Source organism: Embleya sp. NPDC055664 (genome assembly GCF_053618075.1).
This window is the reverse complement of sequence record NZ_JBSHGZ010000001.1, coordinates 1-57,671: the sequence shown is the minus strand read 5'-3', so window position 1 is coordinate 57,671 and position 57,671 is coordinate 1. Positions and strand designations below refer to the sequence as shown.

The following is a 57,671-nucleotide window of genomic DNA, read 5'->3' as shown; positions in this document are numbered from 1 at the left end:
GGGTACACCCGGTCTGGACGCGTCGGCGCTGTTGTTGGGCGCGTCCGGTCGCGTCGCGAGTGACGCCGACTTCGTGTTCTACAACCAGCCGGCCCATCCGTCCGGCGCGGTGCGACACGTCGGCAAGGACGAGGGGACCTGGTCGCGGGACGCGCTGGAGATCGATCTCGGGTCGATGCCGGCGAGCGTGGATCGGGTGGTGCTCGCGGCGTCGGCGCACAACGGCACCTTCGCGGGCATCCGGGATCTGCACCTGCTGGTGAGCGACCCGGGGGCCGAGGTGGACCTGGTCCGGTTCGACATCGCGAACGCCACCGTGGAGACCGCCATGCTCGCGGGCGAGTTGTATCGCCGGGGCGGGGCCTGGAAGTTCCGGGCGATCGGGCAGGGCTACTCGACCGGCCTGGAAGGGCTCGCCACCGACTTCGGCATCTCGGTGACCGCCCCGCCGCCGCCCGCTCCCCCGCGGGTGCAGGCGCCGCCGCCGCCTCCGCCGCCGGTGCAGCAGCCGGCTCCGCCCCGGCTGAACGTCCGCAAGCCGGAGCCGGCGCCGCGGCCCGCCTCCACGCCGCCGCCCGTCACCCGGCAGTCGCCGGCCCCGAGCAATCCGGCCCGGCCGCCGGTGCGGCTGAGCAAGGTGACGTTGACCAAGGCGTCGCCGATGGTCTCGCTGAGCAAGGAAGGCATCACCGGGAGTCGGATGCGGGTGAACCTGAACTGGGTTCAGGCCGCTCCCGGGCGCGGCATGCTCAAGCGGTTGATGGGGCCGACGGACCTCGACCTGTGCTGCCTGTGGGAGCTGTCCGACGGCAGGAAGGGGATCGTGCAGGCGCTCGGCAACTCGTTCGGCTCGGCCGACTCGCCCCCGTACGTGTACCTGGACGGCGACGACCGCACGGGCGCCAATGCCGCCGGCGAGAACCTGTTCATCAACCTCGATCACAAGAGCAGCTTCAAGCGCCTGTTGATCTTCGCGTTCATCTACAAGGGTGTGACGTTCGACGACGCACAGGCGGTGGTGACGTTGACGCCGGCGACCGGACCCGAGCTGGAGATCAGGCTCGACGAGACCGGTGGCGCGGCGCGGTCGTGCGCGATCGCGTTGGTGCAGAACCAGGGTGGGGATCTGACGATCCAGCGCGAGGTGCGCTACATCAAGGGCAACCAGGAGAAGGTCGACCAGGCGTACGGCTGGGGCCTGCAGTGGCGGGCGGGCACGAAGGACTGACGCGAAGCCGACGCCCGCACCCGAGCTCGCACACGTCGCGGGCACGGGCGCGGGCGCGACCTCGGGCGCGGGCACTCACAGGGCATGGACTTGGTCGCAGGCGCACGGGCCCGGAGAGCGGTGGCAGGTGCGGCCTCGGTCGCGGTTGCAGCCGTAGGCGCAGGCGCACGGAAGCGATCGCGGGTATGCGCTTGGTCGCGGGCGCAGGCGCGCAAATGTGGTCGCAGGCGCGGCCTCTGTCGCCGTTGCGGCGCACGGGAGGGATGGCGAGTGTGCACTTGGTCGACTGCGCAGGCGCACGAATGTAGTCGCGGGCGTGGACTCACGGCGGCCGGAACCAAGGCGCGCCGGTGGTCGCAGGAGCATTCGGTCGCAGGTGCAGGCCACGGACGCCCCCCTGGTCGCGAGTGATCACGGATAGTCGCGGGCGCGGGCATCATCACGGTCGCAAGTGCCATCACGCCAGTCGCGGGCGCAGGCACCGTCACGATTGCGAGTGCGGTCACGGCAGTCGCAGGCGCAGGTGCACGGCCCAGGCAGGCGCAGGCGCGCGCGCAGACGTCGGGCGCGGTCGCGGGACGGACACATCGCCGATCGCGGGCAGCTCGGTGGTTGCGGGCACGTCGGAGGTCGCAGGCGAGTCGGCGGTTGCGGGCACATCGCCGGTCGCAGGCGACTCGGGGGTCGCGGGCGGGCGTTGGGCACGGTCGCAGGCACGTGCGCGTTCACCGACGCGGGGACGCCCGCAAGTGCAGGCGCAGTTGCGGACATGACCGCGGTCGCAGGCGCATCCTTGCGCCCGCGCCGGTCAAGCCATTCGGCGCTTGCAGCCGGTGCAGTCGCCTTAAGCCCATGCAGGCGCCTCCAGTGCGGCCACTCGGCGCCTGCGGCCGGCCCGCGGTCGCCCTACGCCCGGACGGCCGCCTCATTCCCGCTCACGCGTCGTCCGGGTGGGTTCCCTCCGGGCGTACGCCGATGCCCGGCAGGTCGACGTAACCGCCGGACGTCCACGCCCGGGTGCGCAGTCTGCGGACGCCGTCGATGCCCCAGTGGGCGAATGCCTCCAGGATCGACTCGGCGGCCGCGACCGCGTGTTCGGCGCCGGGGCGCAGCCAGACCTGGCGTCCGTTGCCCGGCATGTTGCCGAGTTCGAGCCGGTCCTGTCCGACCCGGATCTCGGCCGTGTGCGCGGGTTCGGCGACGTCGCCCAAGACCAGCAGCACCGGTTCCACCCATCCGACCAGGGGCATGTCCACCACCAGCGAGGACAGTACGCGCGGAAGCGCGTCGCAAAAGTCGGCCCAGTCGCGCGGGTCCGGCCCGAACGGCAGGAACAGCTCGGCCAGGCTCATGTCGGGCCGGCTGACGCACCAGATGTACGGCAGTCCGGCGAGCGATTCCGCGCGCTCGAATCCGCGCCGTTCGAAGGCCTCGCCCGCGCGGGTGGGGAACAACTCCATCACCAGCGCCTCGTTCGCGTCGTCACGCGAGAGCCGCAGGGTGATCCGGCGCGACCGCCACCGCAACCACGCGGCCGGCCCGCCACGCCAGGGCGCGGGCCCCAGGGTCGCGGTGAGCGCCGCGCCGAGCCGGGTGTGCGCGGCGTCCAACTCCCGCCCGCGGTCGCGGACATAGGGCACCGTGCCCCAGGCGCCGATCCCGCCTCCGCCACCGTAGGCGTACTGGCCGGGCACCACGGGGCCCTGCAGGCCCGGCATCGGCGGCGGTGGATCCACGCGGACCGGCAGCGGAGCGGTGAGGCGTACGCACGGCGCTCCCTCGGCATGCTCGCCGGGATCGCCCCGGCACAGCAGTCCGGGGATGCCGGTCTCGATCACCAGGCGCCCGTCCTCGTCCCGGCGAGTCTCCCAGCCGAGCCGCCCGGCGGTCTCCTGGAGGGCTTCGACGGACCAATCCCCCCACTCGGCGCCTCGGGCGGCGAGCAGCGTTCGGGCGAGTGTGTCGGCGGCAGGCATCACGGAGACGGCCATGCTCGACATGGTCACAGCACACGGGTCGATCGGACCAGACCCTTTACCGATCCGCGCTCGAAAAGATCGTCGGCGAACCCGCGTTCCCGCGGGCCCGCCGCGTCCCGAACCACCCCGGCCGTCCGCGCCGACGACCGACCTTGGACCGCCGACCGAGGACCAGCGATCGCTGTGCACCGAAAACCAGGCACCGAGCGCCCACCACCGAGCACCAACCCCCGAACCCCCATCAGAGCAGGCTGGTCTCCGGATACTTGCCGCTCGGCGTGACGATCGTCCCGGCATTGCCCCGCAGGATCTCCGCGGCCTGATCCAACGCGCCGATCGCCGCCATGTCACCGGTCATCTCGACGAACCGACAGATGGCGTCGACCTTGGGCCCCATCGACCCGGCCGGGAAGTCGCCGGCGCGCAGTTGCATGGGCGTGGCGTTGGCGATCTCCTGCGCGTCGGGCTGCCCGAATCCGCGCATCACTCGGGGCACGTCCGTGAGCAGCAACAGCGCGTCGGCGTCGAGGGCTTCGGCGAGCAGCGCCGCGGTGAGGTCCTTGTCCACCACGGCCTCGACGCCGGTGAGCTGGCCGAGTTCGTTGCGCACCACGGGCACGCCTCCGCCGCCCGCGCACACCGCGACCGCGCCGGAGGCGAGCAGTTGGCGGATCAGCCGCGTCTCCACCACGCGCGCGGGTTTGGGCGAGGGCACCACGCGGCGCCACCACTTGCCGTCCTGCTTGACGATCCAGCCGCGCTCCTGCGCGAGCCGTTTGGCCTCGTCCTCCTCGTAGACGGGGCCGACGAACTTGGTCGGGTCCTGGAAGGCGGGGTCGGCGGTGGAGACGAGGGTCTGGTTGATCAGTGAGCACACCTGGCGGCCGGGCAGCGCGTTCTGCAGCGACTGGAGCAGCCAGTAGCCGATCATGCCCTGGGTCATCGCGCCCAGCACGTCGAACGGGTAGGGCTGGCTGAGCGACTGGTCGGCGGCGGATTGCAGGGCCAGTACGCCGACCTGGGGACCGTTGCCGTGGGTCACCACCAGCTCGTGCTCACGCGCCAACGGGGCCAGTGACTTGACCGCCTTTTGGATGTTGTGCAGTTGGATGTCGGCGTCGGGCTTGTCCCCGCGCTGAAGCATCGCGTTTCCGCCGAGGGCGACGACGACGCGCATGGTGGATCCCTTCGGTCCGGGGCGAAGATCGCAAACGGCGGTCGGCCGATCGCGATCGTCGCGGCAAAGCGGGATGAATAGGGCGTTCCGTAACCACGCGCGGCCCGGGTACCGGTGGTCCGGTACCCGGGCCGCGCCGATCCTCCTGCCGCGTGTCAGTCGCCGAGGGTGGCGACCATGACGGCTTTGATCGTGTGCAGGCGGTTCTCGGCCTCGTCGAAGACGATCGAGAACTCCGATTCGAAGACCTCGTCGGTGACCTCCAGCGCCTCCATGCCGGTCTTCTCGAAGATGTCCCGACCGACCGCGGTGTTGCGGTCGTGGAAGGCGGGGAGGCAGTGCATGAACTTGACCTTGGGGTTCCCGGTCGCCTTCACCACGTCCATGTTGACCTGGTACGCCTTGAGTTGCGCGATCCGGGTGTCCCAGACCTCCTTGGGCTCGCCCATGGACACCCACACGTCGGTGTACAGGAAGTCCACGCCCTTGACGCCTTCGGCGACGTCGGTGGTGTGGGTGATCGTGGCTCCGGTCCCGACCGCGATCTCCTTGGCCTTGTCGACGATCTCCGGGTGGTTCCACAATGCCTCGGGCGCCACCATGCGTACGTCCATGCCCAGCATCGCGGCGGTGATCAGCAGCGAGTTGCCCATGTTGTTGCGGGCGTCGCCGAGGTAGGCGAACGAGACGCGGTGCAGCGGCTTGTCCGAGTGTTCGCGCATCGTGAGCATGTCCGCGAGCATCTGCGTGGGGTGCCACTCGTCGGTCAGGCCGTTCCACACGGGCACGCCCGCGTACTTGCCGAGTTCCTCGACGTACTCCTGCTTGCTGCCTCGGTATTCGATGCCGTCGTACATCCGGCCGAGCACCCGCGCGGTGTCCTTCATCGACTCCTTGTGGCCGATCTGCGAGCCACTCGGGTCGAGGTAGGTCACGCCCGCGCCCTGGTCGTACGCGGCGACCTCGAACGCGCACCGCGTGCGGGTCGAGGTCTTCTCGAAGATCAGCGCGATGTTCTTGCCGACGAGGCGCTTTTGCTCGATGCCCGCGTACTTCGCGGCCTTCAGGTCCGCGGCGAGGTCGAGCAGGTGATTGAACTCCTTGGGCGTGAAGTCCAATTCCTTGAGGAAGTTGCGGTGACGCAGATTGAAGGCCATGGCTCCGGGCTTCTCTTCGAACGGGGATCGGGGGATCCGGGGGATCGGGGAGCCGTCGGACACGGGGGGTTCGACGGATCGCACGTGGGTGCACGACGGTCGGGCGACGGTCGTACGGATCGGCAAACCGCCAGGTTAGACGGCCTCGCGCTCGACGGGACAACTCATGCAGCGCGGTCCGCCGCGGCCGCGGCCGAGTTCGCTGCCACGGATGGTGACCACCTCGATGCCGTTCTTGCGCAGGAAGGTGTTCGTGGTGACGTTGCGTTCGTAGGCGAAGACCACGCCGGGCTCCACGGCCAGTACGTTGCACCCGTCGTCCCACTGCTCGCGCTCGGCCGAGCGCACGTCCTGGGTGGCGGCCAGGACTCGGATGTCGGACAGGTCCAGCGCGCTCGCGATCGCCTTGTGCATGTCGTGGGCGGGGTGGTCGGTGACCTTGAGCGCCTCCTCGTGGTCGCCCGGTTCGATCGTGTACGAGGGCAGCATGCCCATGCCCGCGTACTTGGTGAACGTCTCGCCGTCGAGCATCGTCATCACCGTGTCGAGGTGCATGAACGCGCGCTTCTTCGGCATGCTCAGCGCCACCACCTTGGTCGCGGAGCCGTGCTTGAACAGTGCCCGCGCCAGCGCCTCGACGCCCTGCGGGGTGGTGCGCTCGCTCATGCCGACCAGTACCGCCCCGTTGCCGATGACCAGGACGTCGCCGCCCTCCATCGTCGCGGGGAAGCTTTTCTGACCGGGGTTCCACACGTTGAAGTCGCCCTTGGCGAAGTTCGGGTGGTAGGTGTAGATCGCCTCGAAATGCACCGTCTCGCGCCGGCGGGCGGGCATCGTCATCGCGTTCACCGCAACGCCGTCGTAGACCCAGCACGAGGTGTCGCGGGTGAAGATGTGGTTGGGCAGCGGCTTGAGCACGAAGTCGTCCACGTCCATGGTGTGGAACGCGACGCTGTGCGGCTCCTCCATGTACTCCAGGATCTCCCGCTTGGTGATCCCGCCGACCAGGTAGCGCACCAGTTCGTTGACGTCGAAGCCCTCGAACAGGCCGCGCAGTTCATCCACCGCGAGCAGGCCGAACTCACGTTCGTCGAAGACTCGGTCCAGGACCATCTTCTTCGCCGGCGGCTCGCTCGCGAGGGTCTCGCGCAGCAGGTCGGTGAACAGGTGTACGCGAATGCCCCGATCGCGCAGCGCGTCCGCGAAGGCGTCGTGCTCCTCGCGGGCCCGCTTGACCCACAGGACGTCGTCGAACAGGAGTTCGTCCTTGTTCGTCGGGGTCAGCCGCTTCATCTCCAGGTCCGGACGGTGCAGGATCACCTGCTTGAGACGACCGGTCTCCGACTCGACGTGGAACCCCATGGAATGGTCCTCCTGACCGTTGCGAACTGCGGTGTACGTGCCGGTCGTCGGGACCGGACAGGCTTGCGGATGGTGTTTCCGGTTCGTGGGGACACGATGCGCGCGCCGGGCGCGCACCGCGCTAGTGCCCGCGCATGTCGACGGTGATGTCCGCCGGCTCGGTGGGTGGCGCCTCGGCGCCGCCGGGGCCGTACTCGCCGCGCGCGGCCTTGACCCAGATGTAGACCGGGATGCCGAGCAGCAGCATGATCAGGCTCTTGAGCACCGCGTCGGAGCCCGCGCCGTAGACCATCCACAGCGTGAACGCGAAGCCCACGACCGCAATGACCAGGTCCTTGGCCAGCGCCGCGCGAGAGACCGGGCGCTCACGGGTGACCAGCCAGAACAGTTGCGCCGACGCGGAGAACAGGTACGGGATCACGGTGGTGACGGTGGCGAGCAGCAGGATCGTCTCGAACGCGTCCTCGGACCACAGGTAGTTCACCGCGACCACGACCGAGGTCAGGACCGTCGCGACGAGGATGCCGAACGCAGGCACCCCCGCCCGGTTGACCTCGGCGAACGGGCGGGGGAACATGCCGTCCCTGGCCGCGGCGTACGGCATCTCCGCGCACAGCATGGTCCAGCCGTTGAGCGCACCGATCCCGGAGACGATCGCCATCGCGGCCATCAGGCCGCCCCAGACGCTCCCGCCGAACATATTGTTCAGCGCGTCGGAGAACGGGGCCGAGGAGTCGACGAGTTCGCCGTGCGGCACGTTGCCCATCACCGCGATCGTGCTCAGCATGTACACCGCGGCGCAGGCGAGCGTGCCGAGGATCGAGGCCCTGCCGATGTTGCGTCGGGGGTCCTTGACCTTCGCCGCGGCGACCGAGGCGGCCTCGATGCCCGAGTAGGCGAACACCACCAGCGCGGCGGAGACCTGGAGGGCGCCGAGAAAGCTCTTGCCGCTCGCGTTGAACGGGCCGAAGTTGGCGTTGTCGATGAAGAACAGGCCGACGATGGCGACGAACATCAGCGGGACGAACTTGAGCACGGTGGTGACGACCTGGAACAGGCCCATGTTCTTGACGCCGGACAGGTTGATCAGGGCCGGGATCCACAGGCCGACGAGCGCGATCACGATCTTGCCCGGCGTGGAGTCCCAGTGCAGGAAGTAGTTGACGTAGCCGACCCAGGCCACCGCGATGCCCGCGTTGCCGACCCATGCGGTGATCCAGAAGGACCACGCGTTCAGGAAGCCCGGGAACTCGCCGAACGCCTCGCGGGCGTAGGCGTACGGGCCGCCGGCCGCGGGGACGCGGGCACCGAGTTTGCCGAAGATCGCGGCGATCGCCAGCGCGCCGACGGTGACTAGGCCGAAGGCGAGGATGCTGATGGTGCCGTACTTGGCGAGCGTGGCAGGCAGCAGGAAGATGCCGGTGCCGACCACGCCGCCGATCACGAGCGCGGTCGCCTGTGGCAGGCCGAGGGTGCCCTGTGCCGGATCCGAGTCGTCCGCCGCGGGTGGGGGCGCCGATGTGACGGTCGGGGACTCGGGGTCCACCGCGTGGCTCATCGCTGCTCCTCCGTGTGTCGAGGCGACCGGCGTCGAGTGTGTTCGGCGCCGCTTTCCGCCACATTCGAATCCTGCACCCGGACCCGGGTCCCCGACCTCCGACACAGGTCCCCACCTGCGGCGACGCTCGGACCGATCGACCCGGGACCTTCGACCCGCCGCAATCGGCACATGGCTTTGAAGCGACATACCCGAAGTTTCCGGCATTCACCTACAAAAGGGCGGCATCCGCGTTTCCGCGGATGCCGCCCTTGCTGCGAATAGGTGGCGTGGACTCAAAGTCGCGGGTCCACCGGTTCCGATTCGAGCGCGAGTACGGCAAAGACCGCCTCGTGCACGCGCCACAGCGCCTCGCCGGACACGAGCCGCGCCAGCGCCTCCGCGCCCAGCGCGTGCTCGCGCAGTGCCATCGAGCGCTTGTGGCCGAGGCCGCGGTCGCGCAACCGGTCGAGGTTCACCGGTTCGGTGTAGTCGGCGCCGTAGATGATCCGCAGGTACTCCGGGCCGCGGCACTTGACTCCCGGCTGCACGCGCCGGTTGGCGACCCGGTCGGCCTCGCCCGCGAGCGGCTTGACCACCATGCCCTCGCCGCCGGTGGAGGTCAGTTCGGTCCACCAGGCGATGCCGGCCGCGACCTGCTCCTCGTCGGTGACGTCCACGACCAGTCGCCCCGTGGGCGCGAGCAGCCCGGAGGGGTCGGCCGCGACCAGCCGGTCGGCGAGCGCGAGATGCCACTCGTGATCGCGGCCCAGGTAGGAGCCGCCACGGCCGGCGAGCACCTGGAACGGGGCGAAGCGCAGCCCGGTCAGGCCGTCGGTGGGCCAGCAGTACCGGCCGTAGGCGTCCACGAACGCGCGGGCGTTGGCCGTGCGTCCGGCGATCCGGTCGGCCAGGTCCCCGACGTCGATACCGCGTTCGAGTGCACGCGCCAGCGCGGCGCCGGCGACCGGCAGCGCGGCGGTCGCGGCCGCGCCCACCGACGCGTACTGCTGCCGCAGCAGCTCCTGCGCCTTGGCCGACCAGGGCATCAGCTCGGCGTCGAACAGCAACCAGTCGGTGTCCAGTTCGGCCCACAGGCCCGCCGCGTCGATCGCCCCGCGCACCCGGTCGAGGAAGCCGTCGGTGGTGGCTCGGTCGGGGAAGAAGCCACGCCCGGTGCGGGTCCACACCGCGCCCGCGCCCATCCCCTCGTCCACGCCGAACGCCTCGCGTGCGACGGCCTCGTCCCGGCACACCAGGGCGATCGCACGCGAGCCCATGTGCTTTTCCTCGCAGATCACCCGGGTGACGCCGTCCGCGCGGAACTGGGCGAACGCCTCGGCCGGGTGTTCGAGCAGACCGGGCAGCGTGCTCGTGGTGCAGGGCGCCATCGTCGGCGGCAGGTAGACCAGCCAGCGCGGGTCGATGGCGAACCGGCTCATCACCTCCAGGGCCGCGGCCGCGTTCTCCTGGCGCACCGTCACCAGGCCCGCGCCGGCGGTCTCGATGTGCCGGCGACCGACCCCGCCGGGGGCCAGGTCCAGCACGTCGCCGAGGTCGAGGGCGCGCCCGTCGCGACCGCCGGGGGTGGCGGAGGCGAGCGGTCGCACCGGCTCGTACCAAACCTGTTCGGCCGGTACCGCGACCAGTTGGCGCTCCGGCCAGCGCAGCGCGGTCAACTCGCCGCCGAACACCGCGCCGGTGTCCAGGCAGATCGTGTTGTTCACCCACACGGCACGTGGCGTGGGCGTGTGACCGTAGACCACGGTGGCCTTGCCGCGGTACTCGTCGGCCCACGGGTAGCGCACCGGCAGGCCGTACTCGTCGGTCTCGCCGGTGGTGTCGCCGTACAGCGCGAAGCTGCGCACCCGCCCGGACATCCGGCCGTGGTACTTCTCCGGCAGACCGGCGTGGCACACCACGAGGCGACCCCCGTCGAGCACGTAGTGGCTGACCAGGGATTCGCAGAAGTCGACCACCTCGGCGCGGAACTCCTCGCTCTCCGCAGCCAGTTGTTCGAGCGATTCGGCAAGGCCGTGGGTGGTCTTGACCTGGCGGCCCTTGAGCGCGCGCACCAGCTTGTTCTCGTGGTTGCCCGGCACGCACAGGGCGTGTCCGGCACCGACCATGCCCATCACCAGGCGCAGTACGCCGGGCGTGTCCGGCCCGCGGTCGACCAGGTCGCCGACGAAGACGGCGGTGCGGCCCTCGGGGTGCGCCGCGTCGACCGCCCGCCCGGCCTCGTCGCGGGTGAGCGTGTATCCGAGTTCGACCAGCAGCGACTCCAATTCGGCGCGGCAGCCGTGGATGTCGCCGATCACGTCGAACGGGCCGGTCAGGTGTCGCAGGTCGTTGTAGCGGCGCTCGTGGACGATCTCGGCGCGCGCGACCTCGTCGGTGCCGGAGAGCACGTGCACCCGGCGAAAGCCCTCGCGCTGGAGACCGCGCAGCGAGCGGCGCATGTCGCGGTGCTGGCGCTGGATCACCTGCGGGGGCAGGTGCATGCGGTCCGGGCGCTCGGCGTTGCGCGCCTGGCATTCGTCCTGGGGTATGTCCAGCACGATCGCGACCGGGAACACGTCGTGGTCGCGGGCGATCCGGATCAGTTGCGCCCGGGCCTCGCGCTGCACGTTGGTCGCGTCCACCACGGTCAGCCGGCCGGAGGCGAGACGCATGCGGGCGACGTGGTGCAGCAGTTCGAATGCGTCGCCGGAGGCCGACTGGTCGTTCTCGTCGTCGGCGACCAAGCCGCGGAAGTAGTCGGAGGAGAGGACCTGGGTGTGCTTGAAGTGGGTGCGGGCGAAGGTGGACTTGCCCGCGCCGGTGGTGCCGATCAGGACCACCAGACACAGGTCGGGCATGGTCAGTGCGCGGCGGGCGCTCGCGTCGTGGGTCATGCCGTCGCTCCGGTGCCTTCGTCGTCGGTGAGGGTGGTGGGGGTGGGGGTGTCGTTGTCGCCGTTGTGGGTGATCGCGCCCGCGCCGACGTCGGTACGGGTGAACACGACCATCTGGGTGGAGGGGCCGACCTCGGAGTCGACCTCGCCGACCGGCTCGAAGCGTGTCGCGTAGCCGTAGGTCGCCGCCGCTCGTTCGGCCCAGGCACGAAACGTCGCGCGGTCCCATTCGAAGCGGTGGTCGCCGTGGCGCATGGCGCCGGCGGCGAGGCCGTGGCCGCCCGGTTCCTCGGGCGCGTAGCGGACGTTGTACTCGACGTTGGGCGTGGTGACCACGACGGTCGCCGGTCGGGCCGCGCCGAGTACCGCGTACTCGAGGGCAGGCAGGCGCGGTTCGTCCAGGTGCTCGATCACCTCGCACAGCACCGCCGCGTCGTAGCCCACGAGCCGTTTGTCGGTGTAGGTCAGCGCGCCCTGGATCAGGCGCACTCGACCGCGTTGGCGCTCCGACATCCGGTCGAGCTTGAGCTTGCGCTCGGCGATGGTGAGCGCGCGAACGGACACGTCGACGCCGACGATCTCGCGGAAACGCGGTTCCCCGAGCAGGGCTCCGATCAACTTGCCGTCACCGCACCCGAGGTCGAGCACCCGTTCGGCGCCGGCTGCCCGCAGGGCCCCCAGGATCGCGTCCCGCCGCTGCCGGGCAAGCGACAGGCCGACCCCGCTGGCGACCCCGCCCGCAGAAACGGAGGTCCCGGGCGCAGACGACTCGACACCGGTCGCGGGCACGGACGCAACACCCGAGGCCGCAAGCGCACCGGCAGGCGCAACACCCGCGGTCTCAGACGCACTCGCACCCGCACGCGCAGCGTTCGACGCCGCAGGTACGGACATACCCGCCGCAGGCGCACCCGCCGGCGCGATGCCCGAGGTCGCACCCGCACCCGCAGGCGCAACATCCGAGGCCGCAGGCGCGGACGCGGCGGTCGCGGGCGTCGGCATACCGGTCGCCGGAGGGTGCGTGACGCCCGCAGGCGCAGGCGCAACGCCGGCGCTCGCTACCGTGACGGCTGCGGGAGCTGCGTCGTCAGTCGCGACCGCAGGCCCCGATCCCGGCCCCGGGTCCTCATCCGGCTCGTCCGGTATCGCGTTGTCGAGGTCTTCCGGTGCCGTCTCGTCGACTTCGGCCAGTCGTTCGATCGCGCTGCGGGTGAGGGTGGCTCGGCGCGCGAGGTATCGGCTCGCGATCAGGTCACGGTCCGGGTGCGCGGCCAGCCAGCCCTCGCCGGCGCGGAGCAGTTTGTCCACCTCGTCCGGCGCGACCCAGTAGTGCTTCGCGTTGTCCAGCACCGGGAGGAGCACGTACAGCTGCCGCAGCGCCTCCGCGAGCGGCATGGTGCCGGTCAACGCCAGGCGCACGTAACGCGATTCACCCCACTCCGGGAAGCCCGCGTCCAGCGGCACGGTCTCGGTCCGCACCTGCCACCCCAGCGGCTCGAACAGCCGCCGGACCATCTCCGCGCCCCCGCGCGCGGAAAGCGCGGGCACCTCGATCTCCAGCGGCAGCGCCATCGCGGGCAGTTCGGGGCGCGCGTCGCAGCGCCCCTGCATCGCGGTGCGAAAGACCGTGCCGAGCGCGACCGCGAGCAACGACGAGGCGGCGTAGGGCCGATCGTTGACGTACTGCGCGAGCGTGAGGTCTGGCGAGCCCTTGGCCCCCTTGCCCCGCTTGACCCCGCGCGTGAGCGCGATCGGGTCGACGTCGAGCAGCAGCGCCGCGGTGCAGCGTGCCTCGTCCGCCTCGGGGTAGAAGACGTGGGCGTTGCCATAGGTGGTGGAGAACCGCTGGGCCTTCCCGGGATGCTTGTGCAGCAGGAAGCCGAGGTCGGTGGCGGGCCGATGCGTGGTTGCGATGGTCAGGAACACCGGACCGATTATGTGTCAGATGTACCGGTGTCGACGATCGCTTTATTCGCCCGTCGGGTGCGTGCCCTCGACCGCCACGGACAGTTCCACCGCCGTCCCGGACGTCCCGGATCCGGGCGCGCCCGGCACCTCGCGCGGGCAGTGTTGTCGCAGCGTGCCCAGGTCGATCGACAAGCCCCGTTCGGCGGCGGCGCGAACGAGGGCTGCGAACGCCGGATGCACGGCGGTGTCGTCGTCGGGGTCGTCGTCGGTGACCGCGTGGTCGGTGGCGAGCTCGCGACCGGCCGGGCGCACGCCGGCGACCGTCCGCCGGCCCGGAACAGACCAGCCCTCGGGCGCCGGCGCGGACAGCGGCAGGCACAGCACGACCTCGGCGCCGGCGTCCGCGGTGGGTCGGCCCAGGTCCAGCCAGAAGGGGCCGCTCGGAGTAATCCCGTCCGCCGCCAGACTCGCGTACAGGTCGAACAGTGCCTCCTCGACCGCGACATCGGCGTCCACGACCGTCCCGTCCGCCCCCGCGACCACCGCGCCCGAGCCCGCACTACCTGCGCCCCCACCCGCCGGCTCCGCGCCGCCCCCGGGCGTCGCGACGTACTCGACGACGCCGACCCACGCCTGCGCTTGGATGGGCCGCAACCGCACGTCGTAGCGCGCCTCCGTGCCGGCGAGCACCCGCTCGGCCGCCGCGAGCGCCCGGTCCTCGCGAGCCCGTTCGACGCGCACCGCCTCACGACGGGCGTGCAGGGCCTGCTGCGGGGAGCCGCCGGCGGCCACCGCGATCCGTACCTCCGCGAGTGGCACTCCCGCCGCCCGCAACGCGCGGACCACGCCCGCCTGTTCGAGTTGGCCGACCGAGTAGCGGCGATACCGCGTGCCCGGGTCCACGTCGGCGGGTACCAATACGCCCTGTTCGTCGTACCAGCGCAGGGCCTTGACGGTCAGGCCCGTGGCGCGAGCGAAGTCTCCGATGCCGAGGAACATCCTCATCACCTCCCGACCGACCACGGTGCCCCCTCCCGTGACGGGAGGGTCCACCGGCCCGGGCCAGGCGGGTGCGCCGCGGGTGCGCACCGCCACGATCGGTGCGATCGCGGCGGTGCCATCGCGGCGGGCACGCGGCCCGGGTCACCAGTCGTCGGGCTCGGTGACGGTCAGCAGGCGGACGAATCTCTCGTAGGACACCTGGCAACTCTCCAGGCGCTCGTAGGTACGGGCCGACAACGCGACGGGGGCGCTGGGTTCGAGAGCAACGCTCCAGAACCAGCCCGGCGCCCCCGTCGCCCGTCCGATGACGGGCACCAGGTCCACGACCCGGCGACGCAGTCGGTCGAGCTCGATGCGGCAGGCCCCCGCCGTGACATGGCCCCGAGCGGACCGCGCGAGCACGCGGCCGTTCGGGGCGATGAGCCGCCACCGCACGTGCTGCTCGGCGTCCAGGTGGACGTCGTAGCGCGCGTGCCGTTCCGGCGTACCGTCCGGGGCCTGCGACTCATCCGAAGCGACCGGCGACATAGTCGGCCGTCCGGGGGTCGCGGGGGGCACCGAAGATCGCGGTGGTGGGTCCGGCCTCGACGATGTGGCCGGGGGTGTTCTCCGCCGCGAGGAAGAACGCACAGTGGTCGGATACACGTTGGGCCTGTTGCATGTTGTGCGTGACGATGACGATGGTGACCTGGTCGCGCAACTCGCCGATGGTGTCCTCGATCCGCCTGGTGGAGGTCGGGTCCAGGGCCGAGCACGGCTCGTCCATGAGCAGCACGTCCGGATCGACCGCGAGCGAACGGGCGATGCAGAGACGTTGCTGCTGGCCTCCCGACAGCGCGCCGCCGGGTTGCCTGAGTCGGTTGCGCACCTCCATCCACAGGCCGGCGCGGGTCAGCGAGGACTCCACGACGGCGTCCTTGTCCGCGTTGCGCACGCCGGTCAGCTTGAGGCCGGCGACCACGTTGTCGTAGATGGACATCGCCGGGAACGGGTTGGGCTTTTGGAAGACCATCCCGACCCGGCGCCGGGTCTCGATCGGCCGGCGGGCGGAGTCGTAGATGTCCTCGCCGTCGAGCAGGACCCGGCCCGCGAGTTGGGCGCTGGGTACCAGCTCGTGCATCCGGTTGAGGATGCGCAGGAACGTGGATTTGCCGCAGCCGGACGGCCCGATCAGGGCCGTGACGGAGTTGGCCGCCATCACGAGGTCGACACGTTCGAGCACCTTGTGGGTGCCGAACCAGGCGCTGACGGTCTCCGCGGTGAGCGTCGAGCCACGCCCGCCGGCGGATTGAGCCGGTAAAGGCTGGGTCTCGGCTGCGGGAGCGAGAGTCGTCGCACCGCTGTCCGGGCTGGTCACGTGCGGAGCCTCCGGGGTGTGGAGTGGGACGGGAACCGGCGTCAGAGCGTCGCCGGGAGTACGCGTGCGGCGGATTCGTACAGTGCCCACACGACGGCGAGCACGACCGGGGTGCCGAGCAGGAGCGTGACTCGGCGATCGGGGTGACGGCGCAGGGCCCAGACCAGGACGGCGACCACGATGGTGAACGCCTGCGCCCACAGGAGTAGTCGCACGCCGGCGTTCGCGTAGCCGCCGGTGCCCTTCTCGTCCGCGCGTAGACCTTGCGGACGCCGGCCCTCCTGGGCCTTGGGGGCGCCCTGCAGTTCGGCGACGACCACCGTGCGCCCGCCGGGGCGGATCCACGAGTCGGCGGTGATCAGCACCAGTCGGTTCTCCCGGCCGGGGGCGAGCACGTCGTCCTTGCCGTTGGCGATGTGCCTGCGCTCGATCACCTTGTAGGTGAAATCGCCCTGCTGGGTGGTCGCCTCGATGCGCTGGCCGACGCGCAGGTCGTCGAGGTCGTGGAACGGGCCGCCGAAGCTGTACGCACGGCCCATGATCACGCTGTGTCCGCCCTGCCCGGGCAGGCCGCTGGTCCGCAGGTGTCCGGGGCCCTTGGCGAGCGAGTCGGCGGTGGTGCCCTCGACCACGACCTGGCGCAGGCCGATCGCGGGGATCCGCAACATCGCCACCGGTCTGCCCTTGGCGATGGTGCCGCCGAGAGGAGCGACGTCGCGGTAGAGCTCGTCGGAGAGTCGGTCGGCCAGGATGCTCTGGTCGCGGGCCTGTTGGATGTCGGAGACGACGTACACGTAGCCGACGAAGCCCGCGATGAGCAGCGCGAGCAGCGCGACCGCGGCGCCCGCGACGGTGTACGGGTCGGCCCGGCTCGCACGGGTCCCGCCTGCGGTCGCAGGCGGGTGCCCGCCGGCGCCTGCGGGTGCGGTCGCAGGCGCCGGCGCGGGTGCGGTCGCGAGGGCGGTCGCCGGCGCGGTCGCGGGGACCTTGGAGACGGTGTCGGCGGTCATGCGGGCACTCCCTGGCGACCGATCAGGCGCAGGACGGCGGCCACCGGTGGTGGCCAGTTGCCGGTGCGGCGTTTGTGTCCGAGGGAGAGCAGTACGGGGCAGGCGACGAGCGCACCCGCGCTCACGCACATCAGTACGAGCAGCACGATCGCGGACCCGTCGCCGTCGAGCGCGTCCTTGATCACGCTGGCGACCTTCGGGAACGGCCCCTTGTCGGCGGGCGGCGCGGCGGCACCCACCGGTGCGGTGGAGGGCGCGGCGGTCGACGGCGCGGCCGAGGGCGAGCCGCCGGGGTCGCCGGTGACCGGGGTGTTCGGGATGCCGGTGTTGCCGGCACTGGTGCCCGCGGAGGTACCGGTGTTGTTGTCGGTGTTTCCGTTCACGGGTGGGTTGGTGGGCGGCGGGGTTTCCCCGGTCCACTTGGGCGCGTCGGCGATCTTCTTGCGGGCATCCGCGATCTGCTGCTTCTGCGCGTCGGTGAGCGGGGTGTAGCCGGGCGGCAGCGCGCCGGGCTGGAAGGTGCCCGTCTGCGTTTGCCCTGCGCTCGCCGCGTAGGCGAGGAAGGTGTCGATCTTGGCGGCCTTGGCGGCGGTGAGCTTGTCGGTGGAGACCATCGCCACGTCGGTGGCGGTGAGCGGATAGGCGTTCGCGGCGGTGCTGCGGTAGTCGTTGGTCAGCGTCGCCCCGTCCGGGCCCGGCTTGGCGGCGGCGATTCCGGCGCGCACGGTCGCGGGGTCGGTCGGATCCACGAAGTTGCCTGCGGCATTGCGGAGTTTGGCGACCGGGGTGCCCATGCGCAGGGCCGCCTCGACCGAGGTCACGGCCATCACGGTGTGCGAACCGAAGGCGTCCTGGCCGTCGTCCTTGGGCCCGAAGTCGCCCACGGTGCGGTTCATCGGCAGCGCGTTGCCCAGTCGGTTGACGATGTCCTCGTACACCGTCTGCGGCACGTTCACGTTGGACTGGGCCTCGAGGCGGTTGGTGTACACCGCCAGCGGGTATGTCGCCGCGCCGATGCGCCACTCCGGCGGGCACGCGATGCCGTTGGCATCGGGTGTTCCGGAGAGCCATGTGGCCGTTTCCGGGTCGGCGGCGAGCCAGGCGGTGAGTGCCCAGATCATGTCGTCCTGGACGCCGCGCAGGATCGGGCTGCGGTCGGCGACGGGCCATACGTGCGGTTGGTTGATGGCCTTGAACTCGGGGTCGTCGTAGACCTTGATGATCGCGCCCGGTCCCCGCGGCCCCGTCGTGTAGGCCCCGGTGATCATTTTCGCGACCAGGCGCGGGGTCAGGCTCATCGACGTGATCGGCTCGTGGGTGCCGGCGTCGTCGATGTTGAACGCGATCGCCAGCGCACCGTTGGTCAGCGGCGCGTACACGGTCTTGTCCTTGTCCCGAGTGCCGGCCAACGCCACCGGGCGGGCCTGGTCGAGCGCGCCGCCGATGGGCTGCTGGGTGACACCGATGTCGGCGCCGTCCCGGAGGAAGACCTCGCGGGCGTTGGGGCCGGAGCCGGAACTGACCGTCATGTTCACGGGGTTGGTCCGCGCGCCGCACAAGCCGAACACCCACGAGGCGCCGGCCTGGGAGAACTCGCCGGTGCCGCTGATCGACAGGTCCGGGTGTTCCATGCCCGGGCACGCGTCGGGCGCGGGGATGAACGACAGCGGCGTCACCGCCACCTGTCCGGCGGCGAAGGCCAGGTCCATGTCGGTGTCGGTGATCTGGTACTGGACGCCCAGATCGATGTGTTGCTTCGCCTGGAAGGAGGTGGCGGTACTGCCCGCCTCGGGCATCACGAATGCCACGACCGAACACGCCTGTCGGTCCGAGCAGCCCAGTTGCGGCAGTCGCAGCGCCGGCCTGACCTGGAGCCACGCCTCTCCGGATCCGTCCGCGCGGGTGGGCACTCCGGTCTGCTTGGTGGCGAGAATCGGCGGATTGCCGTCGGGTTGTTGGAAGACGCCGTTTTCGGTGTAGGTCGGCGACCAGCAGTCCCGAGGCCGGGGCGTGGTGCCCTTGCACTGCATCACGACGACGCTGTTGGTACCGGCGGCGAGGGTGAAGCCGGTCCACTTGACCAGGATGCGCTGGTTGACGAGGTTAGTGCTCTGCGACACCGTCACCGCCGGGCGGGCGGCGGGCTCGGCCGCGCCGGCCGTCCCGGCGACCACGCCGAGCCACCCGGCGAGCAGCGCGACGCACAGCGCGATGACGCCGGCGACGGACAACGCGCGGCCCGGCGAAGCGGTGGAACGCTCGATGGCGCTCACGGCAACCCCACTTCCCTCGCCCCCGTTCGAGGCCGATTTCCCCACCGATTCCCCCCGGCGAGAACGACCCGCGCCGATCCTCGCGCGGCGCGGCGGCACGAGGGGAGCGGAAACCGACACGGTGTTCGAAAGTTCGCCTGCGGCGTACGGACCGGACATCTCCCGGTCACCCGACGCGGCCTTCTCGCGCGGGTCAGCGGACATCGGGACCACGTCCTCGACCGAGTCGGCTGTACAGGAACGGTGCGCCGAACACCGCCGCCATCAGGCACACCAGGGTGAGTGCGTAGAACCAGACCGGTGGCAGCGGCGGCGAGTCGCCGGCTTCGACCGATCCGGCGCTGACCGGCCCGCCGGGGCCGGACTTGTCGCCGCCGGCCACGACTTCGCCGGTGCCCGGGTCGAGGGTGGCCCCGCCGCCGGTGTCCGGCCCCTGGGTTGCGCCGGTTCCGCCGCCGGCGGCTCCCGGCGCGTCACCGGGCTTGGGCGTGTTGCCGCCGGTGCCGTTGGTGTTGGTGCCGTTGTTGTTCTGGTTGTTGGCACCGCCCGGACCGCCCTGCTGGGGCTGTTGTTGCTGCTGCTTCTGCTCCGGCGGCACCCAGGCCGGGTCGAAGGTCGGGTTCGGGCAGGCGTCGTGGTCCGCCTTGGTCGGCTTGTCCAGGTTCGCCGGCAGTGCCCCCGGGTCGGGCGCGCCGGGGATCGACTTGATCGCGTCGTAGCCGAAGCTGACCAGCTTGGGGGGCAGCGGCGAGTATCCCAGCCGTGGCGCCTGTCCCTGCCCGGCGCACAGGAAGTACTTGATGAACTTGCCGAGCGTTTCGCCCTTGGACTCGTCGAAGGAGAACTGCTTGGCGGCCGGCACGATCATGTAGCTGTAGCTGGAGATCGGATAGGCGCGCTTGTCCGGGTTGGTGTAGACGTCGTCGAGGATCTGCGTGCTGTCCGGGTTCAGCCGGGCCTTGGTGAGCGCGATGGACACCGCATCCGAGCTGGGCTGGGTGTAGACGCCGGCGACGTTCTTGACCGAGGCGACCGGGAATTGCCGCTGGATCGCGTAGGCGGTCTCGACGTAGGTGATCGCGCCCTCGCCGTATCCGGCCGCGACGTAGTTGGCCACGCCTTCGGAGCCGGCCTGCGCCTTGGTGGCTCCCTTGACCGGGAACTCGGAGGTCATGCCGCCGGGGAAGAACGGCCGCCAGATGTCGTTGACCTGGTTGGTCAAGAAGGCGGTGAACTGCGCGCTGGTGCCCGAGCCGTCCGAGCGCACGACCGGGGTGATCGGGGTGGCGGGCAGGGACAGGGCCGGGTTGTCGTCCTTGATCGCCTTGTCGTTCCACACCCTGATCTGGTTGGTGAAGATCCCGGCGATGGTGCGCGGCGACAGTTGGAGGTTGCGCACCTGTTGGCCGCGGATCTTCAGGTTGTACATGAACGAGGTACCGCCCGCGACGATCGGCAGGTACTTGAACTTGGTGTTGTCGGCCTGCAGGCGCGCGAGTTCGTTGGTCGCCTGCCCGGCCCGGTCGACGTAGTTGCCTTGGAAGGGGATCTCCGAGACCGCGAAGTCGACCAGGTGGCTCATGAAGTCGTTGCGTCCGGCGGTGGATCCGTTGGGGGTGTAGTCGACCGCGAGGCCGCGGGCGGCGACGTCGGCCGACCACTGCATGGTCGCGGGCGAGCTCCAGGTGGAGCCGCTGCCGTGGATGCCGGCGGCGGCCGAGGCGGTGCCGGACGGCAGGACGAGCAGGGGGACGGCGAGCACGGACGCGATCGCCACGCGTAGCAGATGCGCGGGCAGGCGCGTGGTCCTGGTCATGAAGTGGGCTCCGGGGTAAGGGACTTGGTGGCGGCGCCGGCGCGGCGCCGCTTGCGGCGTCCGGACTCGCCGGGGGCGCGACCGCCGATCAGGCGCGCGAGGGAGAACAGCACGAGGACGATGAGCAGCAAGGTCACGGCGGCGCCCCACGCGAGGGAGTTGAGCTCGTCGCTGGGCGACTTGTAGTTCACCCAGATGAAGTACGGCAGGGAGGTCTGCACACCGCTGAACGGGTCCCAGTTCATGCCCGCGCCGCCGCCCGCGACCAGCAGCACGGGCGCGGTCTCGCCGACCACGCGCGCGCAGCCGAGGATGACGGCGGTGACCAGGCCGCTGCGCGCGGTGGGCAGTACGACGTTCCACAGGGTGCGGAACTCCCCGGCGCCCAGGGCCAGCGACGCCTCACGCAGGCCGTTGGGCACCAGGCGCAACACCACCTCGGTGGCGCGGGTGACCACCGGCATCATCTCCACCGACAGCGCCAGGCCCGCGGCCAGGCCGCAAAAGCCCTGGCCGAGCGAGATGACGAAGAAGGCGTAGACGAACAGGCCGGCGACCACCGAGGGGATCGCGGTCATCGCTTCGACGACCACGCGCACCACGACGGCGAACCGGCCGCCGACCTCGTTCATGTAGATCGCGGCGATCACCCCGAGCGGGACGCTCAGCAGGATCGCGATGCCCATTTGTTCGAAGGTGCCGACGATCGCGTGTGCGGCGCCCACCGAGACCCCGTGCGGGCTCAGCGCGCTGAAGTGGCGCTGGGTGGCGGTGAAGAAGTCCGTGTTCAGGATGCGGCCGAAGCCCTTGACGAAGACGTAGCCGATCACGGTCGCCACCGTGCCGACCATCAGGGCCGCGCCGGTGGAGATCACCGCGCCGGCGACCCGGTCGCCGGCGGCCACCCGGTCCAGGCGCATGTGGGTGGCGATCGCGTACAGCAGCAGGAAGCTGAGGTAGGCGGTGATCAGGTAGCCCTGCCAGCCGGCGACCGGCAGGATCCGCCCGTACAGCACCCACGCGAAGCTCGCGCCGGCGACCATGGCGCCGAGCGCGACGCCGATGTCGTCGGGGGCGACCCGGCGCAGCGCCACGCGGGCCTGCTCCGGTGCTCGCGGCGCGGACGCGGGCGGCGGCGCGTCGGGTCCGGGCCGAACGATCGGCTCGGTGACGGTCATCGTCGTGGATCCCCTCGGTGGTGGGTCTGGTGGAGCCGTGGGTCGCTGTCGGGAGTTCGGTGGACCGGGACGCGATGTCCCGGGGCTCGGTGTCTCGGGTCGCGGTGTCGGGTCCCGTCGGACCTCGGTCAGATCTCGGTGGACTTGCCGCTGCGCGAGCGGGCGACCAGGACGCCGGCGACGGTGTTCACGGCGAGCGTGAGGACGAAGAGCGCGAGGCCGGCGGCCATCAGCGCGGAGATCGACTCGGTGTCGGCCTCGCCGTACTTGAGCACGATCAGCGACGAGATCGTCGAGCCCTGGCCGTCGAGGATGCGGAACGAGAAGTCGGTGTTGAACGAGATGATCATCGCGACGGCGATGGTCTCGCCGAGGGCTCGACCCAGGCCGAGCATCACGCCGCCGATCATGCCGCCGCGGCCGAACGGCAGGACCACCGCGCGGATCACCCCCCAGCGGGTGGCGCCGAGCGCCAGCGCGCCCTCCTTCTCGCCGACCGGCGCCTGGCCGAACACCTCGCGGCTGACCGCGCAGCAGATGGGGATGACCATCGTGGACACCACCACGCCGGAGATGAACAGCGAGGAGCTGAACTGGCTGTCCACGAAACGGGCCTTCACGTCGATCGTGCGGATCTCGAAGATCGGCAGGAAGTCGAAGTTGGTGGCCAACCACCGGCTGACCGGGATCAGTTGGGGTTGCAGTACGAAGAATCCGAAGATGCCGTAGATGATGCTGGGCACCGCGGCCATCAGGTCGACGATCGAGGTGAGCACCCCGCGTAGACGTCGTGGGGCGAACTCGGTGATGTACAGGGCCGCGGTGAGCGCGATGGGTACCGCGACGATCAGCGCGACGATGGCCACGAGCACGGTTCCGGTGAGCAGTCCGCGTACACCGAAGGTGCCGCCCTTGGGCTCCCACGCGTCCTCGGTGAGGAATCCCCAGCCGGCCCGGTCGAGCGCGCTGCTGCCCTGGTAGAGCAGGTAGCCACCGATCGCGGCGAGCAGGGCCAGGACCAGCATCGCGACACCACGCGTGATCCAGCGGAACACGTGGTCGGCCCTGGTGCGACGGACCACGATCCGGCGGGGCCGATCGAGCAGCTCCGGCGATTCGGGGGCGAACACGGTCGGGTGTGCCATGGGTTGCGGCTCCTGGAAGCGGGTGGCGAACCGATCTGACCGTTCGTCAGACGGCCGGCGATCAAGCCGGAAACCCCTGCCTGGAGACAACCAGAGCGCAGCCCCCGGGCAACTGTCCGCTACGGAAACAACCGGTGCCGAGGGTGTACGGCAGACGTCGTGTCCGTGCCGCACGGGTGCCGGAGTATCCGGTTTCCGTTACAGGCGCGGCCCGTTCGTGTCGGCGCCTTGTGCGGCCCGGTGCCGTTTCCCTGCCGGACATCCCACCACGATCGGGCCGCCGGCAGCGTTGTCGGCGTCGGCCACTGCGGGTCGACGGCCAGCAAATGCCAAGAGAGAGTTGAGACTTCGAATGTCCAGCGTCTTCAGCATGCGCAAGACCGCCACCGTTTTGGGCACCGTCGGTGCCGCCATGGCGCTCGTCGTCGGCGCCAACGCGTCGGCCAACGCCAACACCTACGTCAACGCCGGTTCCGACACCCTCCAGAACGTCACCCAGGCGCTGACGACGGAGTACGCGGCGAACGTCGATCCCAATGGCAACGACTGGGTGACGGTGAACGCCGGGATAGCCGCCGGTGGCATCAACACCGGCAAGGCCGAGTGCAACACGCAGTACGGCGCCGGCACCGGCCACGCGTGGCCGAACGGTTCGGGTGACGGCATCAAGGCGCTGCTGGACCAGCGTGCGGGCACGAACGCCAAGTGCCTCGACTTCGCCCGTTCCTCGCGCGGCCCGAAGACCGGCACCGCCGAGACCACCCTGACCTTCGAGCGGGTCGCCGGCGACGCCGTGACCTGGGCGACCAAGAAGGCCGGCGCGCCGACCAACCTGACCCGGGCGCAGCTCCAGGACATCTACCACTGCAACATCACCAACTGGAACCAGATCCCGGGCAGCACCGTGTCCGGCGTGATCCAGAAGCACATCCCGCAGGCCGGCTCCGGCACCCGCTCGGAGTTCCAGGACAAGGTGCTCGGCTTCGACCCGACCGCCGCCTCCAACGGCGCGTGCGCCGCCACGGTCATCCAGACCGCGCAGGAGAACCGCGGTGACGCGCCGCAGATCACCTCCACCGACGCGATCATCGCCTACTCGGCCGCGGCCTACGGCGAGCAGACCACCCCCGCCTCCGGTGTGCCGAACCACACCAACGGCTTCAAGCTCGGCAACATCGACTCCAAGGCGCCGAACGCGACCGGCTTCGTCGGCAACCGCTCGGTGTACTTCGTCTACGACCCGCAGAACGGCACGGCGGCCAACGCCAACGTCGTCGCCTTCATCAACTGGGCCAAGAACCCGGCGCAGCGCCCGATCTGGAACACCTTCGGCTTCGCCGTCTGAGCCACGCCCGATCGGCATCGCATGACATGACGTGATCGGCAGCGGGCCGTCTCGGATCGGCGATTCGAGACGGCCCGTTCCCGCCCGCCGCGTCAGGTGTCTCCACCGCACGAATGGCTTTCGGCTCGGCAACATCGACGGCAAGGTTCCCGGGCAGACCGGACGGAACGGCACCGACCCGAGCGCCTCCCGGCAATCGCGGCGTCTACTTCGTCCATTACCCGATCATCGACGCGGAAACGGTCGCCGTCATCACGTGGACCTGTGCCCCGCATCAACGGGCGATCCGGGCCACGTAGGGGTTCATGCCCTGAACCGTGTGGTGGGCCCGCGCCCTCGAGTCCGCCGATCCGGCCCTCCGCACACGTCGCGGAAGAACTGTTCACCCTCCGGTGGCGGATCGCTCATCCGTCCGCCATCGCGAGCGTCCGACGTTTCCCCCGCGGATGCCCAACAGGCCGCCGCGTGCTGTTTTGCTCGAACCCACCGACCCCGGAAGGGCATTCTTCATGAAGCTCCGTCGTCTGCTCGCGCTCGCCGTCGCGGTTCCGGCCGCGTTCGCGATCGCCACCGTGCCGGCCGTCGCCGAGGACGCCGCTCCCGCCGCGCCCGCGACCGCCGCACAGGGCACCGTCACGGTGAGCCCGCTGTACGGTCCGGCCGACAGCACCGGCAAGGCGACCGCCCGGGCGAGCGTGCCGTGCGGCCCGGACGCGACCAAGTTCCGCTTCGTCCTGCGTTCGCCCGGCGCCAACGAGCGTGTGTTCGGCGGCTCGTTCCTCGGCACCGCCCTGCCGGCCGACAAGGTCGCGGACACCGCGGTCGTCGGTCAGCGCGCGCTGTTCCCGGCGGGCTCCGCCGCCCAGGAGGGCGTCGCGCACAAGCTGGTCGCGCAGTGCTACACCTTCGACGCCGACGGCGCGCTGACCATCACCGAGCCGGCGTCGGTCGACCTGCGCGTCAACAGCGGTGTGTGGACCTCGCTTTCGCCCGAGGTGCGCGCGCTGCCGACCAAGATCGGCGCGCTGCGCTTCGGTCTGGTCCTGTTCCGCGGCTTCGCGCCCGGTGACCGCGTGGACGGCGTCGTGCGCGCCGCCGACGGCACCTCCACCCCGGTCTCGCTGCAGCCGCAGATCACCCCCGACGGCACCTGGGGCGGCGCGCTGCTGACGCTGCCGGCCAACCTGGCCGACGGTTCCTACACCCTCGTGCTCTCCGGCACGAACTCGCACGCGACCTCCTCGGTCGCGATCACCCTCGACTCGTCCCGCCTGTGGTGGTGACGCGGCGTCGGTGACACGCCTTGGGCCATCGGGATTCGTCCCGGTGGCCCACTTGCCGTCCGTCCCCGTTTCCTTTATTTCTCAACGGAGTTGACCAGATGAGCCTAAGACTCGCGCGCGTGCTGGCATCGTGCGGAGCCGGGCTGCTCGTGCTGTCGGCGCTGCCGGCGATCGCAGCGGCCGCCGACGGCGGTACGCCCGCGCCGACGATCGTCGTCGACCCGGGGACCGGTGGGGCCACCACCAAGGTGACGTTGAAGGCCACTGCGCCGTGCCCGGAACCGGCGACGAACTACCGGTGGGTCGTCACCGGCGGCACCTTGACCGCACCGAGGTTGATCGGTGGCACCACGGGCAACCCCTTGCCCCCGGACCGAATCCCGGTTCGGGAGAGCCCGATCCAGCTCTTCCTGACCGGCACCGTCTTGGACGGTACGTTCAAGTTGTCCTCGGAGTGCATGGACAACGCCGGGAATGTGCTCAAGGAACTCGCGGCGGTCGATCTCAGCACCGCCGACGGCCCCGACGGCAAGGCGTGGACCGTGGCGGCCCCGCCCACCACCGCGCCGCCGACCAGCACGCCCCCGACGACCACGCCGCCGACCACCACGCCGCCCGGTGGGTCGGACGAGGTGCTGGTGCTCAATCCCACCACGGGGCCGATGGACCAGAAGACGACCATCACCTCCTCGAAGGCGTGCCCGACGACGGCGACCTCGGCCCTGTTCCAGCTGAAGCTTCCCGGCCAGGAGTCGGAGCAGCGTATGGGTGGCTTCACTCCCCTGCCGCTGCCCGCCGACCTCAAGCCCGTCTACCCGAACAAGAAGATGTTCCCGGGCGGCGCCGCCACCACCGGCAACTACCACATTCGCGCCCAATGCCTCGATGCCGGCGGAGCCATCGTGGTGGACGACCTCGCTCGCGTCGACCTGCTGGCAACGGATGGCACGTGGAAGGTCGTCGAACACGCCACTCCGGCCGGCACCTTCGACGATGAGATACGAATCCCGGACGCGGGCCCCGTCGCGGCGCGCCTGAGCCTGTCCGGCTTCCCCGCGGGTGAAGACTTCAAGGCCGTCATCACCAAGTCGGGTGACGCCGCCTTCCCGTCCGTAGAGCTGACCAAGGCCAAAACGGACACTATCGGTGCTTATGTCAACAACCAGCTCATCTTCCCTCGTGACGGCGCCACCTGGATCGACGGGAACTACACGGTGACGGCCACGGCCACCCCGTCCGGCACGAAGGTCGAGATTCCCTTCAAGCTGCTGCTGGTTCACGCCGGCGCCACCAACGGCTCGACCGCCGGCACCACGACGGGTACGACGACAGGCACCACGACGGGTACGACCACCGGCACCACCACAGGGACGACCACGGGCACCACCACAGGGACGACCTCCGGGACCACGGCCGGTGACACCGCCGGCACCACGACCGGGACGACCACGGGGACGACCACGGGCACCACGACCGGAACGAGCACCGGGACCAGCTCGGGCAGTTCGGCCGGGACCGGTAACGGTGGCGGGGGCGGTGGGCTCGCGCACACCGGGGCGCTGCTCGACCCGCGGCTGCTCGGCACCGCCGGTGGCACGTTGCTGCTGATCGGCGGCGTCATGTGGTACCGCGCCCGCGGCAGCCGCAGCGCGCTGCTCGCCGGCAGCGGCACCTTCGGCGAGGGCGACGAGGACACTCCCGCGACCGCCTGACGAGGAAACACACCGCACGGCCGCCTGCGACACCCGGGCGGTGGGGTGAGAAGGGGGCTCTGTCGCAGCGCACGGGCTGCGACAGGGCCCTTTCCCGTCCCCCGGGCCGTCGGGCCCTCGGCTCAGCCGAGTTGGGGCATCACCTCCGAGGCGATCAGTTCCAGGTGGTCGAGGTCGTGCAGGTCCAGGATCTGGAAGTAGATCCGGGTCGAGCCGACCTCGGCGAAGCGGCCGATCCGGTCCACCACTTCGGCGGGCGAGCCCGCGAGACCGTTCTCCTTGAGTTCGGCGGGCTCGCGGCCGATCGTCGCGGCGCGCCGGGACACCTCGGCGTCGTCCCGGCCCACGCAGGCCACGAGGGCGTTGGACAAGACCAGGTCCTCGGCCTTGCGGCCGTGCTCGACCAGGGCCTCGCGGACCCGGCCGAACTGCTGCGCGCTGGTTTCCACCGACGCGAAGGGGATGTTGAACTCGTCGGCGAAGCGGGCCGCCAGCGCGGGCGTGCGCTTGGCGCCGAGGCCGCCGACCAGGATCGGCGGATGCGGACGCTGCGCGGGCTTGGGCAGCGCGGGCGAGTCGGCCAACGAGTAGTAGCGCCCCTCGTAGCGGAAGTCGGCGCCGACCGGGGTGTCCCAGAGCCCGGTGACGATCTCCAGCTGCTCTTCGAGGCGGCCGAACTTCTCGCGCGGGAACGGTATGCCGTAGGCGGTGTGCTCCTCCTCGAACCAGCCCGCGCCGATGCCCAGTTCGACCCGGCCGCCGGACATCGCGTCGACCTGCGCGACCTGGATGGCCAGCACGCCCGGCAGTCGGAAGGTCGCCGCCGTCATCAGTGTGCCCAGACGGATGCGCTTGGTCTCGCGGGCCAGTCCGGCCAGGGTGATCCACGCGTCGGTGGGACCCGGTAGGCCGTCGCCGCTCATGTGCAGGTAGTGGTCCGAGCGGAAGAAGGCTGCGAAGCCGAGGTCTTCGGTGGCCTTGGCCACGGTCAGGAGTGTGTCGTAGGTCGCGCCCTGCTGGGGCTCGGTGAAGATACGAAGATCCATGCGCCCATCCTCTCCCGAGAGCGCGGGACGCGTGCGAGGCGAGGACGCGAAGCACCCCGGACCCGATCATGCGAGCCGCGCGGGAAAGGGCACCACGCGCGCCGAGCCGCGCCGTCGCCGCTGGGGAATCGCCGGGGCGTGCCGGTGCGGTTGACCCGACCAGGCGGCGCTCTCCTCGGCCGCACGCAGCCTGATCAGGTTGCGGAAGACGATCGCCCAGGCCGCCGCGCAGGCCCGGCGCTCGGCGGGCGCCAACCGCGCCCAGTCCGCGCAGGGACTGCCCGCCACGCCCTGTCGGGCCAGCAGGGTGAGCACCTTGGCCGCCCGACCCAGCACCCGGGCGGCGCCCGCGATCGGCACGCCGGCCGGGTCGCCTCCGGGCAGCGGGACGACCGTGTCGGCGGCCGAGCCCGCGACCCGGGCGACGATCTCCCGCGCGTCGCCCAGTTCGTCGGCGACCCGACACAGGCAGCCGCCGCGGTCCGGCTTGCCGCTCCAGGCGTGTACCACTTCCTGCACGGTGTGCAGGGCGAGCGCGACCGCGGTCAGCGCGCGTGGCGTGGAATCGACCGTGGCCAGCTCGTCGTCCAACTCGGCGAAGGTCTCGATGGTGTGCATGGTGATCGCTCCCTCGTGCGGTGCCCGTCCGGCTCGTCCGGAGTTCGGCCGGTGTGTTCCGACGACTCCAGGTTGCGCCCGGGGAGCGGACGGATCGCTCGCCATCGAACAATCTGTGGACAACCAAGCGTATTTCGGCAGGGTTTCACTCGTCGGAGTGATGTATTCCAGAGTTGTCCACAGGGCTTCTGCACGCAGGGTGACCACTGTGCCAACCTCGTCGTTTCCCGAAGGGGTGTCGCGATCGGCCTCGGGCGAGCGTCGAGTTCGCGCCGGCCGCGATCCCCGAGGGCGATCGGCGATCCAGCACAGATCAAGGGGGTGGTGGCATGTCCCGCACCGACGGCGGCGGCGCGAGCGGCTACGCGGTCGACACGGCCGAACTGCACGGGTTGGTACGACGCCTGCACAACATCGGAGCCGACTACCTGGCACCGGGCTGTGCCGCCGAGCCCGGCCGGGTCACCGACCACACCGCGCTCGACACGGAGGCGCTGGGACGGTTCCCCGGCGCCGCCGAGTTGGCCGACCGGCATCGCCGCGCCGCCGCGCGGATGGTCGACCTGTTGACCGAGATCCGCGCCGAGTTGGCCACGACGCGGGTCGAACTCGGCCGTACCGCGGACCGGTTCGCCGACACCGAGACCGAGGTCGGCACCCTGCTGCGCGCGGTGGCGGCACGGTGAGCGCCGGTGACAACACGGATCCGTTCGCGGCGATCCACGCCGCCCGCCCCGGTCTGGTCGGCGCGGCGGCCGACGGGTGGCGCCTGGCCGCCGCGCGGTTGACCGAACTGCGGGACGAGTTGGCCGAGACCGCCCGCCTCGGCACGCGGGTGTGGTCCGGCGGCGGCGCCGAACGCTTCACCGCCCGCTGCCACGCACTGGCCGACAGCGCGGATCGGCTCGCCGGCCAGGGCACCGCGCTGCACGAACACCTCACCGAGGCGGCACATGCCCTTGCCCGGGCCCAGAAGAGCGCCACCGACCCGAAGGCCGCCGAGGTCGCCATCGCGCAACTGGAGGGCACCTACCGCGACTTGGGCGAGCGCCTGCCCCTCCTGCCGTGCACTCCCGCCGACACCGCGCCCAGCCGACCGACCACCACGCTCCCCACCACCACCCCGGCCGACGCACCGCCTCCTAGCCGACCATGCGCCACGACCGCTCCCCCGAGCGGCGACCCGGACATCGCCGCCTCGGCTCCGACCGCGACGGAGGCGGCCGTCGCGGATCCGACTCCCCCGCCGACACCCGTCGATCCGACCACCCCCTGCGCGCCACCGACGCCCGACACACCCGCGGCGCCTCCGCCCGCGCCCCCGGCGCAACCACCACCGCCCACCGCCCCACTGGCCACGTGCATCGCCGCCACCACGCCACCACCGCCACCGACCACCCCGCCGGCGCCGGGACCACCGCCGATCACCTGCCCACCACAAGCCGCGATGCCCACCCCGCTGACACCGGCCGTCGTCGGAACCCCGCTCCCCCGCGATCCCCGCCCGGTACAGCCGGCCGGCATCGGCCCGCGTCTGCGTCAGGCCGCCCCACCGCCGTCGCCCCCGATCGCCCCGGTGACCGGCATCCGGATCGCCCCCGGCCTGCGCGGCGGCGCCGGCGACCACCCGGCGGCCACACACGACGCCGCACACACCGCCGACCCCGTCACGACCGTCCTCGGCGGCACCACCCACGACGGCACGCCCACCACGCCCACATCACCCACGTGGGTGACCGCCCCCACCACGGGCGGCACCCCCACCACCCCGGCCCGCCCCCGCCGGAGCAACCGCTACGCCACCCACCCGGCCCAAGCCTGGTCGACCTCGGAAGAACCCCCCGAGGAGCGCCCCTGAAGACGACACGGACAAAGGCCGAGCCGGGCACAGACCCGAAACACAGCCGCAACCCCGGAAGCAAACGGAAATGGGGACGCGGGCGGGGTGAGGACGCAGACACAGGCGCGGGTGGGGGCGCAGACACGAGCGCGGACGTGGACCCGGGCGCAACATGCGACATGCGACACGCAGACCGAGGCATCCATACGCCGCATAAACACGGCCACCCGCTCAAGCGCCGATCCCGCCCCGCCCCGGCAAACGATCAAGCCGCCCCGGCCCTGCCGGGGCGGCCCGATCGGCGGCGCCACCGAGGCGTCGTCGTCCTCCGGTCAGCGGCGGCCGCGTGCGCCCTCTCGCTTGGCTGCCCGAGGCGCCGGTTCCAAGATCGCGACCGACTCGATGTGGTGCGTGTTCGGGAAGAGGTCGAACGAGCGCAACGACCGGAGCTTGAAGCCCGCGCTCGCGAAGTAGGCCACATCGCGGGCCAGTGCGGCGGGGTCGCAGGCGACGTAGGCGACCCGGCGCGGGGTCAGGCGCGCGATGCGCTCGACGACCGCCTTGCCCGCGCCCGCGCGCGGCGGGTCCAGGACCACGATGTCGGCGCGGCGCAGGAAGCCGGGTCGGCTCAGCACCTTCTCCACCGTGCCGACCTCGAAGCGCGCGCCCGGCACGTCCCGCAGGTTGTGGATCGCGTCCTCGACCGCCTGCCTGGAGCTCTCGATGCCGATGATCGTGTCGCTGTCCGCGAGCCGCTCGGAGAGGGCACCCGCGAACAGCCCGACCCCGCAGTACAGGTCGAGCGCCAGATCGCCCGGCCGCGGCTCCAAACCCTCGACGACGGCCGCCACGAGCACGTCGGCCGCGGCCGGGTGCACCTGCCAGAAGCCGCCGCCCGACACCTTCCAGGTCCGTCCCGCGGCCACCTCGCGCACCGCCGGCCGACCGTGCACCTTGCGTACCCGGCCCTTGTCGTCGGCGCGGAACACCGACACGGCCCGGTTCAGCTCGACGATCGGCATGCGCCCGTCCGCGCCCTCGGCCGGCACCACGGTGACCGCGCGGTCCAGCGAGCCGGTCGCGGAGACCGCCTCGATCGACGCCACGCCGGGCCACTCGTGCGCCTCGATGCCCAACTCCTCGACACCGGGCGCCGCGATCGGGCACGCGTCGATCGGCTGGACGTCGTGCGAGCGGTGCTTGCGCAGTCCCGCCCGGCCCGTCGCCGGGTCCACCGCGAACTGCACTCGCGTGCGCCACCCCAGGCCCTCGGGCTGCCCGGGCGGGCTGTCCACGGCCTCCACCTCGACCTGTACGTCGACCTTGCCGAGCCGCAGCAGCTGCTCGGCGACCACATCGCCCTTGAGTCGCCGCTGCGCGGCGGGCGTGGCGTGCTGCCAGTCGCAACCGCCGCACATGCCGGGCCCGGCCACCGGGCACGCGGGCGTGATGCGATCCGGCGACGCGTGCAGCACCTCGACCACGTCTGCGCGCAGGAAACGCGACGTCGGCCCGCCGTCGGTGATCTCCACGACGGCCCGCTCGCCCGGAAGGCCGTGCCGAACGAAGATCACACGGCCCTCGTGGCGAGCGACGCAGTGCCCACCGTGAGCAACCGGGCCGATCTCGACCTCGTACCGCTCACCCCGCAGGGACTGGTCCGACTCGGGGGTGGTGGATCCGACAGACACGGCACTCCTCGCACAGCTCGTACAACGTCGATGAAAACAGTCGATGAAAACAACGGGCAGCAGACGAAAAACCAGGGGCCGAACACAACCGACGCACGACAAGGGACCTCGGATGCCCCGCGGCCGACCACGCCCAGGCGCGCACACCGACACCACGACGACACAAAGAAAGCGCCTCACGGAGGTGGGCGCGGCTTCCAGGATAGTCCCTACCCGAAGAACCCGCGCCCACCGTCACCACACACCGTCACGACCCACCCGAACTCAGGACGCTCCAGCCCCGGACCCCGGGCCCGAGCCCGACCCGGACCCCGAGCCCGACCCGGACGCAGAGCCCGGCCCCGAACCCGAGCCCGGCCCACCCCGCTTCCCGTCCCCACCCCGAGGCGTCCGCGCTGGCCCCCGCCGCACCGACCCCGGCGCCACCCAGGCCTTCGGCTCCTTCAACCGCTCGGACGACTCCAACTGCCACGGCACCGACGTGACCATGACCCCCGGCGTGAACAACAACCGCCCCTTGAGCCGCAGCGCACTCTGGTTGTGCAGGATCTGCTCGTACCAGCGGCCGACCACGTACTCCGGGATGTACACGTTCACCACATCGCGCGGGCTGGACCGACGCACCGACTTCACGTACTCGATCACCGGCCGGGTGATCTCCCGATACGGCGAGTCGAGCACCTTGAGCGGCACCTCTATCCCGCGCTCGTCCCACTCGCGCCGCAGTGCCTCGGTCTCGGCCGGGTCCACGTTGACCGTGACCGCCTCGACCACGTTCGGCCGCGAGTAGCGCGCGTACGCCAGCGCCCGCAGCGAGGGCTTGTGCAGCTTGGACACCAGCACGATGGCATGCACCCGCGAGGGCAGCTTGGTGTCGTCCATCTCCACGGCCGCCAGCTCCGTGGCCACCCGGTCATAGTGTCGCCGGATCTGCTTCATCAACAGGAACAGCACGCCCATCGCGGCGATCGCGATCCAGGCGCCCTGCACGAACTTGGTCACCAAAACGATCACCAGGACCGCGCCGGTCATGCACAGGCCGAAGGCGTTGATCACCCGGCTGCGCATCATCCGCCGGCGCTCGGCCGGTTCGGTCTCGGTCTTCAGGTGCCGGGTCCAGTGCCGGATCATGCCCGCCTGGCTCATCGTGAAGGACACGAAGACGCCGACCACGTACAGCTGGATCAGCTTGGTGGGCTCGGCCTCGAACGCGACGATCAACACGATCGCGAACGCGGCCAGCATGATGATGCCGTTGCTGAACGCGAGGCGGTCGCCGCGCGTGTGCAGCTGCCGGGGCAGGTAGCGGTCCTGGGCCAGGATCGAGCCGAGCACCGGGAAGCCGTTGAACGCGGTGTTCGCGGCCAGGATCAGGATCAGGCCGGTGACCGCGAGTACGAGATAGAACAGCGGCGACGCGAACGTGCCACCGAAGACCGCGTCGGCGACCTGCGCGACCACGGTCTTTTGTTCATATCCGGCCGGTGCCCCCTGGATCTGGCTCTCCGGGTTCTCCGCGAAGCGCACCTTGGTCATGTTGGCCAGCGCCAGCATGCCCATCAGCATGGTCACCGAGATGGTGCCCATCAGCAGCAGCGTGGAGGCCGCGTTCTTGCTCTTGGGCTTGCGAAACGCCGGTACACCGTTGCTGATCGCCTCGACACCGGTCAGCGCCGCGCACCCGGAGGAGAAGGTGCGCAGCAGCAGGAACACCAGCGCGAAGCCGCTGAAGCTGTCCTCGGCCTCGATGTGGAACCCGGCGCTCTCGGCCTCCATGGTGGCGCCGGTGGCGCCCCGGATCAGGCCGAACAGGGTCATCCCGAGGATGGCGGCCATGAACGCGTAGGTGGGGACGGCGAAGAGCTTGCCCGACTCGCGAACGCCGCGCAGGTTCATCGCCATCAGCAGCAGCACCAAGCCGACCGCCAACAACACCTTGTGTCCCTCGAGCGCGGGCACCGCGGAGGCCATGTTGGCGACGCCGGAGGAGACCGATACCGCCACGGTCAGCACGTAGTCGACCAGGAGCGCGCTGCCGACCGTCAAACCGGCGTTGGGACCGAGGTTGACGTTCGCGACCTCGTAGTCACCGCCGCCACTGGGATAGGCGTGGACGTTCTGGCGATAGGAGGCGACCACGGTCAGCATGACCACGACGACGGCCAGACCGACCTTCCACGAGAAGTGGTAGGTCGCCATTCCCGCCATGGAAAGGGTGAGCAGGATCTCGTCCGGCGCGTACGCGACGGAGGACAGTGCGTCGGAGGCGAAAATGGGCAGCGCGATGCGCTTCGGCAGGAGCGTCTCGGACAGCTTGTCGCTGCGCAAGGCTCTGCCGACAAGGATGCGCTTGGACAGATCGGTCAGTCTTGACACGCAGGTGATCGTAAGCCCATCGACTTTTGCCGGGCCGGGGGCATGCCGTAAGGCGTCCACGTGTAACGTCTCGGCGAGGTCTGCCACCCTGGTAACACCACAAACGAGCATCAGACCGGGCACAACGGACCAAATCCGGAAGGACGGCCGTGCACATCGTCATCATGGGCTGCGGGCGCGTGGGATCCACGCTGGCCCAGACGCTCGAGGAACTGGGGCATTCGGTGGCGGTCATCGACCGCGATCCCTCCGCGTTCCGCCGGCTGGGGTCGCACTTCTCCGGCCGCCGGATCAAGGGCATCGGTTTCGACCAGGACACCCTGCGCGAGGCCGGTATAGAAGAGGCCGGCGCGTTCGCGGCGGTCAGCAGCGGCGACAACTCGAACATCATCGCGGCGCGCGTCGCGCGCGAGACGTTCGGTGTGGAGAACGTGGCCGCGCGCATCTACGACCCGCGCCGGGCAGAGGTGTACGAACGCCTGGGTATCCCCACGGTGGCCACCGTGCGCTGGACCGCGGACCAGATGTTGCGCCGGTTGTTGCCCAGTGGCGCCGAACCGCTGTGGCGCGACCCCTCCGGCAGCGTGCAACTGGCCGAGGTGCATGTGAACTCGGCGTGGGTGGGGCACCGCATCACCCGGCTCGAACAGGCATCGGGCGCCCGGGTCGCCTTCGTCACCCGTTTGGGCGAAGGCATCCTGCCGACCTCCGAGACCGTGATCCAAGAGGGCGACCTCGTGCACGTGGTCATGCACCAGGCGGATGTGGCCGCCGTCGAGGCGGCCTTCGAGAAAGCACCGGAGGAGGGCTGATGCGGGTCGCAATCGCGGGCGCCGGCGCGGTGGGTCGCTCCATCGCCGCGGAGCTGTTGGAAAACGGCCACGAGGTCCTGCTCGTCGACAAGGCACCGGACGCCATCAAGGTGGACAGCGTGCCGCAGGCCGAGTGGCTGCTCGCCGACGCGTGCGAGATCTCCTCGCTGGACGAGGCCGCGTTGCAGCGCTGCAACGTGGTGATCGCGGCGACCGGCGACGACAAGGTGAACCTGGTCGTCTCGCTGCTGGCCAAGACCGAGTACGGCGTGCCGCGCGTGGTCGCCCGGGTGAACAACCCGAAGAACGAGTGGTTGTTCAACGAGGCATGGGGCGTGGACGTCGCCGTGTCCACGCCGCGCCTGATGTCGGCTCTGGTCGAGGAAGCGGTCAGTGTCGGCGACCTGGTCCGCCTGATGCGGTTCAGCCAGGGCGATGCCAACCTGGTCGAGCTGACCCTTCCGGGCGACGCCGCCCTCGTCGGCACGCGCGTCGGCGACGTGGCGTGGCCCGAGGACACGGCGCTGGTGACGATCATCCGCGAGGGCCGGGTACTGGTCCCGGGCAAGGACGACTCGCTGGAGGCCGGCGACGAACTGCTGTTCGTCGCGGCGCCGCACCGCGAAGAGGAGCTGGAGGAGCTGCTGTCGGCCTGACCGACGGCAGTGCCGGTCCTACCGGCGACCGGCTCCGATCCGTCGGATCCCGGCGGGGCCGTATCGCCCGGGCCCACCTCACCGCACCGGAGAAGCAGCCGCACGCAACCACCCCGCGCCTGCTTCTCCGGCACACCCGTGCCGCACGGCACCGGGATCCGCCCGCCAAGTCCTAGGCGGCGGCCAGGTCGCCGAGGATGTGGTCCGCCTCCTCGCTGAACGCACGCGCGATCGGTTCCTTCGCGTACGGGCGCAGCCGCCTGCGGAAGTCCGCCAGGAAGTCGTTGCATTGGGTGGACGACAGGTTGCCCGTGATCCGCAGCGCCTCACCGGCCTTGGCGCACGCCGCGTCGAGATCGCCCTGGGCCAGGTGCGCCGCGGCCATGAACGTGGTGTCCTGCGCACACCGACGGGTCGCGCCGGCCCGGCGCAGCTTCATCGACGCGCCCGCGAAGCCGTGGATCTTGTCCGGCAGGCCCAGGTCGCGGTGGCTGTGCGCGAACTCGTGCTGCAACTCGGACTCGTCGAAGTAGTTGCACCACGACGGGTCGTCCTCGACCGCGTTCGCCGCGTCCAGATGCCGCTCGGCCGTCCCCATCGCCCGCTCGCACGCGCGCCGGTCGCCCAGCGCCGCGTAGCCCCGCGCCTCCATCGAGGCCACGATCGCGCGCGCCCGCGGGCCCAACCGGCTCCCGCCGCCCTGCTCGGCGGCCCGGGCCAGCTGGACCGCCTCCCACCCGTGGCCCAGATACACCGCCTGGCAGGCCATGTTGGCCATCACATACGCCCCGTACGCCGGGTCGTCGGCCGCCTGGGCCAGCCGCAGCGCCTGGATGTGATAGCGCTGGGCGAGCGCGTGCCGGCCGGAATCGAACGACAACCACCCCGCCAACTCGGTGAGTTCGGCCACCGCCCGGAACAATCGGCGGCCCACCTCCTCGCCGTAGGAGCCGGCCAACTTGGTCCGCGCGACGCCGTTGAGGTGGTGGACCACGGTGTCCCGCAGATCCCCGCCGCCCTGGGCACGGTCGAGTCGGCGAAACGCCAGGACGGTCTGGTGGATGCGTAGTACGTCTGCGTCGCGCACCGTGGTGGGGCCGTGCGAGGCAAGCTGCTCGGGCTCGCCCTCGGCCCCGGATGCGGTCGACCAGAACAACGCGGGAGCGGCGAACGCCCCGGCGCCGAAGGCCGTGTTGGCCAGGAAAGTACGGCGGTTCATGTCTCTCTCCGACAATTCGGCCACGGCGTGTCTGACTTCGGCCGCGGTCCGGGCGACGATCAGCCCGTCGAAGGGGTCGGGGGTCGGTGGTCGCCGATCACGCAAGCCGAGGTCCGCGACGGTCAGTTCGCAGCCCAGACGTCGGCCCAGGGCCTCCGCCAACAGCTCGGGAATCGGCCACCGCGGCTGCGCGCCTTCGAGCCATCGGGCCACCGAGGTGTGGCTGCACCCGAGGTGCAGCCCGCGGCGCTCGGCCACCACGTTGACCCAGCGGGCCAGTTCGCGCCGGGAGAGACCGGCTTGTGTCACCAATGCGATGAGGTCACCGTTTCCGGCCACCGTCCCCGCCTCCTTCGTCCACTGGAGGTCTAACGGGACGCTAATCGCACAGTTACGGGATCATGCGGTAATGACTGATTCGACCGCAGCTGGTCCAAATTCTCCGGGATCGACCGGAGTTCTCGGCAGGAATGATCACTCGAGCGACCAATTCGGCAAATCTTCCGATAATAAACTCCGACAGCCGGACAACGGTAGCCGGAATCGAAGCGGGAACCGAGGTCGAAGCGAAAATCCGCACGCACGCCGCGACGCCCGTCGTGCCGCAAACCGAGAACGCGGTCCGGAAAAAGAAGCCGGACACACAAGCAGAAAATACGAGCGCGCCAAGCCGAAATGGCAAGCCCGAACGAATGCCGGACTCGCCCTTCCGAACTCGCCCTTCCGGGCTCGACCCGCCCCGCTCAGTCCGCGACGCGGCCTTCCCGCCGCTCGTCGCGCTGCTCCACCACCGGAGCCGCGCCCGACTCCACGCCGGCGGCACGCTCCCCCTCCGCACCCTCGCCCTCGTCCTCCTCGTCGGCGACCTTCACCGGCGGCGGAGCCTTGGACATGATCAGCCAGGTGATGTAGCAGGCCACCAGGAACGGCGGCACACCCAGCGCGACCTTCGCGATGCCCAGAGCCGTGACGTTGCCCGTCCAGTAGATCGGGATCTGGATCACGATGCGCAGCACGAACATGACGAACCAGACCCAGGTGGCCTTGCGGTACGCCGCGTAGCGGGCCGGGATCCGCCGCCAGGTGAAGTTCTCGCCCAGCATCGGGCCGAGCAGGACGCCGATGATCGGCCAGCGGACCAGAATCGAGATCAGGTAGGCGAGCGCGTAGCCGCCCGACAACAACATCCCGAACGCGTAGAAGTTCTCCGCCTTGCCGGACTTCACCGCGATCCACCCGGCCAGCGCGACGCCCAGGAAGCCGCCGAGCGCGTGCTGCAGCGTCTCCCGGCGGATGATCCGTACCACCGCGAACGCCAGCGCGACACCGCCGGCGGTCATCGCCGCCGTCCAGGTGGACCGACTGATCGTGTAGGCGATCACGAAGACCAGCCCCGGCACGGTCATGTCGATCATGCCCCGAACACCGCCGAAGGCGGCGATCATCGAGGCCGCGCTGTCGGTGGGGGCCTGGCGGTCGCCGGGCGCGCCGGAAGCGGGTTTATCCATGGAGGCGGTCACTCGTTCACTCTCGGCCGACGGGGCGCAGTTCATACCTGGGGTTGAACAGAACGGGCCGCCCCTGAGTGGTGCTGACCCGACCGTGGGCGACCAACTGCCGCCCCGGCTCGATCCCGGCTATTCGCCGCCGACCCAACCAGACCACCGACAACGCGCCCGATCCGTCGTAGATCTCCGCCTCGAGCGCGGGTACGCCCGCCCGCGGCCGGAAGGTCACCGTGCGCAGCGTGCCGCCGACCGTGATCAGATCCCGCTCGACCACGTCCACGATCTTCGTGCAGCCCAGCCGCTGGGTGTCGTGCAGCAGCTCCTCGGCGTGCAACTCCTCATGGGTCGACGTCCATCGATCCAACATCCGCCGCAATCGCCCGGATCTACGCTCCACGCCGGCTGCGCTACCACTCATGCCGGCAAGGGTACCGCCTATCCCACGGCCCTCCGAGGTCCGAAACCTCCCACCCACCGTCGGCCCCCACGGCCCGACCGACACCACCGGCCCCGGACCCCGCCGCCGCGTCGCGCCACGCCCGCGGTCCACGAACCGCACCGCGCCGGCAAGGCGCGGCGCTAACCCTCGAACCGATACCCCATCCCGGGCTCGGTCAGCAGATGCCTGGGGTGCGACGGGTCGTGCTCCAGCTTGCGCCGCAGTTGCGCCATGTAGACCCGCAGATAGTTCGTCTCCGTCCCGTACTGCGGCCCCCACACCTCCTGCAACAGCGCCCGCTGGCTGACCAGCCGGCCGGCGTGCCGGACCAGCACCTCCAGCAGATGCCACTCGGTCGGCGTCAGTCGCACGTCCGCGCCGTCGCGCGAGACCCGCTTGGCCGCGAGGTCCACCGTGAACGAGTCGGTGACCACGACCGGCGCCTCCTCCTCCGGCACCGCGCGCCGCACCGCCGCCCGCAGCCGGGCCAGCAGCTCGTCCATCCCGAACGGCTTCGTCACATAGTCGTCCGCGCCCGCGTCCAGGGCCGCGACCTTCTCGGCCGAGGCGTGCCGCGCGGACAGCACGATGATCGGGATCCTGGTCCACCCGCGCAGACCCTTGATCACCTCGACCCCGTCGATGTCCGGCAGCCCCAAGTCCAGCAGCACCACGTCCGGATGCCGGTCCGCGGCGGCGGTCAGCGCCGCCGTACCGTCGCCCGCGGTGTCCACGTCGTAGCCGCGGGCCTTGAGGTTGATGGCCAGGGCCCGCACGATCTGTGGCTCGTCGTCGACGACCAGGACCCGTGTCATCGTTGTTCCTCCCAAGTGGTTCGTTCCTCGGCCGCGGGGGTGGATCCCGCGACCGCGCCGCCGGCCGGCGATCCGGCCGTGCGCAGTGCCAGCACCATCGTCAATCCGCCACCGGGGGTGTCCTCCGCGGTCAGTGTGCCGTCCATGGCCTCCGCGAAGCCGCGGGCGACCGCAAGCCCGAGTCCCACCCCGTTGCCCTTCGGCGCGTCGCCCAGGCGTTGGAACGGTTCGAAGATCCGCCCCTTCGACTCGTCCGGCACCCCGGGACCGCGGTCGGCCACCCGCAGTTCGACCCGGTCCCTGAGCGCGCCGGCCGACACGTGTACCCGGCGGCCCGGCGGGTTGTGCTTGACCGCGTTCTCGATCACGTTGGCCAGTACCCGCTCCAACAGCCCCGCGTCCGCGCACACCGCCGGCAGCGTCTCGGGGATGTCCAGCGCCACCCGCTCCTCGGCCACCCCGGCCAGCGCGCCCGGCACCACCTCGTCCAGACCGATGTCGCCCATCAGCGGGGTGACCGTACCCGTCTGCAACCGGCTCATGTCGAGCAGATTGCCGATCAGCGTGTCCAGCCGATCGGCGCCGAACTCGATCGCCGCGAGCAGCTCCGCCTCGTCCTCCTCCGACCAGCTCACGTCCTCGGCCCGCAGGCTGGACACGCTCGCCTTGATCGTGGCCAGCGGGGTGCGCAGGTCGTGCGAGACGGCGGCGAGCAGCGCGGTGCGGATCCGGTTGCCCTCCTTGAGCTGCCGCGCCTGCGCGGCCTCCGCGACCAGTTGCCGGCGCTCCAGGACCACCGCGGCCTGCGCCGCGAACGCCCCGAGCACCCGCCGGTCCTCGGCCGGCAACACCCGCCCGGACAGGGTGAGCGCGAGCGAGTCGGACACCGGCACGTCCACGTCGGCGTCGTCGGGCCTGATCGCGGGATGCGGTCCCACGCTGCCGACGCACGACCACGGGCTGTGGTGTTCCTCGCGCTGGAGCAGCGCGACCGACTCCATCCCGAACGTCTCGCGCACGCGGTCGAGCAGCGCCGGCAGCGCCTGCTCGCCGCGCAGCACGCTGCCCGCCAAAAAGCTCAGGGTCTGCGCCTCGGCCTGGCTGCGCGCGGCCTGGTGGGTGCGCCTGGCCGCCAGGTCCACCACCGAGGCCACCGACAGCGCGACCAGCACGAAGATGCCGAGCGCGAGCATGTTCTCCGGGTCGGCGATGGTCAGGTTGTGCAGCGGCGGCGTGAAGTAGTAGTTGAGCAGGACCGAGGACACCACGGCGGTCAGGATCGAGGCCCACAGGCCGCCGATGAGGGCGACCGCGACGGTGACCGTCAGGAACAGCAACATCTCGGTGGACAACCCGTGGCTGCCGCGCGTCGCGTCCAGGATGAAGGTGAGCGCGACCGGCCCGATCACCGTCACCGCCCACGACGCGAGCCGCCTGCCGCGCCCCAGGGGTGAGCGCAGTGGGCGCAGCACCCGCCCCACGCCCGCGTGTTCGTGGGTGACGATGTGCGTGTCGATGTCGCCGGACTGCGCGGCGACGGTGGCGCCCACGCCGGGGCCGAACAGGTACTGCCAGGGCTTGCGCCGGCTGCTGCCGAGCACGATCTGCGTCGCGTTGACGCCGCGCGCGAAGGACAGCAGCGCGGTGGGCACGTTCTCGCCGACCACCGAGTGGAAGGTGCCGCCGAGCGACTCGACCAGCGCGCGCTGGCGGGCCAGCGCCTCCGGGGAGGCGCCGGTGAGGCCGTCGCTGCGCGAGACGTAGACCGCGAGCAGTTCGCCGCCGGAGCCGCGGGTGGCGATCCGCGCGGCGCGGCGCAGCAGCGTCTCACCCTCGGGGCCGCCGGTCAGGCCGACGACGATGCGCTCGCGCGCCGGCCAGGTCGCGTCGATCTGGTGTTCGCTGCGGTACTGCTGGAGGTATTCGTCCACCCGGTCCGCGGTCCACAGCAGCGCCAACTCGCGCAGCGCGGTCAGGTTGCCGACCCGGAAGTAGTTGGACAGCGCCGCGTCGACCTTCTCCGGCGCGTACACGTTGCCGTGTGCCATTCGCCGGCGCAGTGCCTCCGGCGCCATGTCGACCAGTTCGATCTGGTCGGCCCGGCGGACCACCTCGTCGGGCACGGTCTCGCGCTGGGGCACGCCTGTGATCGACTCGACCACGTCGTTGAGCGATTCGAGGTGCTGCACGTTGACCGTGGAGATCACGTCGATCCCCGCGTCGAGGATTTCCTCGATGTCCTGCCAGCGCTTCTCGTTGCGCGAGCCGGGCACATTGGTGTGCGCGAGTTCGTCGACGAGGGCGATTTTCGGCCGCCGGGTGATCACCGCGTCCACGTCCATCTCGGTGAACGAGCCGCCTCGGTGGACCATGTCCCGCCGGGGGACCACCTCCAGACCCTGAAGTGCCTCCTCGGTGCTGGGTCGGCCGTGGCATTCCACGAAACCGACCACGACGTCGCTGCCGCGCCTGCGCCGACGCTGCCCCTCGCCCAACATCGCGTAGGTCTTGCCGACGCCGGGCGCCGCACCGAGATAGATCCGGAGCTTGCCGCGTGCCATGACATCCATTCTCTGTCTCGGGTCGGAGGGTGCCGGCACCGGCACGCTCCGACCCGCGAACATCGTGACCGCCCCGTCAGCGGGCGAGCTTGGCGAGGGCGATGTTGAGCTCCAGCACGTTCACCCGCTCCTGGCCGAGGAAGCCGATGTTACGTCCGTCCTCGTGCTTGTCGACCAGCGCGCGCACCTTGGCAACGTCCAGGTTGCCGCGCTCCTTGGCCACCCGCTCGACCTGGATCAGCGCGTACGCCCTGGAGATGTGCGGGTCCAGGCCGGATCCGCTCGCGGTGACCGCGTCCACGGGGACCCGGTCCTCTCCGACGCCGTTGAACTTGGCCACCTGTGCCTTGCGGTCGGCGACGAGCTTGACGAAGGTCGGGTTCTCGGGGCCGTAGTTGGACGCGCCCGAACCGAGGCCGTCGTAGTTCGCGGCCGACGGACGCGGCTGGAACCACTTCGGGTCGGGCAGCGTACCGACGCCCGCCGCCTGCTCGGCGGTCAGCGCGCCGCCGCCCTGGAGGTAGGTGTATCCGGCGCCGTCCGCCGTCGCCAGCACCTCGCGGCCGTCCGCGTCGAACTTGCGCGGGTTGCCCTGGGCGTCGACGAGGTCGAAGGACTGGCCGATCAGGCTGGAGCCGACGTCCTTGCCGTTCACACCGACCATCGAGCCGTCGGCGTTGTCCTTGAACAGCGCCTGGGCGATCCCGGTCATCGACAGCGGATACAGGATGCCCAGGAGCACGGTGAGGACGAGGAAGGCGCGCAGGGCCGCGCCCAGGACGCGGATGCGGGTACTGAAGTTGGTGGCCATCTGAATCAACCGATTCCGGGGATGAGCGAGACGAGCAGGTCGATGATCTTGATCCCGACGAACGGGGCGATCAGGCCGCCGAGTCCGTAGATCCGCAGGTTGCGGGCGAGCAGCTTGTCGGCCGACATCGGCCGATAGCGCACACCGCGCAGGGCCAGCGGGATCAGGGCGACGATGATCAGGGCGTTGAAGATCACCGCCGAGATGATCGCCGACTCGGGGGTGGCGAGCTGCATGATGTTGAGCTTGTCCAGCGGGCCCAGGGCCTCGGCGCCCTTGATGCTCGCGAACATGGCCGGGATGATCGCGAAGTACTTCGCGACGTCGTTGGCGATGGAGAACGTGGTCAGCGCGCCGCGCGTGATCAGCAACTGCTTGCCGATCTCCACGATCTCGATCAGCTTGGTCGGGTTCGAGTCGAGGTCGACCATGTTCCCGGCCTCTTTGGCCGCCGAGGTGCCGGTGTTCATCGCCACGCCGACATCGGCCTGGGCCAGCGCCGGCGCGTCGTTGGTGCCGTCGCCGGTCATCGCGACCAGCTTGCCGCCCGCCTGCTCGCGCTTGATCAGCGCGAGCTTGTCCTCGGGGGTGGCCTCGGCGAGGAAGTCGTCCACGCCCGCCTCGTCCGCGATCGCCTTGGCGGTCAGCGGGTTGTCGCCGGTGATCATCACCGTGCGGATGCCCATGCGGCGCAGCTCGTCGAAGCGCTCCCGCATGCCCTCCTTGACCACGTCCTTGAGGTGGATGACGCCCAGGATCCGGGCGCCCTCGGTGTCCTCGACCGCGACCAGGAGCGGCGTGCCGCCGGCGGCGGAGATGGCGTCGACCAGTTCGCCGGACCGGGCGGGGACGTTGCCGCCGCGTTCGGACACCCAGGCGTTGATCGCGGAGGCGGCGCCCTTGCGGACCATGCGCACGCCGCGCTCGTCGCTCAGGTCCACACCCGACATCCGGGTCTGCGCGGTGAAGGCGATCCACTCGGCATGGGCGAGTTCGCCCTGGTGCCGCTCGCGCAGCCCGTACCGCTCCTTGGCCAGCACCACGATCGAGCGGCCCTCGGGCGTCTCGTCGGCGAGCGAGGACAGTTGCGCCGCGTCGGCCAGTTCCGCCTCCTCCACCCCGTCCACGGGGACGAACTCCGACGCCTGCCGGTTGCCCAGCGTGATCGTGCCGGTCTTGTCGAGCAGCAGCGTCGACACGTCGCCCGCCGCCTCCACGGCGCGCCCCGACATGGCCAGCACGTTGCGCTGCACCAGTCGGTCCATGCCGGCGATGCCGATCGCCGACAGCAGCGCCCCGATGGTGGTCGGGATCAGGCAGATCAGCAGCGCGACGAGGATGATCATCGACTGCTCGGCGTGCGCGTACATCGCCATCGGCTGCAGCGTGACGACCGCGAACAGGAAGATGATCGTCAGCGACGCGAGCAGGATGTTGAGCGCGATCTCGTTCGGCGTCTTCTGCCGGGCGGCGCCCTCGACCAGGGCGATCATCCGGTCGATGAAGGTCTTGCCGGGCTCGGTGGTGATCTTGACGACGATCCGGTCCGACAGCACCTTCGTGCCGCCGGTGACCGCCGAGCGGTCCCCGCCCGACTCGCGGATCACCGGCGCGGACTCGCCGGTGATCGCCGACTCGTCCACACTCGCGACCCCGTCGACGACGTCGCCGTCACCGGGGATGATGTCGCCGGCCTCGCAGACCACCAGGTCGCCGATGGCCAACGCGGTGGCCGCGACCTTCTCCTCGCGGCCGTCGACCAGGCGGCGGGCGACCGTGTCGGTCTTGGCCTTGCGCAGCGTGTCCGCCTGCGCCTTGCCGCGCCCTTCGGCGACCGCCTCGGCCAGGTTGGCGAACACCACGGTCAGCCACAGCCAGACGGCGACCAGCCAGGCGAAGGTGCTCGGGTCCTTGATCGCCATGACGGTGGTGATCACCGAGCCGATCTCGACCACGAACATGACCGGGGTGCGGACCATGATCCGGGGGTCGAGCTTGCGCAGCGCGCCGGGCAGCGACTTCAGCAGTTGACGGGGTTCGAACAGGCCGGCCGAGACCCGGCCGGGGCCGGCGGGGGCATCGACGTGTTCTTCGGTGGGGCGTATTGCGGTGTCTGTCATGCCAATCCCTCGGCAAGCGGCCCGAGAGCCAGGGCGGGGAAGAAGGTGAGGCCGGTGATGATCAGGATCACGCCGACGAGTTGGCCCACGAACAGGGGCTTGTGCGTCTGCAGGGTGCCCGCGGTGTCGGGGACGCTCTTTTGTTCGGCGAGTCGACCGGCCAGGGCCAGCACCAGTGCGATCGGCACGAACCGGCCGATCAGCATGGCCAACCCGATCGTCGTGTTGTAGAACTCGGTGTTCGCGCCGAGCCCGGCGAACGCGCTGCCGTTGTTGTTCGCCCCCGAGGTGAACGCGTACAGCACCTCCGAGATGCCGTGTGGCGAATCGGAGTTGAGGATCGCCGCCTGTTCACCGGGCAGCGCGATGGCGATGCCGGTGAAGGTCAGAATGGTCGCCGGCACCACGAGGATGTACATCGCGACCAGCTTCATCTCGCCGGCGCCGATCTTCTTGCCCAGGTATTCGGGCGTGCGGCCGACCATCAGACCGGCCACGAAGACCGCCAGGATCGCCATGATCAGGATCCCGTACAGGCCCGAGCCGACGCCGCCCGGCGTGATCTCGCCGAGCATCATGCCCAGCATGGTGATGCCGCCGCCGAGGCCGGTGAACGAGGAGTGGAACGAGTTGACCGCGCCGGTGGAGGTCATCGTGGTGGAGACCGCGAAGACCGACGAGCCGGGGATGCCGAACCGCTGTTCCTTGCCCTCCATCGCGCCGCCGGCCAGTTCCGGCCCGGCGCCGTTGCCGTGCGCCTCGGTCCACCACATCAGGCAGACCGCGACGAACCAGATCACGAACATCGCGGCGAGGATCGCGTAGCCCTGCTTGAGGTTGCCCACGAGCCGGCCGAAGGTGCGCGGCATGGAGAAGGGGATGACCAGGATCAGGAAGATCTCGAACAGGTTGGTGAAGGCGTTCGGGTTCTCGAACGGGTGCGCCGAGTTGGCGTTGAAGAAGCCGCCACCGTTGGTGCCCAGCTCCTTGATCACCTCCTGCGAGGCCACCGGACCGCCGGGGATGGTCTGCGTCCCGCCCGACAACGTCTGCACGGTGTGCGGGTCGGAGAGGTTTTGGATCGTGCCGGACGCGACGAGCACGATCGTGCCGATGATCGCGATGGGCAGCAGGATCCGGATCGAACCGCGGATCAGGTCGACCCAGAAGTTGCCGATCTCACCCGAGCGGACCCGCACGAACCCGCGCACCAGCGCGATCGCCACGGCCATGCCGACGGCGGCCGACACGAAGTTCTGCACGGTCAGGCCGACCATCTGGACCGTGTGGCCCATGGCGGTCTCACCGGAGTACGACTGCCAGTTCGTGTTCGCCGTGAACGACGCCGCAGTATTGAACGCCTGGTCCGGCGTGATCGGCTTCATCCCGAGGTCGAACGGCAGGTGGTCCTGGAACCGCTGCAGGGCGTAGAGCCCGAGCAGCGAGAACATGGAGAACCCGAGCACGCTGCGCAGGTAGACGGTCCAGCGCTGTTCGGCGTTCGGATCGGCGCCGATCAGCTTGTACAGGACGCGCTCGCCGCGCAGGTGTTTGTCACTGGAGTACACGCGGGCCATGTAGTCGCCGAAGGGGCGATGTACCGCGGCCAGGACGGCTATCAGCAGGGACAGCTGGAGTATCCCCGCGAGCGTGACGCTCACCTAGAACCTCTCGGGGAAGATCAGGGCCAGGACCAGGTAGCCGAGCAGGGCGATGGCGACGCTCAGGCCGACGATGCTGTCCGCGTTCACAGCTTCGCCACCCCCTTGGCGATCACGACGACCAGCGCGAAGAACGCGATCGTCAGGCATACGAAGGCCAGATCAGCCATCGCGCGTACTCCTTGGAACGGACGGGCGCTTGATCGCCCGTGGCGAGCTCATTGATAGCAGTTCCAAGCCGTCAAAAGTCACCATAAAAGGGGCAAAACCGAAAGCGTTGGCGGCGCCCTAACGTGCTTATATGCCTTCTTGACGCGCCCTTGACATCAAGATTCGCGAGCGCCCGGAACCGCGTACGCACAAAGCCCGGTTCCGCCTTTCGGCGGAACCGGGCTTCGGTGTCCTCGGGGTACAGCGGTGGAGCGGTGTAGCTAGCGCACCTCGGTGATCTCCGGGCCGCGCTGGAAGGGGTCCAGGTCGCCCGCGAAGCGGTTGTCCTCGGCGCCCTGCTGCGGCACCGCGAGCCCGCTGTTCGGGTCCACCTGGGCGTTCTCCGGCAGGCGCAGCAGGATCGGGTCGCGCGGCGCCATCGGGTCGTTGCCGCGGACCACGACGGTGTCGCGGAACATGGCCTCCAGGTCGGCGCCCACGGCGGGATCCACCGCGGCCCGGCCGGAGATCACCCCGCGCAGGAACCAGCGCGGGCCGTCGCAGCCGACGAACCGGACCAGCTGGTGGCCCTGCGTGCCGTCGGGGAGCTGGACCGGCACCTGGGCCCGCAGCTCCCAGCCCAGGCCCGCGTCCTGCTCGTCCACGACACCACCCTGCTGGGTGATGCCGGAGGCGATCTCGGCGCGCACCTCGTGCCAGATGCTCTCGTTGCGCGGGGCGGCGAACGCCTGCAGCTGCAGGCCGCTGTCCTCCAGCACCACGGTGGCCGCGATGATCATGTCGTTGGAGACCTCGACCCGCAATTCCATCCGCGGATCGGCCGGGATGAGCATCCCGCCGAGGTCGATGCGATCCTCGTGCGGATCCTCGAGCTCGTCGAAGTCCCACGGTCCGTCCGGCCGGGGCGCGGGCGGGACCGGTCGACTCAGCTCGTCGAGGTCCGCGTCGTCGGAGTCCGATGCGGCTCCGGCGTCGGGCGCCTCGTCGGCATCGTCCTCGTCCTCGATGATCTCGTCGAGGTCTTCGCGCTCCTCGACGGGCAGATCATCCTTTTCGCTGCGTCGGCGACGACCGAACACGTCACAGTCCTTCCCTGTCGGAAGCCGAGTGTTGCACGATGCCCGCGCTGCCCGCCGCGCCGACGCTCGAAACGCCGACCGCCGCGTGCCCGCCGGTGGAACCGAAGCCGCCTTCGCCCCGCCCGGACCCGGGCAGTTCGGCGACCTCGTGGAACCCCGCTCGCTCGACCCGTTGGATCACGAGTTGGGCGATGCGGTCGCCGCGTCGGAAGACGACCGGCGTACGCAGGTCGTGATTGACCACGACAACCTTGATTTCGCCACGGTATCCCGCATCGACTGTGCCCGGGGCGTTCACCAGGGATACTCCGCACCGCGCGGCGAGTCCCGAGCGCGGATGCACGAACGCGGCGTAGCCGTCGGGCAGCGCGATCGCGATGCCCGTGGGCAGCACCACACGCTCGCCGGGGGCGATCTCCGCGTCCTGCGCGGTCACCAGGTCGGCGCCGGCGTCGCCGGGGTGCTCGTACGCGGGCAGCGGCAATTCGGGGTCGAGCCGACGCACCAGGACGTCCACACTCGTGCTCACGGGTTCACCTCGAACGCTCGGCCTGCCTTGATCAAATCGGGGTTGTCCAGCACGCGCCGAACTTCCTCCGCACGTCCATTGTCGACGAAGTGCTCGAGTCCGACGCTGACGAACAACGCAGCCGCCTCGACCGCGATCGGCCCGTCCGCGGCGTCGAGCCGGCCCACCGCACGCGAGTAGATCTTGCGGCCGGCCACCGCCTCGCACCAGGCGTGGATGTACAGGGTGCTGCCCACCGGCACCGGGCGGCGGAAGTCCGTCTCCAGGTGCCCGGTCACCGCCGTGGTGTGCAGCATGTATCCGATCGCCCCGAGCGCCTCGTCGAACGCGCAGGTCAGCAGCCCGCCGTGGGCCAGGCCCGGGGCGCCCTGGTGCTGGGTGGTGACGGTGAACTCGGCGTCCACGGATACGCCCTCGCCGGCGCGCGTACGAAGGCGCAGCCCGCCCGGGGCGGCCTCGCCGCAGCCGAAGCAGTCGCTGTAGTGCTCGCCCAGCTCGGTGCCGGGCGACGGGGCGTCCGGGTGGGGCTGGGGCACCACCGCTTCCGGAGGCGGGGTCAGGGATGTTGGTCGACTCACGCCGAAGGACACTACCGTCGTTCCGACCGACACCTGCGCAGAGGCTCGGGGGCCTCGAGCGCCGCGGCCCGAGAGGGTCGCGGGACGGAAGGAAGCGCATGACCAAGAGTGTGGTCGTCACCGGGGCGACCGGTGGGATCGGCCTGGCCGTCGCCCTGGAACTGGCCGGATCCGGGTTCGACGTGATCGGCACCGCCCGGACCGAGGAGAAGGCCGAGCGGCTGCGCGAGAGCGCCGAGCGGGCCGAGGTGGGCGTGCGCACGGTCCTGCTCGACGTCGCCGACGCCACCTCGACGGTGCGGGCCTTCACCGAGATCGCCCAGATGACCGACGGCGGCCCGTGGGCGGTGGTCAACAACGCCGGCATCGCCCAGCCCGGCGCGATCGAGGACGTGGACGACGAGGGGGTCCGCGCGCAGCTGGAGACCAACCTGGTCGCGCCCGCGCGGATCGCGCGCCTGGTCCTGCCGCAGATGCGCCGCCGCCGCGACGGGCGGATCGTCAACATCTCCTCGATCTCCGGCCGGGTCTCCTCGCCCTTCGTGGGCTGGTACTGCGCGAGCAAGCAGGGCCTGGCGGCGATCTCGAACGCGCTGCGGATCGAGACCGCCGGTTTCGGCGTCAAGGTGGTGCTGATCGAACCGGGCAGCTTCGGCACCGACATCTGGGAGCGGAGCATGGCCCGGATGCCGCCGCGCAAGACGTCGGCGTACCACGACTCCTACGAGGTCGCCGACGAGGTGTTGCGGCGGGCCAAGACGCTGCCCGATCCGGCTCCGGTGGCGCACGCGGTGCGCACCGCACTGAGCGTGCCCCGCCCGCGTCCGCGCTATCTGGTGGGCAACGACGCCCGGGCCGGGGCGGCGCTGGACCTGCTGGCCCCGACCGTGCTTTCGGATTACGCCAAAGGAGTGGCGACGGGCCTGCGTACGCCCCCGGAGCGGGTCACCCGCGCCCTCGCCCGGTTGACCCGGCGGCACGGCCCCCGCTGAAACCCGCGGGCCGCCCATGACAGGCTTGGGGCCATGCAGGCGTACAGCGAACGACTCGGCGTGCCGGCCTCGTGGTGGGCCCTGACCGTGCTCATGGCCGTCTCGGGCGGGCTGGTGGGCCTGGCCTTCGGGATCGTGCCGACCATCGTGCTCACCCTGGTCCTGGGCGCACTGACCGCCTGGGCCACGAGCGCCTACGGCTCGGCGCGGATCACCGTGACCGAGACCGAGGTGTGCGCGGGGCGCGCGCGGGTGCCGCTGAGCGCGCTGGGCGCGGGCGTCGCGCTCGACCCCGAGCAGGCGCGCTCGTTGCGGATGGAAAACGCCGACCCCCGCGCGTTCATGCTGCTGCGCGCCTACATCCCCGGGGCGGCGCGGATCGAGGTCGTCGACCCGGCCGATCCGACGCCCTACCTCTACCTGTCCTCGCGCAACCCCCAGCGTCTTGTCGACGTGGTGGCCGCGCTGCGCGCCCGCGCCTGACCCGGTCGCGGGCGGGCCCGGTCCGACTCGATCGAGCCGAAAGGGCTCGATCCGGACCGGCGCCGACAGTCAAGAACGCCCGCCCTGTGCCGGCGGACGTTCGACTTCGTACGTCATGCGTGCGTCTTCGGTATCTCCTGTGCCCCATGTCGTGTCCTTGTGTTCAAGGACGCTCGGCGAACGTCGACGGTCCAACTCCTGCCGGTACCCGTGTGGCGTGTGCAGGGTTGCCGTTCATCGCCGGTCGTCCTCGACCGAACACGGTCAGGCGCAGTCGCTGCAGATCGGCTGGCCGTCCTTTTCCTTGGCCAGCTGGCTGCGGTGGTGCACCAGGAAGCAGCTGGAGCAGGTGAACTCGTCGGCCTGCTTCGGGACGACCCGGACGGACAGCTCCTCATTGGAGAGGTCCGCGCCGGGAAGCTCGAGAGACTCGGCCTGCTCGAACTCGTCGACGTCGACCGAACCGGCCGACTTGTCCACGCGCCGAGCCTTCAGCTCCTCGATGCTGTCTTCGTTGATGTCGTCGTCGGTCTTACGCGGGGTGTCGTAGTCGGTTGCCATGTACCTCTCCCCCTCCGGGTGGATCTGCGGTGCTCAGTCGTGCAGGCACCGCCCCTGAACCTTCATTGGACGATGCCTTCAGCGCACGTAACGCGCGAGGGGCCGGAGTTGTGCCCGACCCGAAGCGCAGATTTTGCCTTACATCAAGGCTCGTTACGCAATCGACACCCAACCGAACCCCCAAAGAGGTGACTTGGTTGGATGGGGGGCCACTGTAACCCCGTACCGCCCTGCACAACCAGGAGGAATCGTGACGGTCTACGCGCTGGGTGATCAAGTACCCAAGGTGCACCCCGATGCGTATGTGCACCCGGACGCGGTCGTGATCGGCAGCGTGGAGATCGGCGCGGATTCTACGGTGTGGCCGGGCGCCGTATTGCGCGCGGACCACGGCCGCATCGTGATCGGCGAGCGCACGTCGGTGCAGGACGGGTGCGTCCTGCACACCACGGCGCCGTGGCCGACGGTAGTGGGCGACGAGTGCGTGATCGGTCACATTGTGCATTTGGAGGGCTGCGTGATCGAGGATCGCTGCCTGGTCGGCAACGGCGCGGTGGTCATGCATCAGGCCGTGGTGCGCACGGGTGCCCTGGTGGGAGCGGGTGCGGTGGTCGGAAATCGGATCGAGGTGCCGTCCTACGCGATGGCGCTCGGGGTGCCGGCGAAGATTCGGGAGAACGCCGTCAAGCCCGGCGCGTTCGCCGAGGCGGTGCGCAGCTACGTCGAGAACGGCCGCCGTTTCCGCCGCGACCTGCGCCGCCTGGACTGATCCGCGGCCGCCGGCCACGCTGACCGGATGTGTCCGATCGCACACGCGGGCGCGGGTTTGAATGCCCGGATCGACCCGTATATAAGTGCGACACGGGGGGTTGGAACCATACGGGGAGATACGTGCTCGAGTTGGCCGGCCTGGACAAACGGTTCGGCGCGAAGGTCGTCCTCGACGACCTCTCGTTGACCGTACAGCCAGGCCAGATGTTCGGATTCGTCGGCACCAACGGGGCGGGCAAGACCACGACCATGCGCATCGCGCTGGGCGTGTTGGCGGCCGATCGGGGCGAGATCCGCTGGCGGGGTGCCCCGGTGGACCGGAAGGTGCGACGACGCTGGGGATACATGCCGGAGGAACGCGGCCTGTATCCGAAGATGCGCATCCGGGACCAGCTGGTCTACTTGGCCGAGCTGCACGGGATGTCGCGGACCGAGGCGCAGACGTCGGCCGCGCACTGGTTGACCCGGCTGCGGGTGACCGGCGCTCCCGGGGACCGCCTGGAGACCCTGTCGCTGGGCAATCAGCAGCGTGTGCAGCTGGCCGCCGCGCTGGTGCACGAGCCGGAGCTGCTGGTCCTGGACGAGCCGTTCTCCGGCCTGGACCCGGTCGGTGTGGACGTGATGGCAGGTGTGTTGCGCGAGCGCACCGCGGCGGGGGCCTCGGTGGTCTTCTCCAGCCATCAGCTCGAACTCGTCGAGTCGCTCTGCGACGCGGTCGGGATCATCAACGGCGGGCGCATGCACGCCTCGGGCACGGTGGCCGAATTGCGCGGCGACGATCGCGCGGTGCGCTATCGGGTGCGCGTGGTGGGGGCGCCCGCGGGCTGGGCGGAGGCGCTGCCCGGCGTGCGGGTGCTCGGCCCGGCCGCTGAGGACGCGGTGTTGGTCGAACTGCTCCCGGGGACGAGCGAGCAGACGCTGCTGAACGCGGCCCGGGCGGCGGGCCGGGTGCTCGCCTTCGCGCCCGCCGCCCCTTCCCTTGCGGAACTCTTCCGCGAGGTGGTCGACGGCGAGGGCGCCGACCCGGGGGCAGGCGCCCCGGAAGCAGGCGACCCGCCGGTCTCGAACCCGGAGGAGACAGGCGGCACCGCGGGCTCGAACCCGGCGGTCGGCGAGGAATCGGAGGTCGGCGCGTGAGCACCGGTGGCAGCACGTTTTGGTCCGCCGTGCGTCTGGTCGCGCGCCGCGAGTTCACCGAGCGCATCCGGGACCGGGGTTTCCAGATCTCGGTGGGCGTCATGCTGGTGATCCTGCTCGCCTCGGTGACCGTCCCGGCCATGCTCGGCGGCGGCTCGGACAAGTACGACGTGGCCTTCCTCGGTCCGCAGAGCACGCAGCTGGCGCAGACCGCCGAGCGCCAGGCGGCGCTGCTCGACGTGGACGTGCGCGTGGGTACGGTGGCCGACCGCGCGGCGGCGGAGAAGGCGCTGGCCGACGGCAAGCTGGACGCGGTCGTGGACGACGGCCGGATCCTGGTGGACTCCAAGCTGTCCGACCCGCTGGCGGCCGTGCTGCAGAGCGCCTGGGCCACTGTGGAGCGCGATCTGCGGCTGAGCGCGCGCGGCATCGACCCCGGCGCGGTGAACCAGGCGTCGGCGATCCAGCCGATGCCCAAGACCACGCTGGATCCCGACGCCGACCAGCGCGACGCGCGCAAGGGCATCGCCTTCGTCGGCACCCTGGTGCTCTACGGCATGTTGATGCTCTTCTGCATGTGGGTGGCCACCGGCGTGGTGGAGGAGAAGTCGAGCCGGATCGTGGAGATCCTGCTGGCCACCGTGCCCGCTCGGGCGCTGCTGACCGGCAAGGTCCTCGGGATCGGCCTGCTCGGGCTGCTGCAGATGCTGGTGACCGCGGTGGTCGGGCTGGCCGCGGCGACCGCGCTCGGCACCGTCGAGTTGACCGCGGCGATGATCTATCCGGTGGCGCTGGTGCTGCTGTGGTTCGTGGTGGGCTACGCGCTCTACGCGTGCATGTTCGCCGCGGCGGCGGCACGGGTGTCCCGCCAGGAGGATCTGCAGAACGTGATCACGCCGATGACCTCGCTGCTGATCGGCTCGTTCCTGGCCGCCGTCTTCCTCGGGCAAAAGGGCGGCACGATCGCCCACGTGCTCGCCTACGTCCCGCCGTTCTCGGCGATGCTCCAGCCGGTGCTGACCGCCGCCGACGAGGTGTCGGTGGTGGAGAACCTGGTCGCCTTCGCGATCGCGCTGGTGGCACTGGTGGGGCTGGTGCGGCTCGCGGCCCGGATGTACGAGGGCGCGGTGTTGCGGATGGGCGGCAAGGTCGGCTTCAGGGAGTCCCTCGGCGCGGCCCGCAAGGGCTGACCCGGGCACCGCGCGCGACGGCGGGCAGGGGTCGACCCGGGCACCGCGTACGACGGGCCCGCCGCCTCCGTCCGGGAGGCGGCGGGCCCGTCGCGCGTCGTGGTGCCGGTCAGGCGCGGTTGGCCGCCTTGCGGGCCTCCAGGGCCAGTCGGCGCTCCTCGAAGCGGGTCGCCTGGGTGTTCAGGCCGTCCAGGAACACCGCGAGCTCCTCGCGGGCCTTCTCGCCCTCGGGGCCCAGGTCGGTGCGCTCCATCACCTTGAGGTTGCGCAGCACCGGCAGGAGCACGTCGTTCTGGTGGATCGGCAGGTTGTACACGCCACCCACGGCGAGCTTGACCGCCGCGCGCTCGAAGCCGCCGATGCCGTGTCCGGGCATCCGGAAGTCGGTGACCATGTCGGTCACCGCGCGCATCGCCTGGTCCGGCGCGATCTCGAAGGCGGCCCTGAGCAGGTTCCGGTAGAAGACCATGTGCAGGTTCTCGTCGGTCGCCACCTTCACGAGCAGCTGCTCGGCGATCGGGTCGCCGCAGGTGCGGCCCGAGTTGCGGTGCGAGACCCGGGTGGCCAGCTCCTGGAAGGTCACGTAGGCGATCACGTGCAGCGGATTGTCCATGTGGTCGCCCTGGTAGCCGGCCTCCATGTGTTCCATCCGCGAACGCTCCAGCGCGACCGGGTCCACCGCCCGGGCGGCCATCAGGTAGTCGCGGATCGCGATGCCGTGCCGGCCCTCCTCGGCCGTCCACCGGTGCACCCACGTGCCCCACGCGCCGTCGCGGCCGAACATCGCCGCGATCTCGTAGTGGTAGCTGGGCAGGTTGTCCTCGGTCAGCAGGTTCAGCGTCAGCGCTATCCGGCCGACGTCGGTGAGCCCCGACTCCTCCGGGGTCCACGCCTCGCCGCCGAGTACGCCGTCGAAGTCGCGACCCGCGCTCCACGGCACGTACTCGTGCGGGAACCACTCCTTGGCCGCGGCGAGATGGCGGTCGAGCTCGACGGCGACGACCTGCTCCAACTCACGAAGCAGGTGCGGGCCGGTCGGTGCGGCGGCGAGAAGATTCATCGGCACTCCAGTGCATAGGCAGACGGCGTCGTACAGCGGCAGACAGGGAGGACGACGCTGTGCATCGCCCGCACGACGCGTCCCTACGTTCCCGTAACTTACGACAGCGTAGGTTGGTTCCACCCTCAGACGGAAATGTGATCCCCGACTCTCGTACATGCGTACGAATACGGGCGCTCGCGGCGGCCCTCGACAGCGGGCCGCCGCCGGCCGGAAACAGTCGGTGACCAGAGGGCGATCAGCCGATCGGGAAACCGATCCGCATCATCAGCCCGCCCTCTTCCCGGGGCTCGACCTCGATCCAGCCGCCGTGCGCGCGCACGATCGAACGCACGATGGACAACCCCAGGCCCACGCCCTTGTCGCTGGCGATCCGTTCGGTCCGCAGCCGCCGGAACGGCTCGAACATGTTGTCCACCTCGTAGGCGGGCACCACCGGCCCGGTGTTGGTCACGGTCAGCACCGCGACACCCGCGCCCGACTCGGTGGAGATGTCGACGGTGCCGCCGGCCCGGTTGTAGCGCACCGCGTTTTGGATCAGGTTCATCGCGACCCGCTCCAACAACACCCCGTTGCCCTGGAGCACGGCCGGACCCAGCTCGTCGTGCAGGGTCACCTCGCGCTCGGCCGCCTCGGCGCCGGTCTGGTCCACCGCGCGGCGGGCCACCTCGGCCAGGTCCACCGGCTTGCGCTCGGTCAGCTCGTTGTCGCTGCGGGCCAGCAGCAGCAGGCCCTCGATCAGTCCCTCGCTGCGCTCGTTGGTGGCCAGCAGGGTCTTGCCGAGCTGTTTGAGCTCGACCGACGCCTCCGGGTCGCCGAGCGCGACCTCCAGGAGGGTGCGGTTGATCGCCAGCGGCGTGCGCAACTCGTGCGAGGCGTTGGCAACGAACTTGCGCTGCGACTCCAGCGAGCGGTCCAGCCGGTCGAGCATGTCGTCGAAGGTGTCGGCCAGCTCCTTGAACTCGTCGTCGGGCCCCTCCAGGTCGATGCGCCGGTGCAGGTTGGATCCGGCCACCTCGCGGGCGATGGAGGTGATCCGCCCCAGCGGGCGCAACACCCGACCCGCCATCACGTAGCCGAAGCCGAAGGCGATCACCGAAAGCAGCAGCAGCGCGAGCAGCGACTGCTGCAGGAGCGAGTTCAGCGCCGCGTCGCGCTGGTGGATCTGCTGGAGGCTCTGCCACTGGTCGAACTGGTCGGGCGTCATCGGCACACCGTTGATGGTCATCAAGGTGTTCGGGGCCAGGGTCAGATTCAGCCGGCCCTCGTTCAGGCTCTGCCGCACCAGCAGGTAGACGGTGGCGAGCAGGAGCACCCCGGCGATCACGAACATGCCGCCGTAGAGCGCGGTCAGGCGCATCTTGATGGTGGACCGCAACAGGTCCGGAAGCTGTGAGGGGGCCATCCGCGACAGCCGCGACATCTCCGCCGCGTCGTCGGCGTCGCGGCCCAGGATCAGCCGCCGACCGCCGGCGGTCGGGCGCTGCGGGTCGCGGCCCGCCTCGCGCGCGGGCTCCCGGTTCGGTTTGGTGGGCGGCGCGCTCGGCGGCGCGCTGGGGCGCGGCGGCTGGGGCGGCCGGCC

At 70.6% G+C, this 57,671-nt stretch carries 47 protein-coding genes (1 of these 47 running past the window's edge); 13 read left to right on the top strand and 34 right to left on the bottom strand.

The window, feature by feature from the left end; translation table 11 throughout:
• Nucleotides 1-1,228, top strand: the 3' portion of a protein-coding gene (locus tag ACWGR4_RS00235; RefSeq protein ID WP_379996275.1) for a TerD family protein. Its footprint begins 83 nt before the window's first position; 1,228 of the gene's 1,311 nt are visible here — the last part of the coding sequence; its start codon lies beyond the left edge, outside the window; its stop codon occupies nt 1,226-1,228.
• 935 nt (nt 1,229-2,163) lie between these two features.
• On the opposite strand, the gene ACWGR4_RS00230 is transcribed toward ACWGR4_RS00235, so the two are convergent.
• From ACWGR4_RS00230 to pstC, 15 genes are all read right to left on the bottom strand, one after another.
• A complete protein-coding gene (locus ACWGR4_RS00230; RefSeq protein ID WP_452129952.1) occupies nt 2,164-3,219 on the bottom strand; it encodes a hypothetical protein in 1,056 nt (351 codons plus the stop codon).
• Nucleotides 3,220-3,448: 229 nt separating this feature from the next.
• The gene (arcC, locus tag ACWGR4_RS00225) at nt 3,449-4,384 is read right to left on the bottom strand and encodes a carbamate kinase (protein ID WP_379996271.1); all 936 of its coding nucleotides are present in this window, start codon (nt 4,382-4,384) and stop codon (nt 3,449-3,451) included.
• 155 nt (nt 4,385-4,539) lie between these two features.
• Nucleotides 4,540-5,541, bottom strand: a complete 1,002-nt coding sequence (gene argF / locus ACWGR4_RS00220; protein ID WP_379996269.1) for an ornithine carbamoyltransferase — start codon at nt 5,539-5,541, stop codon at nt 4,540-4,542.
• Nucleotides 5,542-5,676: 135 nt separating this feature from the next.
• A complete protein-coding gene (locus ACWGR4_RS00215; protein ID WP_379996267.1) occupies nt 5,677-6,903 on the bottom strand; it encodes an arginine deiminase in 1,227 nt (408 codons plus the stop codon).
• 121 nt (nt 6,904-7,024) lie between these two features.
• On the bottom strand, nt 7,025-8,461 hold the full coding sequence (locus ACWGR4_RS00210) for an APC family permease (RefSeq protein ID WP_452134081.1): 1,437 nt from the start codon (nt 8,459-8,461) through the stop codon (nt 7,025-7,027).
• A gap of 275 nt (nt 8,462-8,736) precedes the next feature.
• A complete protein-coding gene (locus tag ACWGR4_RS00205; RefSeq protein WP_452133932.1) occupies nt 8,737-11,337 on the bottom strand; it encodes a polynucleotide kinase-phosphatase in 2,601 nt (866 codons plus the stop codon).
• On the bottom strand, nt 11,334-13,262 hold the full coding sequence (locus ACWGR4_RS00200) for a 3' terminal RNA ribose 2'-O-methyltransferase Hen1 (protein WP_452133933.1): 1,929 nt from the start codon (nt 13,260-13,262) through the stop codon (nt 11,334-11,336). Before ACWGR4_RS00200 ends, ACWGR4_RS00205 begins: the two co-directional genes overlap by 4 nt.
• Nucleotides 13,263-13,304: 42 nt before the next feature.
• Complete coding sequence (locus tag ACWGR4_RS00195) at nt 13,305-14,243, bottom strand: MerR family transcriptional regulator (protein ID WP_452133934.1); 939 nt, start codon at nt 14,241-14,243, stop codon at nt 13,305-13,307.
• Nucleotides 14,244-14,387: 144 nt separating this feature from the next.
• Nucleotides 14,388-14,774, bottom strand: coding sequence for a YegP family protein (locus tag ACWGR4_RS00190; RefSeq protein ID WP_078974919.1), 387 nt, complete (start codon nt 14,772-14,774; stop codon nt 14,388-14,390).
• A complete protein-coding gene (locus ACWGR4_RS00185; protein WP_379997292.1) occupies nt 14,752-15,468 on the bottom strand; it encodes a phosphate ABC transporter ATP-binding protein in 717 nt (238 codons plus the stop codon). The genes ACWGR4_RS00190 and ACWGR4_RS00185 overlap by 23 nt, the downstream gene beginning before the upstream one ends.
• A 176-nt stretch (nt 15,469-15,644) precedes the next feature.
• Entirely contained in the window at nt 15,645-16,613 is a 969-nt protein-coding gene (locus ACWGR4_RS00180) for a sortase (protein WP_452134157.1), read from the bottom strand.
• Nucleotides 16,610-18,886: a hypothetical protein gene (locus ACWGR4_RS00175; protein WP_452134052.1), complete on the bottom strand. Its 2,277-nt coding sequence runs from the start codon at nt 18,884-18,886 to the stop codon at nt 16,610-16,612. The genes ACWGR4_RS00180 and ACWGR4_RS00175 overlap by 4 nt, the downstream gene beginning before the upstream one ends.
• A 193-nt stretch (nt 18,887-19,079) precedes the next feature.
• A complete protein-coding gene (locus tag ACWGR4_RS00170; protein ID WP_452134053.1) occupies nt 19,080-20,702 on the bottom strand; it encodes a phosphate ABC transporter substrate-binding protein PstS in 1,623 nt (540 codons plus the stop codon).
• A complete protein-coding gene (gene pstA, locus ACWGR4_RS00165; protein ID WP_379996252.1) occupies nt 20,699-21,880 on the bottom strand; it encodes a phosphate ABC transporter permease PstA in 1,182 nt (393 codons plus the stop codon). The genes ACWGR4_RS00170 and pstA overlap by 4 nt, the downstream gene beginning before the upstream one ends.
• Nucleotides 21,881-22,008: 128 nt before the next feature.
• Nucleotides 22,009-23,025, bottom strand: a complete 1,017-nt coding sequence (gene pstC / locus ACWGR4_RS00160) for a phosphate ABC transporter permease subunit PstC (protein ID WP_452131732.1) — start codon at nt 23,023-23,025, stop codon at nt 22,009-22,011.
• Between the two features lie 370 nt (nt 23,026-23,395).
• Here pstC and ACWGR4_RS00155 point away from each other — a divergent pair, with 370 nt between their 5' ends.
• The 3 genes from ACWGR4_RS00155 to ACWGR4_RS00145 all read left to right on the top strand — a co-directional run bounded on the left by ACWGR4_RS00155 (nt 23,396) and on the right by ACWGR4_RS00145 (nt 27,365).
• Nucleotides 23,396-24,370: a PstS family phosphate ABC transporter substrate-binding protein gene (locus ACWGR4_RS00155; protein WP_379996248.1), complete on the top strand. Its 975-nt coding sequence runs from the start codon at nt 23,396-23,398 to the stop codon at nt 24,368-24,370.
• A gap of 509 nt (nt 24,371-24,879) precedes the next feature.
• Complete coding sequence (locus ACWGR4_RS00150) at nt 24,880-25,653, top strand: hypothetical protein (RefSeq protein WP_452131731.1); 774 nt, start codon at nt 24,880-24,882, stop codon at nt 25,651-25,653.
• Nucleotides 25,654-25,673: 20 nt separating this feature from the next.
• Nucleotides 25,674-27,365, top strand: coding sequence for a hypothetical protein (locus ACWGR4_RS00145; RefSeq protein ID WP_452131730.1), 1,692 nt, complete (start codon nt 25,674-25,676; stop codon nt 27,363-27,365).
• A 122-nt stretch (nt 27,366-27,487) separates the two neighbouring features.
• Here the strand turns inward: ACWGR4_RS00145 and ACWGR4_RS00140 are convergent, their stop codons facing one another.
• On the bottom strand, nt 27,488-28,411 hold the full coding sequence (locus ACWGR4_RS00140; RefSeq protein ID WP_452131729.1) for an LLM class F420-dependent oxidoreductase: 924 nt from the start codon (nt 28,409-28,411) through the stop codon (nt 27,488-27,490).
• Between the two features lie 66 nt (nt 28,412-28,477).
• Nucleotides 28,478-29,029, bottom strand: coding sequence for a hypothetical protein (locus tag ACWGR4_RS00135; protein ID WP_452131728.1), 552 nt, complete (start codon nt 29,027-29,029; stop codon nt 28,478-28,480).
• A gap of 329 nt (nt 29,030-29,358) precedes the next feature.
• On the opposite strand from ACWGR4_RS00135, the gene ACWGR4_RS00130 reads away from it, so the two are divergent.
• Nucleotides 29,359-29,715 (top strand): hypothetical protein, encoded by a 357-nt coding sequence (locus ACWGR4_RS00130; protein WP_452131727.1) that lies wholly within the window; start codon nt 29,359-29,361, stop codon nt 29,713-29,715.
• Nucleotides 29,712-30,887, top strand: coding sequence for a hypothetical protein (locus tag ACWGR4_RS00125; protein ID WP_379996235.1), 1,176 nt, complete (start codon nt 29,712-29,714; stop codon nt 30,885-30,887). The genes ACWGR4_RS00130 and ACWGR4_RS00125 overlap by 4 nt, the downstream gene beginning before the upstream one ends.
• 314 nt (nt 30,888-31,201) lie before the next feature.
• Here the strand turns inward: ACWGR4_RS00125 and ACWGR4_RS00120 are convergent, their stop codons facing one another.
• Nucleotides 31,202-32,560, bottom strand: a complete 1,359-nt coding sequence (locus tag ACWGR4_RS00120; protein WP_452131726.1) for a class I SAM-dependent RNA methyltransferase — start codon at nt 32,558-32,560, stop codon at nt 31,202-31,204.
• Between the two features lie 264 nt (nt 32,561-32,824).
• Nucleotides 32,825-34,936 carry an APC family permease gene (locus ACWGR4_RS00115; protein WP_379996119.1) on the bottom strand — a complete coding sequence of 704 codons (2,112 nt, stop codon included), beginning with the start codon at nt 34,934-34,936 and terminating at the stop codon, nt 32,825-32,827.
• Nucleotides 34,937-35,085: 149 nt separating this feature from the next.
• Here ACWGR4_RS00115 and ACWGR4_RS00110 point away from each other — a divergent pair, with 149 nt between their 5' ends.
• Nucleotides 35,086-35,748: a potassium channel family protein gene (locus tag ACWGR4_RS00110; protein ID WP_379996117.1), complete on the top strand. Its 663-nt coding sequence runs from the start codon at nt 35,086-35,088 to the stop codon at nt 35,746-35,748.
• Nucleotides 35,748-36,404, top strand: coding sequence for a potassium channel family protein (locus ACWGR4_RS00105; RefSeq protein ID WP_078974936.1), 657 nt, complete (start codon nt 35,748-35,750; stop codon nt 36,402-36,404). The genes ACWGR4_RS00110 and ACWGR4_RS00105 overlap by 1 nt, the downstream gene beginning before the upstream one ends.
• A gap of 172 nt (nt 36,405-36,576) precedes the next feature.
• Here ACWGR4_RS00105 and ACWGR4_RS00100 read toward each other — a convergent pair whose 3' ends face one another.
• The 12 genes from ACWGR4_RS00100 to ACWGR4_RS00045 form a co-directional block, all read right to left on the bottom strand.
• On the bottom strand, nt 36,577-37,962 hold the full coding sequence (locus ACWGR4_RS00100) for a transcriptional regulator (protein ID WP_379996115.1): 1,386 nt from the start codon (nt 37,960-37,962) through the stop codon (nt 36,577-36,579).
• A gap of 404 nt (nt 37,963-38,366) precedes the next feature.
• Nucleotides 38,367-39,131 carry a DUF3159 domain-containing protein gene (locus tag ACWGR4_RS00095; RefSeq protein WP_379996113.1) on the bottom strand — a complete coding sequence of 255 codons (765 nt, stop codon included), beginning with the start codon at nt 39,129-39,131 and terminating at the stop codon, nt 38,367-38,369.
• Between the two features lie 16 nt (nt 39,132-39,147).
• The gene (locus tag ACWGR4_RS00090; protein WP_078974939.1) at nt 39,148-39,549 is read right to left on the bottom strand and encodes an OB-fold nucleic acid binding domain-containing protein; all 402 of its coding nucleotides are present in this window, start codon (nt 39,547-39,549) and stop codon (nt 39,148-39,150) included.
• A 161-nt stretch (nt 39,550-39,710) separates the two neighbouring features.
• Nucleotides 39,711-40,385: a response regulator gene (locus tag ACWGR4_RS00085; protein WP_078974940.1), complete on the bottom strand. Its 675-nt coding sequence runs from the start codon at nt 40,383-40,385 to the stop codon at nt 39,711-39,713.
• Entirely contained in the window at nt 40,382-42,946 is a 2,565-nt protein-coding gene (locus ACWGR4_RS00080; RefSeq protein ID WP_379996110.1) for a DUF4118 domain-containing protein, read from the bottom strand. The genes ACWGR4_RS00085 and ACWGR4_RS00080 overlap by 4 nt, the downstream gene beginning before the upstream one ends.
• A 76-nt stretch (nt 42,947-43,022) precedes the next feature.
• Nucleotides 43,023-43,757: a potassium-transporting ATPase subunit C gene (locus ACWGR4_RS00075; RefSeq protein ID WP_452131725.1), complete on the bottom strand. Its 735-nt coding sequence runs from the start codon at nt 43,755-43,757 to the stop codon at nt 43,023-43,025.
• 5 nt (nt 43,758-43,762) lie between these two features.
• Complete coding sequence (kdpB, locus tag ACWGR4_RS00070) at nt 43,763-45,877, bottom strand: potassium-transporting ATPase subunit KdpB (protein WP_379996106.1); 2,115 nt, start codon at nt 45,875-45,877, stop codon at nt 43,763-43,765.
• Complete coding sequence (gene kdpA, locus ACWGR4_RS00065; protein ID WP_379996103.1) at nt 45,874-47,538, bottom strand: potassium-transporting ATPase subunit KdpA; 1,665 nt, start codon at nt 47,536-47,538, stop codon at nt 45,874-45,876. Before kdpA ends, kdpB begins: the two co-directional genes overlap by 4 nt.
• Nucleotides 47,539-47,628: a K(+)-transporting ATPase subunit F gene (kdpF, locus tag ACWGR4_RS00060; RefSeq protein ID WP_020555859.1), complete on the bottom strand. Its 90-nt coding sequence runs from the start codon at nt 47,626-47,628 to the stop codon at nt 47,539-47,541.
• Nucleotides 47,629-47,969: 341 nt separating this feature from the next.
• Nucleotides 47,970-48,788: a DUF3710 domain-containing protein gene (locus tag ACWGR4_RS00055; RefSeq protein ID WP_379996100.1), complete on the bottom strand. Its 819-nt coding sequence runs from the start codon at nt 48,786-48,788 to the stop codon at nt 47,970-47,972.
• Between the two features lies 1 nt (nt 48,789).
• Nucleotides 48,790-49,317, bottom strand: coding sequence for a dUTP diphosphatase (gene dut, locus ACWGR4_RS00050; RefSeq protein ID WP_078974946.1), 528 nt, complete (start codon nt 49,315-49,317; stop codon nt 48,790-48,792).
• Nucleotides 49,314-49,895, bottom strand: a complete 582-nt coding sequence (locus ACWGR4_RS00045) for a PaaI family thioesterase (RefSeq protein ID WP_379996098.1) — start codon at nt 49,893-49,895, stop codon at nt 49,314-49,316. The genes dut and ACWGR4_RS00045 overlap by 4 nt, the downstream gene beginning before the upstream one ends.
• A 98-nt stretch (nt 49,896-49,993) precedes the next feature.
• Between ACWGR4_RS00045 and ACWGR4_RS00040 the strand changes: the two genes are divergently transcribed.
• Both ACWGR4_RS00040 and ACWGR4_RS00035 read left to right on the top strand, forming a co-directional pair.
• Nucleotides 49,994-50,887 carry an SDR family oxidoreductase gene (locus ACWGR4_RS00040; RefSeq protein ID WP_379996096.1) on the top strand — a complete coding sequence of 298 codons (894 nt, stop codon included), beginning with the start codon at nt 49,994-49,996 and terminating at the stop codon, nt 50,885-50,887.
• A gap of 33 nt (nt 50,888-50,920) precedes the next feature.
• The gene (locus tag ACWGR4_RS00035; protein ID WP_379996094.1) at nt 50,921-51,370 is read left to right on the top strand and encodes a DUF3093 domain-containing protein; all 450 of its coding nucleotides are present in this window, start codon (nt 50,921-50,923) and stop codon (nt 51,368-51,370) included.
• 264 nt (nt 51,371-51,634) lie between these two features.
• Here ACWGR4_RS00035 and ACWGR4_RS00030 read toward each other — a convergent pair whose 3' ends face one another.
• A complete protein-coding gene (locus tag ACWGR4_RS00030; protein WP_078974949.1) occupies nt 51,635-51,931 on the bottom strand; it encodes a DUF4193 domain-containing protein in 297 nt (98 codons plus the stop codon).
• Nucleotides 51,932-52,181: 250 nt separating this feature from the next.
• Between ACWGR4_RS00030 and ACWGR4_RS00025 the strand changes: the two genes are divergently transcribed.
• The 3 genes from ACWGR4_RS00025 to ACWGR4_RS00015 all read left to right on the top strand — a co-directional run bounded on the left by ACWGR4_RS00025 (nt 52,182) and on the right by ACWGR4_RS00015 (nt 55,029).
• Complete coding sequence (locus ACWGR4_RS00025) at nt 52,182-52,700, top strand: gamma carbonic anhydrase family protein (RefSeq protein WP_379996092.1); 519 nt, start codon at nt 52,182-52,184, stop codon at nt 52,698-52,700.
• Between the two features lie 122 nt (nt 52,701-52,822).
• The gene (locus ACWGR4_RS00020) at nt 52,823-53,839 is read left to right on the top strand and encodes an ABC transporter ATP-binding protein (RefSeq protein WP_452131724.1); all 1,017 of its coding nucleotides are present in this window, start codon (nt 52,823-52,825) and stop codon (nt 53,837-53,839) included.
• Nucleotides 53,836-55,029 carry an ABC transporter permease gene (locus ACWGR4_RS00015; protein ID WP_452131723.1) on the top strand — a complete coding sequence of 398 codons (1,194 nt, stop codon included), beginning with the start codon at nt 53,836-53,838 and terminating at the stop codon, nt 55,027-55,029. The genes ACWGR4_RS00020 and ACWGR4_RS00015 overlap by 4 nt, the downstream gene beginning before the upstream one ends.
• A 109-nt stretch (nt 55,030-55,138) precedes the next feature.
• Here ACWGR4_RS00015 and ACWGR4_RS00010 read toward each other — a convergent pair whose 3' ends face one another.
• Together ACWGR4_RS00010 and ACWGR4_RS00005 are read right to left on the bottom strand one after the other, a co-directional pair.
• Nucleotides 55,139-56,089: an acyl-ACP desaturase gene (locus tag ACWGR4_RS00010; RefSeq protein WP_452131836.1), complete on the bottom strand. Its 951-nt coding sequence runs from the start codon at nt 56,087-56,089 to the stop codon at nt 55,139-55,141.
• Between the two features lie 238 nt (nt 56,090-56,327).
• The gene (locus ACWGR4_RS00005) at nt 56,328-57,512 is read right to left on the bottom strand and encodes a sensor histidine kinase (protein ID WP_452134166.1); all 1,185 of its coding nucleotides are present in this window, start codon (nt 57,510-57,512) and stop codon (nt 56,328-56,330) included.
• Between the last annotated feature and the right edge of the window lie 159 nt (nt 57,513-57,671).

Excerpts from the sequence above, each read along its gene's own strand:
- ACWGR4_RS00230 (WP_452129952.1), bottom strand. The coding sequence starts at position 3,219 with ATGGCCGTCTCCGTGATGCCTGCCGCCGACACACTCGCCCGAACGCTG.
- arcC (WP_379996271.1), bottom strand. The coding sequence starts at position 4,384 with ATGCGCGTCGTCGTCGCCCTCGGCGGAAACGCGATGCTTCAGCGCGGG.
- argF (WP_379996269.1), bottom strand. The coding sequence starts at position 5,541 with ATGGCCTTCAATCTGCGTCACCGCAACTTCCTCAAGGAATTGGACTTC.
- ACWGR4_RS00215 (WP_379996267.1), bottom strand. The coding sequence starts at position 6,903 with ATGGGGTTCCACGTCGAGTCGGAGACCGGTCGTCTCAAGCAGGTGATC.
- ACWGR4_RS00210 (WP_452134081.1), bottom strand. The coding sequence starts at position 8,461 with ATGAGCCACGCGGTGGACCCCGAGTCCCCGACCGTCACATCGGCGCCC.
- ACWGR4_RS00205 (WP_452133932.1), bottom strand. The coding sequence starts at position 11,337 with ATGACCCACGACGCGAGCGCCCGCCGCGCACTGACCATGCCCGACCTG.
- ACWGR4_RS00195 (WP_452133934.1), bottom strand. The coding sequence starts at position 14,243 with ATGTTCCTCGGCATCGGAGACTTCGCTCGCGCCACGGGCCTGACCGTC.
- ACWGR4_RS00190 (WP_078974919.1), bottom strand. The coding sequence starts at position 14,774 with ATGTCGCCGGTCGCTTCGGATGAGTCGCAGGCCCCGGACGGTACGCCG.
- ACWGR4_RS00180 (WP_452134157.1), bottom strand. The coding sequence starts at position 16,613 with ATGACCGCCGACACCGTCTCCAAGGTCCCCGCGACCGCGCCGGCGACC.
- ACWGR4_RS00170 (WP_452134053.1), bottom strand. The coding sequence starts at position 20,702 with ATGACCAGGACCACGCGCCTGCCCGCGCATCTGCTACGCGTGGCGATC.
- pstA (WP_379996252.1), bottom strand. The coding sequence starts at position 21,880 with ATGACCGTCACCGAGCCGATCGTTCGGCCCGGACCCGACGCGCCGCCG.
- pstC (WP_452131732.1), bottom strand. The coding sequence starts at position 23,025 with ATGGCACACCCGACCGTGTTCGCCCCCGAATCGCCGGAGCTGCTCGAT.
- ACWGR4_RS00155 (WP_379996248.1), top strand. The coding sequence starts at position 23,396 with ATGCGCAAGACCGCCACCGTTTTGGGCACCGTCGGTGCCGCCATGGCG.
- ACWGR4_RS00150 (WP_452131731.1), top strand. The coding sequence starts at position 24,880 with ATGAAGCTCCGTCGTCTGCTCGCGCTCGCCGTCGCGGTTCCGGCCGCG.
- ACWGR4_RS00140 (WP_452131729.1), bottom strand. The coding sequence starts at position 28,411 with ATGGATCTTCGTATCTTCACCGAGCCCCAGCAGGGCGCGACCTACGAC.
- ACWGR4_RS00135 (WP_452131728.1), bottom strand. The coding sequence starts at position 29,029 with ATGCACACCATCGAGACCTTCGCCGAGTTGGACGACGAGCTGGCCACG.
- ACWGR4_RS00130 (WP_452131727.1), top strand. The coding sequence starts at position 29,359 with ATGTCCCGCACCGACGGCGGCGGCGCGAGCGGCTACGCGGTCGACACG.
- ACWGR4_RS00105 (WP_078974936.1), top strand. The coding sequence starts at position 35,748 with ATGCGGGTCGCAATCGCGGGCGCCGGCGCGGTGGGTCGCTCCATCGCC.
- ACWGR4_RS00095 (WP_379996113.1), bottom strand. The coding sequence starts at position 39,131 with ATGGATAAACCCGCTTCCGGCGCGCCCGGCGACCGCCAGGCCCCCACC.
- ACWGR4_RS00090 (WP_078974939.1), bottom strand. The coding sequence starts at position 39,549 with ATGAGTGGTAGCGCAGCCGGCGTGGAGCGTAGATCCGGGCGATTGCGG.
- ACWGR4_RS00085 (WP_078974940.1), bottom strand. The coding sequence starts at position 40,385 with ATGACACGGGTCCTGGTCGTCGACGACGAGCCACAGATCGTGCGGGCC.
- ACWGR4_RS00080 (WP_379996110.1), bottom strand. The coding sequence starts at position 42,946 with ATGGCACGCGGCAAGCTCCGGATCTATCTCGGTGCGGCGCCCGGCGTC.
- ACWGR4_RS00075 (WP_452131725.1), bottom strand. The coding sequence starts at position 43,757 with ATGGCCACCAACTTCAGTACCCGCATCCGCGTCCTGGGCGCGGCCCTG.
- kdpB (WP_379996106.1), bottom strand. The coding sequence starts at position 45,877 with ATGACAGACACCGCAATACGCCCCACCGAAGAACACGTCGATGCCCCC.
- ACWGR4_RS00040 (WP_379996096.1), top strand. The coding sequence starts at position 49,994 with ATGACCAAGAGTGTGGTCGTCACCGGGGCGACCGGTGGGATCGGCCTG.
- ACWGR4_RS00035 (WP_379996094.1), top strand. The coding sequence starts at position 50,921 with ATGCAGGCGTACAGCGAACGACTCGGCGTGCCGGCCTCGTGGTGGGCC.
- ACWGR4_RS00030 (WP_078974949.1), bottom strand. The coding sequence starts at position 51,931 with ATGGCAACCGACTACGACACCCCGCGTAAGACCGACGACGACATCAAC.
- ACWGR4_RS00010 (WP_452131836.1), bottom strand. The coding sequence starts at position 56,089 with ATGAATCTTCTCGCCGCCGCACCGACCGGCCCGCACCTGCTTCGTGAG.
- ACWGR4_RS00005 (WP_452134166.1), bottom strand. The coding sequence starts at position 57,512 with ATGTCGCGGCTGTCGCGGATGGCCCCCTCACAGCTTCCGGACCTGTTG.